A 54,719-nucleotide genomic window follows, 5' to 3' on the forward strand; every position below is an offset into this window, starting at 1 on the left:
AAAATCGAGACGGCCCCGAACCCACACAGTTGATGCACCAACTGTCTTCCCTGCCGTTAATTGACAGTTCGCCTGCGGCGGACCAACACACAGGCGCACGGGCTGGTGACCAGACCAGCTGGTGCCCGGACCGGCCGACAATCGCACCGGCTGGCAACCGCACCGGCTGGCAACCGCACCGGCTGGCAACCGAGCCGGGTTGGTGACTCGACGGGCCCGTGACCACGCTAGTTCATGACCGCACCAGTGGGCGAGTGGACGGGTCGTACGTGGGAGCGCTGGTTGACGGCCCCGAACCCACACAGTCGACGCACCAACTGACATCTCTGCCGTCTATTGACGGTTCGCCTTCGGCGGACAGACTCGGATAGACAAGCCGGTCACGGCATTTGGGGTTCGCCTTCGGCGGACGGGCTCGGATAGACCGAGCCGGTCACAGCCGTTGACGGTTCGCCGGTGGCGGGCGATCACTGGATGCCGGCGGCGTCCATGCCTCGGAGTTCCTTTTTCAGGTCGGCGATTTCGTCGCGGAGGCGGCCGGCCAGTTCGAATTGGAGTTCGCGGGCGGCGTTCATCATTTGGTCGGTCATGTCCTGGACCAGGTTGGCTAGTTCGGCTCGGGGCATGGACTTTATGTCGCGGCCTTCGTAGACGCCGGCGCTGACGGCGCGGCCTGGTTCGCCTTGGGCGCGGCGGCCTCGGGAGGCGTTGCGGCCGGAGCCGCCCACTTCAACCTCGGTTTCCTCGGCTTCGCGGTAGACCTGGTCGAGGATGTCGGCGATCTTTTTGCGCAGGGGCATCGGGTCGATGCCATTGGCCTCGTTGTAGGCGACCTGTTTGGCGCGGCGGCGTTCGGTTTCGTCGATGGCCTGGCGCATGGAGTCGGTGATCTTGTCGGCGTACATGTGGACTTCGCCGGAGACATTGCGGGCGGCGCGGCCGATGGTCTGGATCAGTGAGGTGCTGCTGCGGAGGAAGCCTTCCTTGTCGGCGTCGAGGATGGCGACCAGGGAGACCTCGGGGAGGTCGAGGCCCTCGCGCAGCAGGTTGATGCCGACCAGGACGTCGTATTCGCCGAGGCGGAGCTGGCGGAGGAGCTCCACGCGGCGGAGGGTGTCGATCTCGGAGTGCAGGTAGCGGACCCGGACACCGAGGCCGAGGAGGTAGTCGGTGAGGTCCTCGGCCATCTTCTTGGTGAGGGTGGTGACCAGGACGCGCTCGTCGCGTTCGGTGCGCAGGCGGATCTCGTGGACCAGGTCGTCGATCTGGCCCTTGGTCGGCTTGACCACCACGTGCGGATCGACCAGGCCGGTGGGGCGGATGACCTGTTCGACGAATTCGCCTCCGGTCTGGCCCAATTCGTAGGGGCCGGGGGTGGCGGACAGGTAGACCGTCTGGCCGATGCGGTCGGCGAACTCCTCCCAGGTGAGCGGGCGGTTGTCGATGGCCGAGGGCAGGCGGAAGCCGTATTCGACGAGGTTGCGCTTGCGCGACATATCGCCTTCGTACATGCCGCCGATCTGCGGGACCGTCACATGGGACTCGTCGATGACGAGTAGGAAATCCTCCGGGAAGTAGTCCAGCAGGGTGGCGGGTGCGGAACCGGCGGGGCGGCCGTCGATATGGCGCGAATAGTTTTCGATACCGGAGCAGAAGCCGACCTGCCGAATCATTTCCAGGTCGTATTGGGTGCGCATCCGAAGCCGTTGCGCCTCCAGCAATTTGCCCTGCTTCTCCAAATCCGCGAGGCGGGTCTCGAGCTCGGCCTCGATATCGCGGACGGCGCGCTCCATACGGTCGGGACCGGCGACATAATGGGTGGCCGGGAAAATGCGCAACATATCCACCTGCCGCACCACGTCACCGGTCAGCGGGTGCAGGTAATAGAGCGCCTCGATCTCGTCACCGAAGAATTCGATGCGGATCGCCAGCTCCTCATAAGACGGGATGATCTCGACGGTGTCGCCGCGCACCCGGAAGGTGCCGCGCGTGAAGGACATGTCGTTGCGGGTGTACTGCACGTCGACCAGCAGCCGCAGCAGCTTGTCCCGCTCCACCTCCTGCCCGACCTCCAGGTTGATCGAGCGATCGAGATACGACTGCGGCGTGCCGAGGCCGTAGATGCACGACACCGACGCCACCACCACGACATCGCGCCGCGACAGCAGGCTGGAGGTGGCCGAATGCCGCAGCCGCTCCACATCGTCGTTGATGGAGCTGTCCTTCTCGATATAGGTATCGGTCTGCGCGATGTACGCCTCGGGCTGGTAGTAGTCGTAGTACGAGACGAAGTACTCGACCGCATTGTTGGGCAGCATCTCCCGCAGCTCATTGGCCAGCTGGGCGGCGAGGGTCTTGTTCGGCGCCATGACCAGCGTCGGCCGCTGCAACCGCTCGATCAGCCACGCCGTGGTGGCCGACTTGCCGGTGCCGGTGGCGCCGAGCAGCACCACATCCCGCTCGCCCCCGGTGATCCGCCGCTCCAGCTCCGCGATGGCGGCCGGCTGGTCACCCGCGGGCTTGTGCTCACTGACCACCTGGAACCGGCCATCGGTCCGCTCGATCTCACCGATGGGCCGGAACTCCGAATGGGCCAGGGGGAGGTCGTCCGGGATCTCGGTTGCGAAAGCCATGCTCAACAGCCTAGGACGGGGCACCGACAATTTCCTGGACGGGCCGCTCAGGGCCTTTTTCCGACCAGACGGTCTGGTCTGCGCCGGATGACCGCCGCCGCGCCACGCCGAATGACGTTGCTCGGCGGCCGCCCGCAACCCCTCCGCGAGCCCCGCCTGAAATATCCGATCGCTCAATGATCTTCGCAAGGATGCGGATCCGTGACAATGAAATTGCAGACCGCGCACGCAGGTTTTCCGCCCCGTAGCAGGTGTAACCTAATCAAGCAGTCGGACGAGTCCGGAAGAGGCGAGGCGATGACCGGTCTGTTTACGGCACAGCGGAATTCCATCAATGGTGCGGATATGCAACGTTTCAGATCTGCCACCCCCGCGGTGGCCCCACATCGCCCCAGACTCGAGTACTTCAATGTGCCCGAGCTGTCCTGGACCGACCATCGCGGCTTCCTGCACTCGGTCGAGCACATGCACGCCGAGCGCTGGGGCCTCTACGTGGAGCGCATCGTCGACAATCCGCGGTTCCACTACATCGAGTCCTGGCTGCTGCCGGACCTGTCGCTACGGGTGACGGTCTATCACCTGCGCCCCGGCCACGATCGCAAGCAGACCTACTACCTCGACATCGGTGAATACGGCCCGGTGGAGGGCAAGAAGTGGCGCGCCGAGAGCCACTATCTGCACGTGGTGGCCCGCCCCGGCCAGGTGCCCGAACTGCTCGGCATCGACGAGCTGCTGGCCGCCCACGCGGCCGGATACTTCGATACCGCGCTCACCCACCGCGCCATCGAGCGGGCGGCCGCGGTGGTGGACGGCATTGCCGGCTGCGGTCACGATGTGGACCGCTGGCTCACCGCGCGGGGCTACACGCTCAACTGGCTCTGAAACGCAGACCACCCGGTCCGCCTTGCGCACGGACCGGGTGGGCGAGTCGACTGTCCGTCCTCCGACTAACCGGACAGGCTCGGAATCAGGCCGCCCAGGCCGCCGCCGCAGCCCCCGCCGCTGCCGGAACTGCCTGAGCCGCCCTTGGATTCGGTCACCTGCACGGTGATCGAGTCACTGATCAGGATCTGCCACGCCTCCAGCTTGTGCGTGCCCGCCGTGGTCGGCTTCCACTTGATGGTGACCTTGTTGTCGAGCAGCGACGGTGCGACCGGGCTGCCCGGGATGTCCTTGCCGTTGTCGGTGAACTTCACCGTGCTCAGCCGGTCGACCTCAACCGAGGCGGTCAGCGTGTAGGTGCAGCCGACCTTGTGATCCTTGCCGGATACCTCGAGGTTGCCGACCCAGGCGGCGGCCTGCGGGGCGGTGAGGGTCACGACCGCGCCCAGGGCGGCGAAGGTCAGCAGCCCGGTGCCGGCGCGCAGCTTGTATGCGTTCATACAGGTACTTCCCTTGTGTTGCGGGACCCACGCGAGTGTGGGTAGCCCGAAACATAGCGGAATACTTGTGTTTCACATTGAGTTTTCGTGAAGATTGCCCGGAGCGCTCCCCCCGGGTCCAGCAACCGATCCGCGACGCGAGCACCCCTCCACTGGACGACCACCGCCCGACACGCGATGCTGAGTGCATGACTCAGGCGCCTGCGGTTCACCTGCACCGACCCAAGGTCGAGTACTTCAATGTCGACGAGCTCACCAATGTCGACCCGAAGGGCTACGTCCGGCAGGTCGAGCACTATCGGGACGAGCCGTGGGGTCTGTACATGGCGCGGCCCTCCGATCATCCGGAGTTCCATTACATCGAATCCTGGTTGCTGCCAAGCCTTTCCCTGCGGGCGACGGTCTTCCACTTCACCCCGGCCGATCTGCGCGATCAGGACTACTACATCGATATCGGGGAGTTCACCCAGGTCGAGCCGAAGCGCTGGAAGTCGGTGGACCACTACCTGGATCTGGTCGTGCGCACCGGCCGCGAGGTCGAGCTACTCGATGTCGACGAGCTGCTCGCCGCCCATGCCGCCGGCTACCTCGACCTCGCGACCGCGCAGCAGGCCATCGAGACCGCGACCGCGACCATCGACGGGATCGCGGCGCACGGGCACAGCTTCGAGAACTGGCTAGCGGCGCAAGGAATCACGCTCAGTTGGCGGTGAGGCGCGCGAAGATCGCGTCGAACCACGGTTCCTTGATCGAGTAGTAGGCGTCGGCCGCGGCGGCGCCGGCGAGGCCCGCCGCCTTCTCCTCGGCGGCGCGCTTGATGTCGAGGTATTCGGCGCGGGCCGCGGGGTCCGTGCGGAGCAGGTCGCGGAATTCCAGGGCGAAGCGCTGGCCTGGGGCGCCCTCGGCGCGCAGGTGCACATTGGCCAGGCGGCCTGGGTCGGCATTGCCGTGCAGGCGTTTCGCCCACAGGGTCGCGTCGGCGGCGGCGGCATCGGTGGCGGTGGGTTTGGGGTTGTCGCCGGTGATGTGGGGCTTGTGCGGAAAACCCGCGTCTGCCAGGCGGTCTCGCAGGGCGTCGGCGACGGTGAGGTCGCGGACGGTGATCTGGAGGTCGATCACGTCCTTGGCGGGGAGGCCGGGCACCGCCGTGGATCCGATGTGGTCGATGCGCACGGCGTCCGCGCCGCACACCACCCACAGGCGGGCGATGAGCCGCTGCGCCTGGGCGGGCCAGTCGGGATTCGGTTCGACCAGGCGCATTTCGCCCTCGCGATGCGCGGGGGCGCGGGTGCGCAGATTGCGTTCGAAGGGGATCAGGCGCTCGTCCCAGAGCGCGTGCACGGCGGCGTCGAGATCGCCATTGGCGCCATTGTTGTCGAGCAGCACGTCGGCGACCGCGCGCCGCTGGTCGTCGGTGGCCTGCGCGGCAATGCGGGCGCGGGCGTCGGCCTCGTCGATGCCGCGGAATTCCACCAGGCGGCGCACCCGGGTCTCCTCGTCGGCGAGGACGATCACGACCAGGTTCATGAGCGGCGCCAGGCCGTTCTCGACGAGCAGCGGAATGTCCTGGACGACAATGGCGTCCGCGGGCGCGGCGGCAATGAGTTCGGCGGTGCGCTTGCCGACCAGCGGGTGGGTGATGCCGTTGAGCGTCGCACGGGCCTCGTCGCTGGCGAATGCCTTGGCCGCCAAGGCCGGTCGATCCAGGCTGCCGTCGGCGGCCAGAATTTCGTCGCCGAATGCGGCGACCAGGGCCGCCAGGCCCTCGGTTCCGGGCGCGACCACCTCGCGAGCAATCACATCGCTGTCCACCAGCACCGCGCCGCGCTCGGCGAAAATGCGCGCCACGGTGGATTTGCCCGCTCCCATGCCTCCGGTGAGACCGATTCGCAACATTCGACCAGTCTCGCACCTGCCCGAGAGCCTCGCATCAGCGCCCCTCACCTGCCGAAAAGTGGGATTACCCAGTCGGACCGACAATTTCACAACCAGCCGCCGACTTTTCTCATTCCGTGATATTCACGAGACCATTCCGCAACTTTTTCGGCAATTCCGGACCGCTTGTCGGCAACATTCCGACACGCCAGGGCGAATGTCACGCAAAATACGGTGTCGCACACTTTTGTTCGGCTAAGGTTCGCCGCAGGCGATCCTAGGCCGGTAGCAACGCAAGAGAAGGAACACCATTGGGCACCAGAAACATCCAGACGGGTCGCCACCGTCTGGGACTGCCGGGCACGATGCATTGCATCGAGATCCCCGCGGTCGCGGCAGCGCTCGCCGAGCACCGTCGTACGTGGCTCTCCCGACTCATCATCCCCGCCCGCCACAGCTTCGCGGCCATGCGAAAACGCTCCGCGGTGGCAGCGGCCCAATGGCTTCCGGCGACCGCCGGCTGACTTCGTTCCGCCACCTCGGCCCAGTCCCATTCGGACTGGGTCTTTGTTGTGTCCGGATTCTCCCGCATCGACGTCGCAGGCCGCCGTCGTCGTCACATTCCTGACAGTCACTTGCAGGTACGGCCCGTAACACCTTACGCTGGCCGCAATACCTGATAGTCACTTTCAGGTACCGACTCGCGGAGGGACCATGGCACAGCCAGTCGCACTCGACCGGCCCGATCCGGCCCAGCAATCCGACCGGTTCGGCATCGTCGGCGCCTGGGGCGTGCGCATGGCCCGGCATCGCCGCCTGGTGATGGGTGTGTGGCTGCTGCTCGTCGTAGTCTGCGCGGCCGCCTATCCGGCGCTGCACGAACGGCTCGGCGCACCCGATTACAGCGTGCCCGGCTCCGAATCGAGCGCGGTGGAACGCCTTGCCGCGGAACACTTCTCGCAGCTCGGCGCGGAACAGGACCTGATCGTCTTCCATTCCGGCCGGTACACCGTCGACGCGCCCGAGTTCCAGATCGCCATCGACGACGCGCTCACCGCCGCCCGTGCCACCACCGGCGTAGCGGGTGCGATCGGACCGTTCGACGGGACCGCACGGCTGCAGATTTCGGAGGACCGGCACACCGCCTTCGGCATCGTCGGCCTCGACGGCACCATGTCCGAGCGGGTGGATGTCGCCGCCCGCGTGCAATCGGCGCTGACCTCCGCCGAGAGCGGCGAGGTCCGGGCCATGCTCACCGGTTACGCCCCGATCGAGGGCGAGCTCATGCGCACCGAGACCGCCGATATGACGCGCGCCGAGAGCCTCGGCCTGCCGGTGGCGGCGCTGGTGCTGGTGCTCGCCCTCGGCGCGGTGGTCGCCGCGACCATCCCCATTACCGTCACCGCGGCGGGTATCGCGCTGGCGGTGGGCGTGCTGTTCGGACTGACCAGCCTGCTGACCTTCGACTCCCTGGTGCTGTCGGTGGCCACCATGATCGGCACCGGCACCGCGATCGACTACGCCATGTTCATCGTGAGCCGGTTCAATGAGGAGCTCTCCCGGCGCGGCGTGCGAGATCGCCGGGCACACAAGAACATCCATGCCGCCGTCGGCGCGGCCATGGATACCACCGGCCGCACCATCCTGGCCTCGGGACTGATCGTGATGATCTCGCTGTGCTCGCTGGCGGTGGTCGGCCTGCCCATGCTCAATGGCGTCGCCATCGGCGTGGTGACCGCGGTGGTCGCAACGCTCACGGCGGCCTTCACCCTGCTGCCCGCCGTGCTGGCCGAGCTGGGCCCAGCCATCAATCGCGGCGCGTTGCCCGCGAAGCTGCGTCCGGCCGAAATCAGGCGTCCGGACGAGAGCCGACGTCCGGAGAAGAGCCGGCGTCCGGACGAGAGCCGACGTCCGGAGAAGAGCCGGCGTCCGGACGAGAGCCGACGTCTGGAGAAGAGCTGGCGTCCGGAGAAAAGCCAGCGTCCGGTGGAAAGTACGCCCCGTCATTCCGGCGCGCTTTTGGCCGGAATCCACCCGGCGGAGCGAGATCCCGGCCAAGAGCACGCCGGGATGACCAGTAGGACTTCTGCTCGGACGCTCAGTGCGCCCACCGGGTCCAGCGCGTGGACCCGCTGGGCGCGGACAGTTATGGGCCGGCCGGTGCTCTTCGGTGCGGTCGGCGTCGCGGTGCTGGCGCTGGCGGCCGCACCGCTCCTCGGTATCCGCTACGGCATCGATATGGGTCTGGGGTCGATGAACGATCGGCCCGCCGGACAGGCAACCCGCTTGGTGCAGGAGAATTTCGGGCCCGGTTTGCTGTCGCCGATTCAGGTGGTCGCCGCCGGGGCGGACGATTCCGCGCTGTCCGGCAATGGCATCGTGGACATGAACCGTTTCGTCGCGGAACTCGGTCGCGATCCGCGCATCGCCTCGGTGCTGCTGCAGCAGGCCGATGGCCGGATGCTGGCTCTGGTCGTGCCGAAGGATTCCTTCGACTCCACCGCCGTTGCCGAGTTGACCGCCGATATCCGTTCCGGTGCACGTGGATTCGAATCGTCCGAAATCTCGGTCGGCGGTGTGCCCGCGGCCTTCGCCGATGTCTCCGCGCTCATCACCAGCCGCTTCCCCTGGGTGATCGCGCTGGTGCTGTCGGTCTCGCTGGCGTTCCTGATTTTCGCCTTCCGCAGCATCGTGCTGGCGGTCAAGGCGATTCTGCTGAATCTGCTGGCCACCGGTGCGGCGCTGGGGATTACGGTCGCGGTCTTCCAGTATGGGATCGGGGAATCCGTGCTCGGATTCCACAGCGCGGGATTCCTCCAGGTGTATCTGCCCATGCTGGTGTTCGCCGTGCTGTTCGGATTGTCCATGGACTACGAGGTTTTCCTGGTCCGGCGCATGAAGGAGGCGTGGGATCGGCATCCCGACAATGCCGCCGCCGTCGCCGAAGGGTTGCAACGCACCGCCCGGCCCATCACCGCGGCGGCAGCCATCATGGTGGCGGTGTTCGCGGCCTTCGTGACCGCGGATGTGCTGGAGCTCAAGCAGATCGGGTTCGCGCTGGCCGTCGCGGTCGCCATCGACGCGGTGATCGTGCGATTGATCCTGGTACCGGCGTTCATGCAGCTGTTCGGCCGCTGGAACTGGTGGCTGCCGAGCCTGCCCCGTAAGGCTCGCGACGAGCGCAGCCTCACACCTCAGGACGCGAAGATCGCCTCCAGCGCCGAGACCAGCGAGTCCAGCGCCTCGATGTAGACATCCTGTAGGCGGCGCTCGAATCCTGTTCCCGCCCAGTGGTTCAGCGCCGCCACGCACCCCCAGATGGCGGTGGCCGCGGCCAGCCGGATCTTCATGTCATTGGCATCGCGCCCGCTGCGCTCGGCGAACAGCAGCCGGAACTGCTCCTCCAGGTCCCGCATCTGCCGGGACTGCCGATCGCGCACCTCCGGAATCGTCAGCACATGCTGCATGCGCTGCCGGGTGCGCCGCTCCAGATCCTCGGTAATGATCGATTCGGTCAGCACCGGAATGAGCGGCCGCCCGATGGCGAGCAACTCGGTGAACTCGAGCGTCTCTCCCCCACCGGCCACCCGCAGCACTTCCAGCACCTGCGGATCGGCCTCGTCATACAGGACCAGCATCTCCTTGGTCCCGAAATACCGGTAGATGGAACTGGCCGACACCCCCGCCGCCGCGGCCACCCGCTCCACCGTCACATCGCGATACCCGTGCTCGTCGAACAGCTCCAGCGCAACCCGCTGGATCCGGCTCATCGCCTCGATCTTCCGCTGCTCCCACACCGATGCGGGAGTCTCCACCGTGGACTGGGACATATCAGCAACCAGATTACCTGTACCCGCCGTTGCGCCCCCGCTACTCGACGTGATGCATCCGGCCCCAACGCAATCCCCAGGCGGACCGCCTCCACACCGGTCCCGGCGGACGGCTCCCCGTCCCAACGCAAATCCCCTGGGCGGGCGGCTCCTCCCCCTCCAACGCAAATCCCCCCGGGTCCGTCAGGACCCGGGGGGATTTCGCTTTATTGAGCTACTGCGTCAGCAGAAGCGAATCAGGCGTTGCCCGACAGCTTCTCGCGGAGCGCGGCCAGCTGCGCATCGCTCGCCAGCGAACCACCGGCGGGCTCAGCCGACGAGGAGGACGACGCCTGGGCGCCCGACTCGGAGGAGTAGTTCGAGGGTCCGCCGTTGGCGGCCTCGGCGGCGGCGTCGGCCGCCATCTTCTCCATCTGAGCGGTGTGCATCTTGTGGCGACGCTCGGCCTCGGCGTAGCGGGACTCCCACTCCTCACGCTGCTTCTCGAAGCCCTCGAGCCATTCGTTGGTCTCGGGATCGAAGCCCTCGGGGAAGATGTAGTTGCCCTGATCGTCGTAGCTGTCGGCCATGCCGTACTTGGACGGATCGAACTCGGCGTTGTAGTCCTCGTTCGCCTGCTTCAGCGACAGCGAGATCCGGCGACGCTCCAGGTCGATGTCGATGACCTTGACCATCGCGTCGTCGCCGACGGCCACGACCTGGTCCGGGACCTCCACGTGGCGCTCGGCCAGCTCGGAGATGTGCACCAGGCCCTCGATGCCCTCCTCGACGCGAACGAACGCGCCGAACGGGACGAGCTTGGTGACCTTGCCCGGCACGATCTGGCCGATGGCGTGGGTGCGGGCGAACTGACGCCACGGATCTTCCTGAGTCGCCTTGAGCGACAGGGAGACACGCTCGCGGTCCAGGTCGACGTCGAGAACCTCGACGGTGACCTCGTTGCCGACCTCGACAACCTCGGACGGGTGATCGATGTGCTTCCAGGACAGCTCGGAGACGTGCACCAGGCCGTCCACGCCACCCAGGTCCACGAAGGCGCCGAAGTTGACGATGGAGGACACGACGCCCTTGCGGACCTGGCCCTTCTGCAGCTGGTGCAGGAACTCGGAGCGCACCTCGGACTGGGTCTGCTCCAGCCAGGCGCGGCGGGACAGGACCACATTGTTGCGGTTCTTGTCCAGCTCGATGATCTTGGCCTCGATCTCCTTGCCGACGTACGGCTGGAGGTCGCGGACGCGGCGCATCTCCACCAGCGAAGCCGGGAGGAAGCCGCGCAGGCCGATGTCCAGGATCAGGCCGCCCTTGACAACCTCGATGACGGTGCCCTTGACGGCCTCGTCACGCTCCTTGAGCTCCTCGATCGTGCCCCAAGCCCGCTCGTACTGAGCACGCTTCTTCGACAGGATCAGGCGGCCTTCCTTGTCCTCCTTGGTGAGAACGAGGGCCTCGACCTCATCGCCCACGGAAACGACCTCGGCCGGGTCGACATCGTGCTTGATGGACAGTTCGCGGGAAGGGATGACGCCTTCGGTCTTGTAACCGATGTCGAGAAGGACCTCGTCACGATCGACCTTGACGATGGTTCCTTCAACGATATCGCCGTCGTTGAAGTACTTGATGGTCTTGTCGATGGCGGCGAGGAAGTCCTCGGCAGAGCCGATATCGTTGACGGCTACCTGCGGCGAGGTCACGGTGGTGGGCATGTGTTGGGAGGCTCCGGACGGATTGTGGTCGGTAGTGGACATGTGGGCTTTCGGTATTGCTGCGAACTCACAGCGATGGAACTAACGTTGGCCATGCAACAGCACATCGCTGCGACGGAGCACAACGCTGCACAAAGCATGCGGACTCACAGCACGATTGTCTGCTCTACCCGGGTCTTGCGATCCGAATACAGAAGACACTCGCGGAAAACAGCGTACGCGACGGGTGTTGTACCAAGCAAACACGGGTGGTACTCCGCAAGTCTATAGGGTGAGCCCATGGCCGAAGATCACCCCGCCCCCGTCGAAGAAGCCCGCCACGCCGAGGCGAATGCCCTGCTGGGAACGGTGGGAGTGGGCCGCGCCAAGGTCGATTCGGAGACCAGTCAGCGCGCCAGCCGGCGGTGGTGGGACGCCGACGCCGCGGCCTACCACGACACCCACGCCGACTTCCTCGGCGTCGACTCCCCCGGCGGCGAGTTCATCTGGTGCCCGGAGGGCCTGCACGAGGGCGACTGGCATCTGCTCGGCGACATCGCCGGCAAGCGGATCCTGGAGATCGGCTGCGGTTCGGCTCCGTGTTCGCGCTGGTTGGCCGCCCACGGCGCGCACCCGGTCGGCCTCGATCTCTCCCGGCAGATGCTCGAGCGCGGCCTGGCCGCCATGACCGCCGGCGGTCCCCGCGTCCCGCTCGTTCAAGCCGGAGCCGAGGCCCTCCCCTTCGCCGACGCCTCCTTCGATCTGGCCTGCTCGGCCTTCGGCGCGGTGCCCTTCGTCGCCGACTCCGGTCAGGTCATGCGCGAGGTCGCCCGCATCCTGCGGCCCGGCGGCCGCTGGGTGTTCTCCGTCAACCACCCCATGCGCTGGATCTTCCCCGACGATCCGGGTCCCGAGGGCCTGCGCGCCACCATCCCTTATTTCGACCGCACCCCGTATGTGGAACTGGACGGCGAAGGCGAGCCGACCTATGTCGAACACCACCGCACCATCGGCGACCGCGTCCGCGAGATCGTCGCCGCGGGCCTGACCCTGGTCGACATCATCGAACCGGACTGGCCGGAGTGGCTGGACCGCGAATGGGGCCAGTGGAGTCCGCTCCGCGGCGAGATCTTCCCCGGTACAGCTATTTTCGTCACCGAGAAGCCCGCCTGAACGATCACCCGTCCCCGTCGAATCCGGAGCCACCATGTGGGATCCCCAGCAGTACCTGGCCTTCGACGACCACCGCTCGCGACCGTTCTTCGACCTGCTGAGCCGCGTCGGCGCACAGCAGCCGCGTCGTGTGGTCGACCTCGGCTGCGGACCCGGACATCTCACCGGAGCCCTGGCCGCCCGCTGGCCGGACGCGACCATCGAAGCCTCGGACTCCTCACCTGACATGGTGGCCGCCGCGCAGGCGCGCGGCGTCCCCGCCACCCTCGGCGACGTCCGGGACTGGCAGCCCGCCCCCGACACCGACGTGGTCGTGACCAATGCTGTGCTGCAGTGGGTTCCGGGCCATCCGGAACTGTTGTCGAAATGGGTGGCGCAACTGCCCGCGGGCGCCTGGCTGGCACTCCAGGTCCCCGGCAACTTCGATGCCCCGTCCCACCGCACCATCCGCGAACTCGCGGCCACGGACCGCTGGCGCGACCGCCTCGCCGCGACCGGCATCCTGCACGCCCGCGACGTCCTCGACCCGGTCGGCTACGCCGAGGTGTTGACCACCGCCGGCGCCGAGGTCGACGCCTGGGAGACCACCTACGTCCAGCGCCTCGAGGGCGACGACCCGGTCCTGTCCTGGATCAAAGGCACCGCGCTGACACCGGTGCGCGAGGCGCTCGAGGACACCGAGTGGGAACGATTCCTCGCCGAACTCGCGCCGCTGCTGCGCACGGTCTACCCCCGCCGGGCCGACGGCACCACCTGGCTGCCGTTCCGCCGCGTATTCGCTGTGGCGCACAAGCTCTGACGGTAGCTTGAACCTGCACGGTCCCGGTGGGGCCGAGTATGAGAGCTCGTGACGCGTCCGGACGGTCGTCTCACGGGCTCTTCGCATTTGGAACGACTACCGGTGGAAGGGCGGCAAGCCCGCGAAGTCCGGGGCCAGGCGCATGGTGGGGACTATGCGGGCCACCCATCGGCGAGCGCGGGTGAGCGGGTGGTCCGGAAACTCCGGGTCGTACTGGATGTCGTCGGCGAGGTTGTAGGGCAGTGCGCCTTTGACACCGGGAGCGTACGGGTGGGGCGGGAACATGCTCTGGAAGCCGATCTTGGTCATCAGCACGGCTTCGCGGATGCCGGTGGTGCCGGACTCCGGGCAGATACGCATCAGCCGGATGCTGCGGTCGGCCTTCGGGATCACGATGGAGGCGATGAAGACCAAGCCGTGATCCTGGTTCGGCAGCGGCATCTTCTCGATGCGCAGCAGCGCGGGCTGGGAGTCCACGCCGATGACGAAGGCCTCGACCAGGCAGCCGTTCCTGGCGTGGATCTCGGCCAGCCGGGCACGCAGGGTGGCGAGATCCTCCAGTGGCGCCGGGAGGTCGGGGACCACACCGAACTGTTCCAGCAGCAGCGTGTCGGGGGTGGGCGGGTCTATCCACGTGTTCGCGTCGCGCTGCTGTAATCCGGTGGTATCGAACGAAATTGACACGCCGCCACGTTAGTGGAGCACACCCTTGTCGCGCATGGTGCGGCAGTACCACCAGAGCAGGGCGGTCAGGACGAGCACGCCGATGTCGAACAGGCCGAGGCGGGGGCCGAGGGTCGACCAGCGGTCCATGAAGCCGAAACTCACTGCCTGGAGGCACAACTGGGAGATGGTCGCGGTCGCCGCGGCGAAGACCCCCCGGCGGGATCGGAACAGGAGCAGGGCGGCGGTCACGAGCCCGGCGGCGATATTGATCGTCCAGAACACCAGTGGCACCACCGGATAGTCGGTGAAGTAGGCGATCTGTTCGGGGCCGTAACCCTGGCGGGCGAAGTACTCGGCGTTGTGGGTGTGGGTTTCGATGTAGTCGTACGCACCGATCGCATTGAGCAGCAGGAAGAACAGGCCGATCGGCCAGAGGTGCCAGGGTGTGGCGGTGCGGACAGGTGCGGTGTGCGGATTCGCTGATGCCATCGGCTTCCGTTCCACGGGCGGGATGGGATCGGGGCCGGGACCAATATGTCCCGGCCCCGCTGTTCAGTCGGATTTCGGTTCTCGCCCGGCCTGTTTGAGGGCCGTGCGGAGGGCGTATTCGATCTGGGCGTTGATGCTGCGCAGGTCGTCTGCCGCCCATTTCGCGATGGCTTCGTGAATGGCCGGGTCGAGCCGCAGCAGTACCTTTTTCGGCTCGCGCTTCGGCATTACGTGTAGAGGGAGCCGGTGTTGACGACGGGCTGGGCGGGGCGATCACCACACAGGACGACCAGCAGGTTGGAGACCATCGCGGCTTTGCGCTCCTCATCGAGTTCGACCATGCCCTCGCTGGCGAGGCGGTCGAGGGCCATGCCGACCATACCCACCGCGCCTTCCACGATGCGGCTGCGGGCGGCGACCACCTGGGCGGCCTGCTGGCGGACCAGCATGGCCTGGGCGATCTCCGGCGCGTAGGCGAGGTGGGTGATGCGGGCCTCGATGATCTCGATGCCGGCGGTGAGGGTGCGCTCGCGCAGTTCGACGGTCAGCTCGCCGGCCACCTCGGCGCCGTCGCGCAGGCTGGTGCGGTCGGCGTCGTGGGCGTCGTAGGGGTGGGTGGTGGCGAGGTGGCGGACCGCGGCCTCGGACTGGGTCTCGACGTACTCCTCGTAGTCGTCGACGGCGAAGGCGGCCTTGAAGCTGTCGACCACGCGGTAGACGACCACCGCCGCGATCTCGACCGGATTGCCGTCGGCGTCGTTGACCTTCAGCTTCTGGGTCTCGAAGTTGCGCACCCGCAGCGAGATGGTGCGCTTGTCGGTCAGCGGCGTGACCGAGAAGAACCCGGGTTCGCTCACCGAGCCGATGTAGCGGCCGAAGAACTGAATCACCTTGGCCTCATTGGGATTCACGATGGTGAGACCGGTGCTCATCAACAGCAGCAGCGCGCCGAGCACGCTGAAGACGACGGCCGCGATGACGGCGCCCGCGCCGGCGCCGTCCGCCGCCTGGATGAATCCCCATGCCGCTCCCGCCGCCACGGCGAGGAAGGCCACCAACAACACCGCGGCGACCACGAAACCATTCGCCCGGCGTGCTTGCCGAAGCTCCATTGCTATCCTCCCACTATCGAAGTGATATCACGACGATAGCTCGAGACGGGTACGCCGGCAAGGACGATCACCGGGCGCGCCAGCCCTCCGAACGCACAAGGCCGCCGCGCACCCGGCGCGGCGGCCTTGCTTCGATCACCCTCGGCGCGGGCGGATATTGCGGTTGAAGCGGAACAGGTTGTGCGGGTCGTAGCTCGACTTCAGGGCGGCGAGCCGGTCATAGGTGGCGGCGCTGTAGCCCTCCCGGGTCTGCGCCTCGTCGGCCCAGCTCCCGCCGCCGTAGAGGAAGTTGAGATTGTGACCGACGGTCCAGGGCTGCAAGGTTTTCCGCACCAGATCCAGGCGGTCGCGCACGGCGGCATCGGAATGCGGTCCGGGCAGCGAGATGGCGCGGCCGAGGTATTCGGCCGCACGGTGATCGACCGCGATCTCGGCCGGGCCGCGGCGGCGCAGCGCACCGCCCAGATGCCGGAATCCGGCGACGACCGGCACCGTCGACTCGGGGCCCGTCACCTCGAGGAAGGCATCGGTGGCCTCGGCGGGCAGCTCGCTCAGCAGCGCGTTGGTGGCGGTGTAGGGGTGCGGGTGCGGCGGATCGCGGTGAATCTCATGGGTGTCGACATAGGGCATGCCGCGCAAATCGTCGGCCATTCGGTCGGCGGCGGCGCGCAGCGGGGCGACCAGGCGCTCACCCTCGGCCTGCGAACCGGTGAAGGCGATGCTGATGGTCGCGGTGTAGCGCCCGCGCAGGTGTTCGGGCACCTGCGGGATGTCCGGGAGGGTGATCATGGAGATGGCCGAGGTCAGCTCGTCGGGGACATCGGAGGTCCACAGCCGCCAGGCTTCCAGCGCCTGCGGCACGTACCGGGTGTCGAACTGCAGCTGGCCGCCGTAAACCGTTGTCACCGGCATCAATTCGATTTCCAGCGCGGTGACCACGCCGAAGTTGCCGCCGGTGCCGAGCACCGCGCCGAACAGTTCGTCGCCGGGCTCCAGGCGGCGCAGCCGGCCGTCGGCGGTGACCATCTCGATGGCGCGCACATGGTCTGCGGCATAACCGAATTCGCGGGCCAGCAGGCCGACGCCGCCGCCCAGGGTGTAGCCGACCACGCCCACCGACGGCGAGGAGCCGTTGAGCGGTGCGAGGCCGTGCGCGGCCGCGGCGTCGATGAGCTGCCCGGCCTGCACGCCCGCGGCGACCCGGGCCGTGCGGCTCGCGGCATCGATCCGGATGTCGGTCATGCGGCTGGTATTGATGAGCACGCCACCCTCTGCGGCCACCGACAGTCCATGCCCGGTGGCCTGGACCGCGACCGGAAGACCGTGGCGCGCAGCGTATTCCACGGCCGCCCGCACATCTTCGGCGTGTGCGGCGGCGACCACGGCGGCGGGCCGATGCGTGTAAGCCGTTTGGAATCCCGCGATTTCGGCCTCGTAGCCGGTGTCGCCGGACTGGAGGACCGGGCCGGTGGTCGCGGGCAGTTCGGTGATCGAGGACTCTCTGTTCGTCATGTCCATGACTCTGCCGAGATTTGATCGATAACTCTAACAGATAGTTTTTCTCAAAGCTAGAATCAATAGTTATGGAACTTCGCCAGCTGCGCTACTTCGTCACCGTCGCGGAGGAAGCCAACTTCACCCGCGCGGCAGCCAAACTGCATCTGGCGCAACCCGGGCTCAGCGCCCAGATCAAGCAGCTGGAACGCGAACTCGGGCAGCAACTGCTGGACCGTTCGACGCGCACGGTCGGCCTCACGCCCGCAGGCCGGGCCGTCCTGCCGTGGGCGCGGGCGGCGCTCGATGCGGCCGAGCGGATCACGCACACCGTGGACGAGTTCACCGGACTGCTGCGCGGGCATGTGCGGGTGGGGCTCATCGGCGCGGTGGATCAGGAGATCGATATCGCCGCGGTGCTGGCCGGTTTTCACCGCGATCACCCGCAGATCGGCATCTCGCTCACCGAGGACGTCTCCGAATCCATGTACGCGGCCCTGCGCCGGGGCGAGCTCGATATCGGCTTGCTCAGCCTCTCCGGTGTGGACTTGGATCCGGCGGTCACGACCGAGACCATTTTCGAGACCGTCGTCGTGGCCGCGGTCGCGGTGGACGCACCCGATTTCGGGGATCGGATCACCCTGGCGGAGTTGTGCACGCACCCGCTCATCTGCCTGCCACGCGGGACCGGCATTCGCGGGATGCTGGAAACAGCTTGCGCCGCAGCCGGTCTCACGCCGAATGTGGCATTCGAGGCGGTCGCTCCCCCGCTGCTGATGAAGCTGGCCGCGCACGGTCTGGGCACCGCGGTCGTGCCGCCGATCCCAGCCGAGGACGCCGCCGCGTTCGGCGTGCGCACGGTGGCTATCGATCCGCCCATGAACGGCCGCCTGGCGCTGGCCTGGAATGCGGAACGGCCGATGAGCCCGGCCACGAAAGTCCTGCTGGGGCAGTTCCGTATCGCGCTGGCGTCGTGGAAGCACCCCGGACCTCGGATCGGGCCCGGGCGAACACGGTCAGCGGCGCGCCCGGCGCCAGGAACGCATGTTCCATGAGCGGTTACCGCTGCCGACGCCCGCGAGATGGAGTGCGACGAGCAGTAATCCGAGGATGACGAACGTGCCTTCGTCGATCTCTCCGATCGAGGCATTCGTCAGATCGAGCAGCAATGCGAGACCGAACGCGACGGCGGCGGCGATGGCCATCATGTGAACCTCCCTGGTCTGGTCGCCGGATACCCGCAGGCCGGGGACACAAACCAGGATCGAATCAGGCCGCTTCCGGGTGTGTCGGCGTGAGCACTGCGCGCAGTCCGCCGTCGAGCGCGGCCTGAATACCGACCAGTCCCAACAGGACAATGCCGGTGACAATGTGCTGGATGGCGTCGGTGATGTGGTTGGGGAAGGCGAAGAAGAGCACCTGCTCGGAGAACAGCGCCCAGATGCCGACCACGAATCCGCCTCCGACAGCGGCGATTACGCAGTACCAGGCCGCCCACCACTTGCGGATGGCGGCGATCGGCGCGGGGCCGAACAGCGCCAGCCCGGCCACGGCGTGCCAGCCGTTGTAGTCCATGCCGAGGACCGGGGTCGCCGGCGCGTGATGCCCCACCGCGAAGCTGGGCTCGGCGATCCAGCCCGCAATGGCCCAGGCGATATGCACCAGCCCGACCACAAGCACCGCCCATTGCAGAAAACTCCAGTGCGCCAAGGTGATTCGACGCTCCCCTACCGGCTGTGCGCTCATGGCGCCCACCTCCCGCCGTGTGGCCATTTCTACTACGCAGTGTAGTTGAGATGCAGTCTATGGAATAGATAGTTATCCCTATCACTCCCTAAACTTCCCTATTGTTGATCCAGATAGATGTGTTTACAGTAGTTTGCATGACAGATCGCCTGTTCTCGGTGGAAGAGGTGGCCGAGCTCCTCGGCCTGCACGTGCGCACGGTCCGCGGATATGTGCGCGACGGAAAGCTCGCCGCCGTCCGCATCGGCAAGCAGTACCGGATCGCGCAGGCGGACCTGGAGACCTTCACCGGCCTGCCGGTACCCGACGCGGCACGCGACTCGGTGCGCCGCGCCCGGCACTCCGAGGTGTCGAGCATTGTCGAGATCGACGCCGTGGATGCCGCGACCGTCGATCGCCTGTCCACCCTGCTGACCGGCGCGACCGCCAATCGGTATCCCGAGGATCAGCCGATCCGAATCCAGACCATCCACGACGCGGAGCGCGCCCGTTTGAAGGTCATCATCGTCGGCGGCCTGGCCGATACGGGTCGGCTGCTGGAGTACATGGAAGAAGTGCTCGCCTCATGAGCACGAACAAGACCACCGCACGCCCGGCCGCGATCTACAAGTCCGCGGCGGGCGCGGAGGCGATCCAGCGGAACTACCGGGAGATGTTGCACGCCTGGCCCGTTCCCGCCGAGGAGCTGCGGATACCGACCCGCGAGGGCGAGACCTTCGTCATCGTCTCCGGCCCGCAGGACGCTCCCCCGCTGGTGCTGCTGCACGGCTCCGGCGCGAACTCGACCAACTGGCTCGGCGACATCGCCTCCTGGGCACAGCATTTCCGCACCTACTCCGTCGACATCGTCGGCGAGCCGGGCGGCAGCGCCCCCTCCCGCCCCGTCCTGGGCTCCGAGGCCATTGCTTTGTGGCTCGACGATGTCCTTGCCGGACTGGGCATTTCGCAGACCGCCCTGGTGGGCATGTCCCTCGGCGGCTGGCACGCCCTGGACTACTCGATCCGCCGCCCGGACCGAGTGACCCGGCTGGCCCTGCTGTGCCCCGGCGGCGTCGGCAAACAGCGCGTCGGCTGGCTGTTCAAAGCCGTGCTCGACCGCGTCCTCGGCCGCCACGACCTGGCCCGCTCTGCCAAGCTGGTGACCGGCCTGGACGACGCTCACCTGGCGCCGGTCCTGGACCAGGTCGTCCTGACCTTCACCCACTTCAACCCGCGCACCGAGAAGCTGCCCGTCTTCACCGACGCCCAACTCCACAGCCTGACCATGCCCGTCCTGGTCATCGTCGGAGCCCGCGACGTCATGCTGAACTCCACCGAAACCGCCCGCCGCATAACACAAAACGTCCCGGACGCCACCGTGCACGTACTGCCGGACGTCGGCCACGCCGTCCTCGGCCAAACCGCCACCGTGCTGAAATTCCTGCAAGACAACTGAACTCGCCCGCCTCCGCGCGGAGCCGACCTTCGCCGTGAACATCCGCGCCGCGCGAACCCGCCCCACACAGCGCCTGCCCCAACACATTCGCCCGCGAAGGCACCGCGCCCGTACGGCCTCTCCCCGTCTACACATTCGCCTACGTGGACGCCACGCCGCGCACGGCCTCTCCCGGTCTACACATTCGCCTACGTGGACGCCACGCCGCGCACGGCCCCTCCCGGTCTACACATTCGCCTACGTGGGCACCGCGCCGCGCACGGCCCCTCCCCCACTACACATTCGCCCCGCTCCGATACTTCGGAGCGGGGCGAATCAAATGTGTTTCCTCGTCAGAGGATCCGCGACAGGAATGCCTTGGTGCGCTCGTGCTGCGGGTTGGCGAGGACCTCGCGGGGGTTGCCGGCTTCGACGACCACGCCGCCGTCCATGAACACCAGCTGGTCGGCGACCTCACGGGCGAAGCCCATTTCGTGGGTCACGACCACCATGGTCATGCCGTCGGCGGCGAGTTCGCGCATGACGCCGAGGACTTCACCGACGAGCTCCGGATCGAGCGCCGAGGTGGGCTCGTCGAAGAGCATCAGCTTGGGATCCATGGCGAGGGCGCGGGCGATGGCGACACGCTGCTGCTGGCCGCCGGAGAGCTGCGCCGGATACGATTCGGCCTTGTCCGCCAAGCCAACTCGCGCCAGCAGCTCCTTCGCCCGCGCGACGGCGTCGGCCTTCTTGACCTTCTTGACCTGGGTCGGCGCTTCGATGATGTTCTCCAGCACCGTGCGATGCGGGAACAGGTTGAAGTGCTGGAAGACCATGCCGATATCGCGACGCTGCCGGGCCGCCTCGCGCGGGTGCAGCTCGTAGAGCTTGCCGTTCTTCTCCTGGTAGCCGACGAGTTCGCCGTCCACGTAGAGCCGCCCGGCATTCACCTGCTCGAGGTGGTTGATGCAGCGCAGGAAGGTGGACTTGCCGGATCCGGACGGACCGATCAGGCACAGCACCTCACCGCGCTTCACCTCCAGCGAGATGCCCTTGAGCACCTGCAGCGCACCGAAGTTCTTGCACACCCGGTCGGCGCGCACCATCAGCGCACCGTCCACGGGATCCTTCGTCATGCTCGTGCTCACAGGTCTCCTCCGCCCCGCAGCGCGGCCAGCGCCCGCATCTGTTTCGCGGTCAGCTGCCGCGACATGCCACGCGAGTAGTACCGCTCCAGGTAGAACTGCCCGACCATCAGCACGCTGGTGATGGCCAGGTACCAGGTGGCCGCGACCAGCAGCAGCGGGATGGGCTGGAAGTTGATGCCGTAGATGTCACGCGCGCGGCCGTACAGGTCGATGGTCAGCGGAATAGCCGTGACCAGCGAGGTGGTCTTCAGCATGCTGATCAGCTCGTTGCCGGTCGGCGGGATGATCACCCGCATGGCCTGCGGCAGCACCGTGCGGCTCATGGTCTGCGCCCACGACATGCCCAGCGCCGTCGACGCCTCGCGCTGCCCGTCGCCCACGGAATTGATTCCGGCACGGACGATTTCGGCCATATACGCGGCCTCGTTGAGACCCAGGCCGATGACCGCGAAGAAGAACGGCGCCGACCAGCCCTGCACATCGAAGGTGGTCAGGGTCGGACCGAACGGCACGCCGACGGTAATGGTCTTGTACAGCGACGGGAACAGGCCCCAGAACACCAGCTGCACGTAGACCGGCGTCCCGCGGAAGATCCACAGGTACACCCACGCCACCGAGCGCAGCACCGGATTCGGCGACAGCCGCATGACGGCCAGCAGCACGCCGAGCACCACGCCGATGGCCATGGCCAGCACGGTGAGCTCGAGGGTGACCAGCGCGCCCTTGGCGATATTGATGTCGCGCAGGTACTTCGCGTAGGTGTCCCAGTGGTACGCCTCGTTGGTGGCGGCGCCGTAGACGAACAGGCCCAACGCGATCAGGATGATCGCGGCGGCGATCCACCGGCCCGGCCGCCGCAGCGGAATCGCCTTGATCGGCTCGGGCTCGGTGTTCACATCGGTCGCAGCCGAGGCTGCGGAGTTGTTCTCAGACTGCGACATTGCCGGATATCAGCCCTGTGCGCCGTTGATGACCGACTTGGTGATCACGCCCTCCTGGACGCCCCAGTTCTCGGCGATCTTCTTGTACTGGCCGCTGTCGATCAGGCTCTGCAGCGCCTCCTGCAGCACCGGGCCCAGCGGCGAGCCCTTCTTGACCGGCCAGCCGTAGGGCGCCGAGTCGAAGATCGCGCCGGCGGCCTCGATCTTGTCCTTGTTCTGCTTGATGGCGTACGCGGTCACCGGGGAGTCGGCGGACATGGCGTCGACCTGACCGTTCACCAGCGCGGTGGCGGCGGCGGACTGCTCGTCGTAGGCGACCTTGGTGATCTCCGGCTTACCGGCGGCGACGCACGCGGCGCTCTTGGCCGGGATCTCGTCGGTGTCCTGCACGGTGGTGCGCTGCACGGCGACCTTCTTGCCGCAGGCGTCGTCCGGGTTGACCGGCTTGCCGATCTGCGCCGCCCACTGGCTGCCCGCATTGAAGTAGGTCACGAAGTCGGCGGTCTGCTCGCGTTCCTTGTTATCGGTGAACGAGGACATGCCGAGGTTGTAGGTGCCGGTCTCGACCGCGGGAATGATCTTCTCGAAGTCGGATTCCTTGTAGTCGGCGGTCAGGCCGAGCACCGCGGCGACGGCGTTCATCAGGTCCACGTCGAAGCCGACGATCTTGCCGGTGTTCGGGTCCTTGAACTCGTTGGGGGCGTAGGGGATGTTCACGCCCACGATGAGCTTGCCGGAGGACTTGATATCGGCGGGCACCTTGGCGGCGATGGCATCGACCTTGGCCACGTCGACCTTGGCCACCTCGGGGGTGTTGGTCTCGGTGTTGCTCGTACACGCGGTCAGCGCGAGAGCGCCGCCGGCGAGCACGCAGACGGCCCGCAGGGCGCGCCCGCGGAAATCGAATCGACTAGACACAGCTGTCCTCCACAGTTCGGTTGCGCGACATCCGGGTGTCGCCCGCCGTTTGAAATGTAGGCGAGTCGAACCACCCACGGTGGTCGGTAACCGAACATTAATCGGCGACACGCTGGTCGCGTGGCCGAACACGCCCGGTCCCGGAAGTGCGCGCTCACCAGCGGTGCAGCCGGGCCCGCACCTGCTCGGTGAATTCGGTGGTAGATGCTAACCCACCCAAATCGGATGTGGCGACCCCAGCCCGCAAAGTATCCGCAACCGCGTGTTCAATGCGCTCCGCCACCCGGTGCAGCGCGCTGTGCTGATCGCGGGTCGCCAGCCAGCGCACCAGCATGACGGCGGAGAGCATGAGCGCCACCGGATTTGCGCGATTGTGCCCGGCCAGCGTGGGCGCGGCGCCGTGCACGGCCTGAGCCATGGCTTGCGTTTCCGAGGTATTCAGCGACGCCGCCATGCCCAGGGAGCCGCTCAGCTCGCCGGCCAGATCGGAAAGGATGTCGCCGAACAGGTTCTCGGTGACAATCAGGTCGTAGTCGCCCGGGGCACGGACCAGATGCGCCGCCGCGGCGTCGACGTGCTCGTCATTGACCTCGATATCCGGATATTCGGCAGCGACCTCGTAGCACACGTCGCGGAACAGGCCCATGGTCATGGGCAGCACATTGGCCTTGTGCACGATGGTGACCTTCTTGCGGCGGTGCGTGGCCACCCGGAAGGCCAGATGGGCGATGCGCTCGCACGCCTCGCGGGTGAAGACGCCGACGGCCATGGCCACATCGGGGGTCGGGCGGAACTCACCCGACCCGGCCCACATATTGCGGTCGGCGTAGAGGCCCTCGCTGTTCTCGCGCAGGATCATCAGATCCATCTCCGGGACCACCGAGCGCACGCCCTCCAGGGTGCGCGACGGGCGGAAGTTCGCGTACAGACCGAAGCGCTTGCGGATGGCCCCGGCCGGCGGCAGCCCGGTGCGGTAGCCGGCGGCGTAGGAGGCGCTGTCGTGCGGGCCCATGATCCAGGCGTCCAAACCTTCCAGCGCCGCGAGCGTCGGCTCCGGCACCGGATCGCCGTACTCTTCGATGCCGGCGTGCCCGATGAGCAGCGGGACCCAGTCCACGGGCGGCAAACCCACGGCCGCGAAGGCGTCGTCGACCACCGCTCGGGTGGCGCGCACGATTTCGGGGCCGATGCCATCACCTTCGATCACGCCCAGCCGAAGGGGAGTCTCGCTGTCGTTCATGGCAGTCATCCTCGCGCAAACACGCCGGACGGCAACACGGCGGCACACGGTCGCGCGGGTTTCGAGACCTGGGCGTAAGTTTCGGCACATCGCGGTGCGCTGGATGGAACGAGCGCGGTGCGAGAGAACACGGCCCGTCGGAAGGACTATGACGTGGTGCAATCGGTGGAGCTGGTGCTGGACGAGGCCGCGGAGGCCGAGGTGCGCCGCCAGTGGGAGCTGCTGCGAGCGGCCGGACTGCACCCGCCGGGCGCGGGGCACCGGCCGCACATCACCGTCGCGGTCGCCACCGAGATCTGGCCGCGCCTCGAAAAGACTTTGGAGCGAGAGGATTTCGAGCCGCTCGAGATCCGGCTGGGCGGGCTGCTGGTGTTCGGATCACGCTCCCCCATCCTGGTTCGCGCCGTGGTGCCGTCCGCGCCGCTGCTCGCCTTGCAGCACAGGTTCTTCCGTGTGGTCCAGGACTGCCCGGGTATCCCGGCCAATATCCGCCCGGACGCCTGGACCCCGCACATCACACTGGCCAGGCGGCTACGATCCGGCGACCTCCAGGCGGCGCTGGACGCGGTGGCTCGCGACAAGGATTTGCGGGCTACGGTTGTGGGTATCCGGCGGTGGGATGGCGATCGGCGCCAGGAGTGGCCGGTTGCTCAGGGAAGAGAACCGTAAGCCCCGGTGTTGCACCCGCCGAACCCGACAGAGAGGAAGCCATGGCCACCCAGACGCTCACCGAGCAGAACTTCGACCAGGTAGTCACCGGAAACAACATTGTTCTCGTCGATTTCTGGGCGGATTGGTGCGGACCGTGCAAGTCCTTCGCACCCACCTACGAGAAGGCGTCGGATCAGCATCAGGACGTGGTGTTCGGCAAGGTCGACACCGAGGCGGAGCAGGGACTGGCGGCCGCCGCCAATATCCGCTCCATCCCGACCATCATGGCCTTCCGCGAGGGCGTCCTGGTCTTCGCCCAGCCCGGTGCGCTGCCTCCGGCCGCCCTCGAAGACCTCGTCACCCAGGTGAAGGCCCTCGATATGGACGACGTCCGCAAGCAGCTCGCCGAGCAGCAGCCCAAGGCCTGAGCCACGTCGACACGTCGGCAGCGCACACAGCATGCGCCGCAACCCGAATGGGTTGCGGCGCATGTGTTTCAGCCCAGGGCGTTGATGCCGGCGATCATGGCGCGGACGGTGGATTCCGCTCCATCGTCGGCAATGGCGGCGCCCCAGCCGCGGCGGCCGTTGAACTCGCACTGCACGAAGGTGGCGGTGCCGTGTTCGGTGCGGCGCTGGTGGAATTGGAGGATCTCCACCGGGTAGCCCTCGTCGTAGAGGGCCGAGGTGAGCGCGGCGACCGGGCTGCCGGAGGCGGTCACCGTGCGCAGGTGACCGGCGAATTCCAGCGTCGCCGTGAATTCCGCGGCCCGGCGGTGCGTCCATTCGCCGAGCTTGATCGGGCCCGCGTGATCGCAGTACCGGTCATAGAACTCGGCGGGACTCAGGCCGGTGCTCTCGGCCCGCAGGCTCGCGGGAGCAGCGGCGATGAACGTGTGGGTATCGATGGTGATGGTCATTGACAGGTCTTCCCGACTTCTTCCCAGAAATGGCAGAGGGGACCAGCAAAAGATGTTCAAACGGCCGCAGCGAGGGGCCGGTCCGAATCAGACCCCGCTACGGCGGAGAACTACGAGTACGCGCGCCACAGCCACCGTCGCGGTGAGCGGAATAAGCGCGGCGCGGTCGCGGTCGGCGACATCGAGCGCTGCGCTGCGGCTGTAGGCGGGATTCGGCACGGCACCGAGCATAAAGTGCCGATCACGCATTGGCAACCATATTCGCAATCGACCCACGAGTAACTTCCCCGCAGGTCACCCGGCATGCACCCGAACCTTTAGCAAGATCGGATGCCACAATGAGCAAACCCGGCCGGACGCTCGATCGAACCCTCCGTGAACACTGCCCCACCCCGCCCCGGACGTTGGAGGAGATTCACGATGACCGATCCGAATATCCAGACCACCATCAACGCCCTACTCGCCTGCCACCGCACCTGCGTCCGCCAGATCACGACCTCCCTGGACGCCGGCGGCAAACACGCAGCACGCACCCACATCACCCAGCTGATGGACTGTGCCGACATCTGCCGCCTGACCGGAGACCTACTCGACCGCCAATCCCCTTGGACCGCAACCCTTTGCGAACTGGCCGCCGAAATCACCGCCCGCACCGCCGAGAATTGCGAACGCCTGGGCGAAGACGCCTGCGCCAAGTCATGCACCGCCGCATCCAACGCCTCAGCCGCCCTCACCGCCCGATTCGCCCGTTAATCCCCCACCCCACCAAGCCCCGAATCTGAAACATCATCGACCGGGCACTGGTGGCGGGGTTTACGGGCGTGTCGCCGCCATCAGTGCCCGGTCGACGTTGTTTCAGATCTTGCCCCCATCCGGATGCCCGGTTGGGGTGTTTTGGGGTTTGTTTTTGAACGCAACCACAGCCAGTCACCCCGTCCCCGAGGTGAGTTACGGCTCCCAACCGGGGAGCCGTAACTCACGTACCAGCCTGGCTGGATGACTGTGGTTACGGTCAAAGACCGAACCCGAAAGAGCAAAAGCTCGAGTGCTGGCGGAGCGAACTCGCTTGGTTAGTGGGCGGCGGCGTCCCAGCTGCGGCCTACGCCTACGGAGACCTCGAGGGGGACCGAGAGTTCGATGGCGTTGGACATGTTTTCGCGGGCGAGGGATTCCAGTTGTTCCCGCTCGCCCGGGGCTACTTCGAAGACGAGTTCGTCGTGGATTTGGAGGAGCATGCGGGATTTCAGGCCGGCCGCGTGGATGGCGCGTTGGGTGTCGATCATGGCGACCTTGATGATGTCGGCGGCCGTGCCCTGGATGGGGGCGTTGAGGGCCATGCGTTCGGCGGCTTCGCGGCGCTGGCGGTTGCTGGAATCCAGGTCGGGGAGGTAGCGGCGGCGGCCGAAGAGGGTTTCGGTGTAGCCGACCTTGCGGGCCTGTTCGACGGCGTCGTGGAGGTAGTCGCGGATGGCGCCGAAGCGGGTGAAGTAGATGTCCATTTGGACCTTCGCCTCTTCGGCGCTGATCTTCAGCTGCTGGGAGAGGCCGTAGGCGGACAAGCCGTAGGCCAGGCCGTAGGACATGGCTTTGATGCGGCGGCGCAGCTCGGGGTCGACGTCCGAGATCGGGATGTCGAAGGCCTTGGAGGCTACGAAGTTGTGCAGGTCTTCGCCGGAGTTGAAGGCTTCGATCAGGCCCTCGTCCTTGGACAGGTGGGCCATGATGCGCATTTCGATCTGGCTGTAGTCCGCGGTCATGAGGGATTCGGCGCCGGGGCCGACGACGAAGGTGTCGCGGATGCGGCGGCCGGTGTCGGTGCGGATGGGGATGTTCTGCAGGTTGGGCTCGGTCGAGGAGAGGCGGCCGGTGGCTGCGACGGTCTGGTTGAAGGTGGTGTGGATGCGGCCGTCGTCGGCGACCGACTTGAGCAGGCCGTCGACGGTGACCTTCAGGCGGGTGGCGTCGCGGTGTTCCAGCAGGTGTTGCAGGAACGGGTGCTGGGTCTTCTCGTAGAGGCCCTCGAGCGCGTCGGCGTCGGTGGTGTAGCCGGTCTTGGTGCGCTTGGTCTTCGGCATGTCGAGCTCGTCGAACAGGACGACCTGGAGCTGCTTGGGGGAACCCAGGTTGATCTGTTTGCCGATCACGCCGTAGGCGGCATTGGCGGCATCGGCTACGCGGTCGGCGAATTCGCGCTGGAGGTCCTCCAACTGCGCGGAGTCGACGGCGATGCCGGCGTGTTCGAGGTCGGCCAGCACGCTCAGCAGTGGGAGTTCCATATCGCCGAGCAGGGCGGTGGATTCGATGCGCTCAAGTTCGGCGTCGAAGGCGTTGGCCAGGTCGGAAACGGCACTGGCGCGCAGGATTCCGGCCTTGGCGACCTCTGCGTCGACCTGGTCCTCGTCATCGAGGAGGGAGAGCTGGGTTTCGGCGCCATTGTCGACGCGCAGCTCGCGGCTGAGGTAGCGCAGCGACAGGTCTTCGAGGTTGAAGGTGCGCTGGCCGGGCAGGATCAGATACGCGGCGAGGGCGGTGTCGCTGGTGAGGCCGCCGAGGGTCCAGCCGCGGCCGCGCAGGGCGTGCATGGCGGACTTGGCCTCGTGCAAGGCCTTCGGGGTGTCGGGATCGGCGAGCCAGGCGCCGAGGGCCTGCTCGTCCTCGGGCGTCAGGGCGACCACGTCGAAGTAGCCGCCTTCACCGTCGGCCGCGGCAATGGCGATGGCCTGCACGTCGCCGTGGATGGGCGAGCCATTGCCGATGACCGAAACACCGTGGCGGGCACCGGCTTTGGCGTGCTCGGCCAGCCAGTCGGCGACCGCGCCGGGCGCGATGGCGCCGCCGCTGATCTCGAAGCCGGACTCGGCCTCGGGCTCGACGGGCGCGAGGGTGTCGAACAGGCGGTCCCGCAGCACGCGGAACTCCAGCTCGTCGAACAGGCGATGAATCTTCTCCCGATCCCACGGCTGCATGGCCAGCTGCTCGGGGGTGTAGGGCAGCGGGACGGTCTTCACCATCTCGGTCAGCTGCCGGTTCAGCACCACGCTGGACAGGTTGGCGCGCAAGGCATCCCCGACCTTGCCCTTCACCTTGTCGACCTGGTCGACCAGGGTGGCGAGATCGCCGTATTCACGCACCCACTTGGCGGCGGTCTTCTCCCCCACGCCCGGAATGCCGGGCAGATTGTCGCTCGGGTCGCCGCGCAGCGCGGCGAAGTCCGGATACTGCTGTGGGGTGAGCCCGTACTTGTCCTCCACCGCGGCGGGCGTGAAGCGGGTCAGCTCGGACACGCCCTTCTTCGGGTACAGCACGGTGACGTCATCGTTCACCAACTGCAGCGAATCCCGGTCCCCCGTCACGATCAGCACCCGGAACCCCTCCGGCACCGCCTGCGTCGTCAGGGTCGCGATCACGTCGTCGGCCTCGTACCCGTCGATGGCCATGACCGGAATCCCCAGCGCCCCCAGCACCTCCTGGGTGATCTCCACCTGCCCCCGGAACTCGTCCGGCGTGGTGATCCGATTCGCCTTGTACTCCGGATAAGCCTCCGTCCGGAACGTCTTCCGGCTCACGTCGAATGCCGCCGCCACATGCGTGGGCTTCTCGTCCCGCAGCAAGTTGATCAACATGGCCGTGAACCCGTACACCGCATTGGTGGTCTGCCCACCCGCGGTCTTGAAGTTCTCCGCCGGCAACGCATAGAACGCGCGATAGGCCAGCGAATGCCCATCCAGCAACAGCAGCGTCGGCTGCTCCCCGGGGGTAGAAGCGGGCACGGCACTCGGACGCTGATCGGTAGAGGCAGAGGTCACCCGTCAGAGTCTAGGGAGCCGCACCGACATCCGCGTGCATCGGGCACACCCCGCCCGTCGCCGCAGGTCCCGCCCCTGCCGGAAAACCGATTTCACCCCGGCGTCTCGTCCTGCTAACGTGATCACGCACCGAAGGGGCGTAGCTCAACTGGCAGAGCAGCGGTCTCCAAAACCGCAGGTTGCAGGTTCAAGTCCTGTCGCCCCTGCAAAACGCATCGGGCCCGTCACCCAGATTCTGGGTGACGGGCCCGATGTCTGTTCGTCAGCCGACGCCGAGGTAGGCGGACTTGACCGCCGGGTCGTGCAGCAGCGCACGGCCTTCGCCGGTCTTGGTGACCTCGCCGGTTTCCAGGATGTAGGCGCGGTCGCTGCGGGTCAGGGCCTGCTGGGCGTTCTGCTCGACCAGCAGGACCGTGGTGCCCTGGGCGTTGATATCCGCGATGATGCGGAAGATCTGCTGGATGACCATGGGGGCCAGGCCCATTGAGGGTTCATCCAGGAGCAGCAGCTTGGGGCGGGCCATCAGGGAGCGGGCGATGGCCACCATCTGCTGTTCGCCGCCGGAGAGGGTGCCGCCCACCTGGGTGCGGCGTTCCTTGACTCGCGGGAAGAGGTCGAAGACCCAGTCGAGGGTCTTCTGGTATTCGGACTTCTCCTTGAAGGGGCGGCCGTAGTGACCCATGTCGAGGTTTTCCTGAACCGTCATGCCCGGGAAGACGCCGCGGCCTTCGGGGGCTTGGATCAGGCCCAGGCCCACTCGTTCGTGGGCTTTCATCCGGGTGATGTCGCGGCCCTCGAACAGGATGCGGCCGCCGGTCAGCGGGAGCAGACCGGACAGGGCGCGCATGGTGGTCGTCTTGCCGGCGCCGTTGGCGCCGAGCAGGGTGACGAGTTCACCGTCCGCGACCTTCAGTGAAATACCGTGCAGCGCTTGAATTCTGCCGTAGTTCACCACCATGTCCTCGACCTCGAGGAGGGGGGACTTCTCGAGGGCGGTCGGGGTCTTGTCGAGTGACGTCACTGCTGGTCACCTACTTCCTCGTCGGGCACGCCGAGATAGGCGGCGACCACCTTGGGATCCTCGCGAATGGCGGCGGGCAGGCCGTCGGCGATCTTGCGGCCGAATTCCAGCACCACGATGCGGTCGGTCACGCCCATGACCAATCGCATGTCGTGCTCGATCAGCAGGACGGTGAAACCGTCGTCGCGGATCTTGCGGATGAGATCCATGAGCGCGGACTTCTCCGACGGGTTGAAGCCGGCGGCCGGCTCGTCCAGGCAGAGCAGCTTGGGTTCCGTCGCCAGGGCGCGGGCGATCTCCAGCCGGCGCTGATCGCCGTAGGAGAGGTTGCGCGCCTTCTCCACCGCACGCGGTGCGATGCCGACGAATTCCAGTAGCGCCATGCCTCTTTCGATGGCGTCGCGCTCCTCGCGCCGATGCCGGGCGGTGCGGAAGACCGCGCCGGGCACCGAGGTCCGGTGCCGGGCATCGGTGCCGACCACCACGTTCTCCAGCGCCGTCATCTCGTTGAACAGGCGAATGTTCTGGAAGGTGCGGGCGATGCCGAGGCGGGTGATCTCATTGCGCTTGGTCTTGGTCAACGGCTTGCCGTCGAAGTAGACCGTGCCCCCGGACGGGGGATACACGCCGCTGATGGCATTGAAGCAGGTGGTCTTGCCCGCGCCGTTGGGCCCGATGAGACCGAGGATCTCGCCGCGGCGAATCTCGAAGCTCACCTGGTCGAGCGCGGTGAGACCGCCGAACTTCACCGTCAGGCCCTCGGTGCGCAGCAGCGGCGCACCCACGGCGGTTTCGATTTCCCGGTGCGGGGCAACGACTTCCGCGACCGCGGCGGCATCGCCCATACCGAGTTCGGGCAGTACCTCGCCCACATCCACGGTGCCGGCGCTGGCCTCGGTCTCCAGTTCCTGGTAGCCCGCGGCCATATCCTCGTTGTCGAACAGCGCGCCACCCGCGCCCGGCCCGGTCATCGCCGACCTCCACTCGTCTGCGCCGGGGGTTCCGGATTCCGGTGCACGGCGCGATATATCTTGAGCCCGTAGGCGAGCAACTTCTGCCGGACCGGGAACAAGCCCTGCGGGCGGAAGATCATGACGACCATGAGCGCGATACCGAAGAACAGGTACTTGTAGTCGCCCAGGGATTGGTCGGCGACCTCCACCGACATGAACCGGTTGGGCAGGTACACGATCAGGAACGCACCCACGATCACACCCAGCTTATTGCCCTGGCCGCCGATGACGACCGCGCAGAGGAACAGCATGGAGTTGATGATGTTGAAGCCGGTCGGGTTGATGAACTGCACCTGACCGGCGTACAGCGCGCCGGACAGGCCGCCGACCGCGGCGCCGATCGTGAACGCCCACAGCTTGAACTTGAAGGTCGGCACGCCCATGATCTCGGCGGCGTCCTCGTCCTCGCGGATGGCGACCCAGGCGCGGCCCACGCGGCTGCGCTCCAGATTGCCGACGACGATCAGCACGACGATCACCAGGGCCATGCCCAGCCAGTACCACCAGGTGCCGGAGTTGGCCTTGTTCAACAGATTCGAGGTATCCGGATTACCGAGATTGCCCGAGGAGAAGTAGCCGTTGGGATGGGTCTCCGACTCGCCGATGCGCGGGTAGGCGATACCCGCCAGGCCGAGGCTGCCATTGGTGATCTCGCCGAGATTGTCGGCCAGCAGCCGCACGATCTCACCGAAGCCCAGCGTCACGATGGCCAGGTAGTCCCCACGCAGCCGCAGGGTCGGCGAACCGAGGATGAGACCGGACATGGCCGTGATGGCGATCGCCAGCGGCACACAGGCCAGCCAGCCCCAGCCCTTGTTCAGCCAGCCGCCGTCGGTTTGATTCCACGGACTGTTGGGGCTGGTGAGCAAGCCGACGGTGTAGGCGCCGACGGCGTAGAAGCCGACGTAGCCGAGGTCGAGCAGACCCGCTTGGCCGACAACGACATTCAGGCCGATGGCGATGAGCGCGACCATCGCGAACTGCGCCATCACACCGCCGAAACTCGTTCCGGGGGTGTCGAGCAAGGGCGGGGGGAACAGCGGCAACAGCGCCAGCAACAGGATCGCCGGCACGCCGACGCCCCACTGCTGCGCCCGCGACAGCCCTTCCCACCAGGTGCGCAGTGCGTCGCCGAGGCCGCGCCGCTGCGGGGCATCGGTCGAATTTCCGGGTGTGCCAGGGGTTTTCGTCACGTTCGTCATACTCGCGCCTTCCCCAGACTCTCACCGAGGATGCCGGTCGGCCGGATCATCAGCACGGCCACCAGCACCACGAACGCGACCACGTCGCGCCACTGGGTGCCGAACAGGATCTGACCGTAGTTCTCCGCCAGTCCGAGCAGCAGGCCGCCCAGCAGCGCACCGCGCAGGTTGCCGATGCCGCCGAGCACGGCGGCGCTGAAAGCCTTGATGCCCAAGATGAATCCGCCGGAATAGATGATGCCGTTGGGAATCTTGAGGGTGTAGAGCAGTGCGGCGGCGCCGGCCAGCAGGCCGCCGATGAGGAAGGTCAGCATGATGACCCGCTCCCGCGAGACGCCCATCAGCGTCGCGGTATCGGGATCCTGCGCCACGGCGCGAATGCCGCGGCCGAATTTCGTTCTGTTGATGACGTATTCGGTCGCGATCGCCAAAACGATCGCCGCACCGATGATCACCAGGGTCACATTCGTCACCGAGGCGTCGAAGATCGAGAACTGCTCGGTGGGTTTCACCAGCATGATCGGCTGCTGGGCGTTGGTACCACCCAGGGACGGCCAGAACTTCGGCAGCACATAGTGCACGAATTCCTGAATCACGAACGAAGCGCCGATGGCGGTGATCAGGAAGATGAGCGGTTTCGCACCGCGTTTGCGCAACGGCCGGTAGGCCACGCGTTCCAGGCCGACCGCGGCCGCGCCCGAGACGAGCATGCCGATCAGCATGGCCACACCCAGGAATACGACCGTCAGGACGACACCTTGTGAATAAACGTTTCCGCTGGGACTGAACCCGAGCAGCATCAGGCCGACGTACTGGCCGAACATGCCCACCATGAATATTTCCGAATGGGCGAAATTGATCAAACGGAGGACACCGTAAACCAGGGTGTATCCCACCGCGACCAGTGCGTAGATCGAGCCGTAGGCCAATCCGTCAACGGTGAGTCGCCAGAATTGGTCGGCCACACCCGAGACGTTGAAATCGATGGACCCGTTCGCCAACAGGGCCACATCGACCAGTGCGGATGAAGTCATTCGTTACTCTCGCCATCGTGGAAACAGCGTGTGCCGGACGGACCGCCTCGTGAGCAGTCCATCGCAGATCCGGCACACGCTGTTTCGAATAGAAGGTGGTTACTTGACCTGGTACATCCAGATCAGAGCCTTGGCCAGCTCACCGGTGGGTCCCCACTGGTAGTGGCGGGCCAGGCCCTCGCCCGAGTAGGTACGCACGTACTCGACGACGTCGGCACGCGAGGTCTTCCCGGAGGCGATGGCCTTCAGCACGATGGTGGTGAGGTCGTAGCCCTCGACCGAGTAGGTGCCGGCCTCGAAACCGCTCGACGCCTTGTAGGCCTGGGCGAAGGAATCCGGAGCCGGGCCACACGGGCAGGACAGCAGGGCATCCTTGGACGCGTCACCGGCCTGCTTGACGAACTCGACGTCCTTGGTGCCGTCAGCGGAGATGAACTCCGCGGTCACGCCGCCCGAACGCAGCTGCTGCACCAGCGGGGCCGCCTCGGCGTAGTAGCCCGCATAGTAGATGGCGTCCGGCTTGGCGGAGTTCAGCTTGGACACGACCGCCGAGAAGTCCTTGTCGCCTTCCTTGACGTCCGCGGCACAGCTGGGATCGGCGACAGCGCCGAGGGTCTGGGTCAGGTTCGCGGCCAGACCGGTGCCGTACTCGGTGTTGTCCTTGACGACGCAGATCTTCTTGTACTTGCCGCTGGCGGCCAGGTACTTGGCCACCGCCGGGCCCTGCACCGCGTCGTGGCCGAGGCCGCGGAAGAAGGTCTTCCAGCCATTGGAGGTCAGATCCGGGTTGGTGGCCGACGGGGTGAGCGCGAGCAGGCCCGCATCGCTGAGCACCTGGCCGGTCGCCTTGGTCTCACCGGAGAAGGTCGGGCCGATCAGGCCGACGATCGACGGGTCGTTGATGATCGTCGGGATGACCTGGGTGGCCTTCTGCGGATTGCCCTCGGTGTCGAATTCCTTGAGGGTGATCTTGCAGTCGGCATTGGCCTTGTTGAACTCGTCGATGGCGAGCTTCACGCCGCGGACGATATTGAGGCCGAGGTTGGCGTTCGGGCCCGTGAGCGGGCCGGCCATGGCGATGGAGGCCGGGGCGCACTTCGCCTTGCCGTCGCCGGCCGCCTTGGCCGCCGACGACGAATCGCCCGCCGCTACTTCCTTGCCGTCCGTGTCCACCTGGACCACGGGCTGGATGGTCAGCCCGGCGCCGCCGCCGTTGCCGCCATTGCCGTTATCGGCCGACTTGTCGCTGCAGCCTGCCAGTGAGAGAGCGGCTGCCGCTCCCAGAATCACCGCATTCCGCACCATACGGCCACGCCGCAGGGTCGACGCGGAACCACGCGTCATAGAACCAAGCACGAGATTCACCTCTATGTTCTGTGCTCCCCGGCGTGCGCCGGGGCGGCCGCCTCATCTATCGGCCCGGTCAGAACATAGCCCCGCCACGTTAGCTGCGCATCACATTCGGATCATCCATGTGACATCGCAACAAACTAATGTGCCTCTCGTGTTACATCCGTGTTAACTGGCTCAGCAAAATAGGGGCAACACGAGAGGCAATAGCGAGCGAATGAGTTACTTCGGTGCGAGGTTCTCCAGGACAACCTCGGCGACCGCCTTCATCGTGGTGCGACGGTCCATGGCGGTGCGCTGGATCCATTTGAAAGCCTGCGGCTCGGATAGCCCCTGAGTCTGCATCAGCACACCCTTGGCACGCTCCACCAGCTTGCGGGTTTCCAGGCGATCCGACAGATTCGCGACTTCGCCTTCCAGCGCGGTGATCTCATGGAAGCGGCTGGCGGCCAATTCGATGGCGGGCACCAGATCCGATTTCGTGAACGGTTTCACCAGGTAGGCCATGGCGCCGGCGTCGCGCGCCCGCTCGACCAGGTCGCGCTGGCTGAAGGCGGTCAGGATGACCACCGGCGCAACGCGTTTCGACGCGATCTCCGCGGCGGCGTCGATTCCGTCGCGGCGCGGCATCTTCACGTCCATGATCACCAGATCCGGACGCAGCTCCTCGGCGAGGTCCACGGCCTGCTGCCCGTCGCCCGCCTCACCCACCACCAGGTACCCCTCTTCGGAGAGCATCTCGACGAGATCCATCCGGATGAGTGCCTCGTCTTCGGCGACCACCACCCGCTTGGGGGCGGACGCCGCAGCATCCCTCTTCGAACCGCCCCCTGCTGTCGTTCCCATAGATGAACCCCTGTCGCTTCCGATATCAACACCCGACGCACACCGGTCCGAAGCCACCCTCGACGGATCGGCACGTACCCGAGTACCCAAAGAGTACCGTTTGCCCCTCCACACAACCCATCTACCCAGCGCAAACCGACCAGTATCACAACCCCACCCCACCGATTAGTTCCCCGAGCCCGCAACCCGCTATAGTCATCCCCTGGTGCGCCGGGTTGGCGGAACTGGCAGACGCGACGGTCTCAAAAACCGTTGTCCGAAAGGACGTGTGGGTTCGAGTCCCACACTCGGCACCAAGGTAGAGGGCTGTTTCGGAAACACCGGAGCGGCCCTTTTCCCATGCGGTCCGCAATTGGTCCGCGGCAGCCTGCGCGCCCGCGTCCATCCCCGCCGCCACGGTGTCCAGGCCATCGGGGAAAAGGTGCCCATACAGGTCCAGGGTCAGCATGGCCGTCTTGCGCCCCAACATCTGTTGCACGACCTTGATGTTCGCCCCCGCACTGATGGCCAGCGGGGCAGCGGTATGCCGAAGACCGTGCGGCACAACACCTTTCAATCCAACCTCCGCCACGGCCTGGTCGAAGACCCAACGGAACTCGGTCGAAGTGAAGTGAGGTACCCGTCTTTGTTGCTGGCGAACACCAGCGCCTCCGATTCGAGGCCGTCCAGCAGCCCCACAAGCTCCTTCGCCAGAATGGCAGGCACCGGGACCGCCCGAATCGTTCGATTCTTCGTATCGGTCTCCACATACCCCTTGCCCGTGACATGCGTCGCCGAGCGGGACACGATGATCCGCCGGGTATCGAGATTCACCGCAGAGGCCCGGAGCGCGATGGCCTACCCGAAACGAATCCCGGTGTATGCCAGGGTGAGCACCAGCGGGCGGAATCGGCCGGCAGCCGTGGCCAGCTTCATCACCTCAAGGTGTGCGTCAGGTACTTCCGCTCCGCGCCGATGACGGACGGCAGTTCGACTTCTTCAGCGGGATTCAGCGCGAGCCGCTTGGATTTGATCGCGAACTTCAGCACCTGGCCGAGTACCTGATACGCCTGAGTCACCCGCGACGCCGACAGGCCCTTACCTTCGAATCGGTACCCGCCGGATTCAGACAGATTCACCACCCATTGCTGGATGTCCTCGAATTCGATATCCCGCAGCGGTACCGAGCCCCAGCGCGGCAGCACCAGGCTATCCAGCAGGGAGCGGTATCCGGCCACCGTCTTCGGCTTCCGCAGCTTCTTCGTGTCGAACCACTTCTCCGCGACCACGCAGAGGAGCACGCCACTGTGATCCGGATCCACCCAGGATCCGGTGACCACCTTGGTCGTCACGTCGCCATCGAGGAACTTCTGAGCCGCAATCTTGGCCCGTTCGACGCCGTTCGGATCGACGTAGCGGGCCCGCCACCGGTTGCTCTTCCCGAACTTCTTGGACTTCGCTCGCGTGCGCTTCTTCTGGCCGGTCGCCGGATCCTTCTCCCAGACCATCTTGTACCAGCGGTCCTCCACCCCAGATCTCGGGCCGCGCCGTGCCGTCCCCATCAGGCCGCCTCCCCGCTCGTGGTCAGACGTTCCTGCTCAGCGATCCAGGCCAGCACCACCGATCTCCGCCACACCCTCCGGCGGCCCATCTTGAAGCTCACCGGGCCGCGCCCAACGTGGGCCCACCAGCGCCAGGTGTTCTCCGGGATCCCGGTCAGCTCTTCGAGTTGCTTAGCTCTCAGGTATTCCTCGTTCGCCATCTCCCGATTCCTTCCTATGCCGCTTCTGCCGTCGCTGAATGCTGTTGTGCCCCTGGTGGTCCCGCCGCCATCAGGGCCTGGAGGTACTGAGCGCGTCTTCGCTGCACCTGGGTGAGTAGCGTCATGATCAGATGAGCCTGGGGCGGGCGCATCTAGTCACCCGGCTCGGCCACGGTCACCGTCACCTGGTCCGGATCCCAGCCGTCGGCCTCGTCCGGGGTCATGCCCGCGCCTTCGAGGAACTGCTTAACGAAATCGCGACGCTCGACCGCATGATCCTTGAGCGTCTTGCCGGTCCACAGCTTCAAGAGCGGCGCGCTTGCGCGCGCCGCAATGGCGTCTGAATCGCCTTTACGCCAACGAGTTCTGCGAGGAGAAGGGCAGACAGAGAGACCAGACAACGGAATGGAAGCCTCCCCGGCTCACTCATCCCCGTCCGAGTCCCAGCCACGATCAGGTGAGGGTGCCAGCTGATCTCGCCGAACCGAATCGAGTGCCCCCACATTTCCGAGGTGGGATCACCTTTCGGTCGGTTGTCCCCTCTTCCTCATGACCCGATTGTCTCGCTCCAGGAGGAGTAGGTAGGCGCGGATAGGCGACGGGTTACGACCCAACCGAGTTGGACAGCTTGCACTGCCAGCATTCGTACTGCGTCTCCGAAATCTCAATGTTTTGGCGAGCATTGCAGCGCCTACAGATAACTGCCCGCATGCCTTCCGAGGCAGACTCACCGGGTGCGACCAGCACGGCGACGAGCATGCCCAGCGGACCCAACAAAAACCCAATGATGAAGAAGGCGAGAGTGCTGCGGTGCTTCCTGCCCGCGATGAACAACGAAGCGAATCCACACGCGAAGGCCACGGCAAGTCCAACAGTGAGCCCGACACCGAATGCTTGACTGTCTAGAAAGTCGCTGTAGGCCAACACGGAACCCCCTCCTAACCCAGGATCGTAGAGACGACGGATCCACCCCTGCAAGAGAGGTCCGCAACCGGTCCGCAGGAGCAGCACACACCACCCTTCGCCGCAAATGTCGCCAATGGTCGAAACCGCTAGTCAGACGATGGCACCCTCGGTCACCAACGACAGCCGATCCCGGCAAACGCCGAGAGACACCAGCTCAAAAACCGTTGTCCGAAAGGACGTGTGGGTTCGAGTCCCACACTCGGCACTCTTCGAAACCCCCCGAGAATTCTCTCGAGGGGTTTCGCATTTTCCGGAAAGGCTTTGAGCGACAGGGGTGGTCGGATCAGTAGCCGAGGCGGGAGCGGAGGGTGGTGAGGGTGTGTGAGGCTTCGACTGCGCGGTCGGGGTCCACGGCTATGACGGCTTGGACGATTATGTCGCTCACCAGAAGAGAGGTGAGGGCTTCGGCGGTGAGGCCGGTGGGGGTGTGGGCGGCCGTTAGGTGGACGGTTACTCGGTTGGTGAGGGGGTCGGCCGGGTCGTCGCTGAGGAGGACGACCTTGGCGTCTACGTCTCGGGCGCGGGTGAGGATGAGGTCGAGTTCGGGGGTCATGCGGCCGGGGGCGAAGAGGACGATGAGGTCGGCGGGGGCCACCGAGAGGAGGTCGTCGGGGAGGCGGAAGCCGTCGGCGGTGATGCGGCGGGCGGGGTGGCCTATGCGGGTGAGGCGGAGGGACAGGTGGTCGGCGGAGATGGCGGAGGCGCCTAAGCCGTAGGTGTGGATGCGGCGGGTGCGGAGGATGAGGTCGACGACGGCTGAGACGGACTCGGGGCGGAGGTTGGTGCGGGCCAGTTCGATGCGGTCGAGGGCCTCGGTCCAGACGGTGGAGCTGATGGCGTCGTAGTTGCTGCCGAGGTGGTCTATGCGTTGGCGGAGGCGGACTTCGGGGGCGGTGGCGGCGGTGAAGGGGCCTGCCACTTGTTGTTTGAGGTCGGAGAGGCCGGTGTAGCCGAGTTTTTGGAGGGTGCGGACGACGGTGGCGTTGCTGGTGGCGCTTTCGGCGCCGAGTTCGGCGGCGCTGGCGTAGAGGATGCGCTCGGCGGTGGAGTGGGCGAGCAGGTCGGACACTGAGCGTTCCGCCTTCGACAAGGCGTCCCAGGCGTTGCGGACGCGGGCTCGCAGGTCGGTCAGACCGGAATTTTCCGTAACGTCTGTTACCAAACCACCGTGATCTGTATCATCCATTCCACAGATTGTACTTCCACTCACAGCGACTCGCCTGCGCGCCACTGCCGCGACCGGGCGGATGTCGGATTACCGAGGGATTGAAACCGGTCATGAATCAGCTATCCATTCGCACCGTCGAGGTCTCCGGCTCACCACATGAGCGCGGGTATCAGTACGGGGCGGCTACCGCCGACCTCATCGAGCAGGCAATCGCCTACTACGAGGAGGCATTTCGCGAGCAGACCGGCCTGAAGTGGGGCGAGGTCAGGGAACTGGCGGCCGGGTGGGTGCCGCTGTGCGAGCGGGTGGCGCCGGAGGTCATGGCCGAACTGCGCGGCGTCGCTGCGGGGGCGGGCCGGGATGAGCTGGATCTGATGGCGCTCAATGCGCGCGGGGAGATCATCTATGACCGCAGCCTCGGGGCCCGAATACCGGAGATCGATGAGGACGACGAGCGGGACAACGCCGATGGCTGCACCTCGTTCTCGCTCACCGATGGCGCGGCCGGTGACGGTCACGTCTATGCGGGGCAGAACTGGGATTGGCGAACGGCGGTGCAGGACACCGTGATTGCGCTGCGCGTCGTGCAGGATCCGCTGCCCACGCTGATCATGCAGGTGGAGGCGGGACAGATCGGCCGCCACGGTGCGAACTCGGCGGGGATCGCGCTCAATGCCAATGGGCTGGGCGGGCGCTTCGATGCCGCGATCGGCGTGCCGCAGACCTTCATCCGGCGCCTGGCGCTGAATCAGAGCGAGTTGCCGGACGCGTTGAACATGCTGGCCCGCACGCCGGCGCACATTGCCGGCAATGTGCTGCTCACCGATCGTTCCGGATTCTCCATCGACCTCGAGATCACCCCGCACGGCATCGGCTGGCTGTACCCCGAGGACGGACTTCTGGTGCACGGCAACCACTATCAGGGCACCGTCCCGCCGCAACTGGCCGGCAGCTATCGCCCGATCTCGGTGGATTCGCTCATCCGGGTGCCGCAGGCGCGGCGCACGCTGGGGCGGGTCCGGTATGCCACCAACGGCCCGGCCGTGCGCGACCGGATCCGGGCCGCCATGTCCGATCATCTCGGCTATCCCGAATCCCTGTGCACCCATCCGGACGAGCGCCGCCCCGCCGTCCGGCACTGGTCGACGCTGCTGTCGAGCTGCGTGGATCTGACCGCGGGCGAGTACTACCTGACCAATGGCACGCCGTGCACGCACGAATACGAGAAGTTGCCGTGGAACGTCTTCGACGGCCCCGGTTCCCGCTTCGCGGATATGACCGCCGCCGCGGCCGGATGAGGTATCCCCATGAACGACCGCTTTTCCCTCCGCGCGGTGCTGGGCGCCGCCGCCGTGGCCCTCGCGGTGTGCGGCTGCTCCGCCCCGCCGCTGGGCGCCGGTGAGATCGCCTTCGGCACGCTGACCGCTCCCCCGTCCGGCCCGCTCGATTCGGTGACCTGGATGCTGCCCGGCGAGCCCACCACCTTCGACACCGATATCGACAGCGGCGCACAGGAGAACACCGTGCTGGCCAATGTCTGCGAGCGCCTCATGGAGGTGCAGCCGGATCTCACCACCGCGCCCCGCTTGGCCGCGCGGGCCGACTGGGTCGATGACACCCATCTCGTGTTCACCCTGCGCCGCGAGGCCCGCTTCCACGACGGCTCGCCGATCACCGCCGACGATGTGCTGTGGAGCATGCGCCGGCACGCCCGCGACGAGGCCGACGAATCCGATGAGTACACCAATGTGGCGGGCATCGAGAAGACCGGCGACGCGCAGATCACCGTCACCATGAAACAGCCGGATGCGACGTTCCTGCAGGCCATGGCGGGCAATGGCGGCGTGGTCTGGAATCCCAGAGTGGTGCAGGAACAAGGCGATTCGTTCGGAACGCCGTCGAGCCCGGATGCCTGCTCCGGACCGTACCGCCTGGCCGACTGGAAGCCCGGCACCAGCGTCACCCTTGTCAAGGCCGAGAACTATTGGGATGCAAACCGGGTCGCGAAGGTCGAACGCATCGTGTTCACCTGGGCCGACCAATCGGCGGTGGTGAACTCGCTGATGAGCGGTGACGCGGACGGCGCCTTTCTGGGCGAACCGGCCGCCGCGGTGGCCCTGCGCCGCGCCGACAATGTCACTCTCGCACAGGGACCCGCGACCAATGCCTGGTCCCTGCTCACCACCGGCCGCGGCCCGGCACGCGACGAACGCGTCCGCCAAGCGCTTTCCCTGTCCCTCAATCGCGCGGGAATCACCAAGGCCGCCTTCGGCGGACTCGCGCAACCCTGGAAAACCCCTCTCGGCTCGGGAGCCTGGGGTTATCAGCGCGAGGTCTTCCAGGCCGCCTACGACACACTCACCGGCGCCCCGGCGGAACCCTCCGAGGCCGATCTCGCCGCCGCCCGCGCGCTGATCGCGGACATCCGGGATACCCTGCCGCCCTTGGTGATCGCCGGCGACGGCACCTCCACCCGCAATGTGATCGCCAGCGCCCTCGTCGACGCCGCCGAGCAGATCGGCCTGCGCGCCGAGATCCACATCGTGCCGCCGCAGCAGTACGGCGACTTCTACACCGACAAGACGCTGCGCGAACAGGCCGACTTCTGGATCGACGAGTACTACATCTCCAAGAACGACCCCATCGGCTTCTACAAGAACGGCGCCTCCACCGCCCGGGTCAACTTCATCGGCTTCAGCGATCCCGCCTACGACGCGAAAGTCAAACTCGCGCAACGGACCGTCGACGACAAGGCGCGCGCCGCCCTCGTCAACGACCTGCAGGCGCGCTGGGTGCAGGCCGCCCTGTGGATCCCGGTGGTGCAGAGCCCGGCCACGCTCGCCATGTCCGACGCCGTCACCGGCGCGCCCTCGTCGGCGGCCTACCTGTACTACCCCTGGGCGGTCGCCCTGGGCAGCACCGAGAAGAGGTAACGAATGTTACGAGCACTGCGCCGCTGCGGCGGCATGGTCCTCACCCTCGTGGTGAGTTCGTTCCTCATCTTCGCCGCCATGTACGCCGCACCCGGCGATCCGGCCACCTTCCTGATCGGCAATCCGGAAGAGGCCACCCCCGAGCGCATTGCCGCCATCGAGGCGCAGTACCACCTGAACGAGCCACTGCTGAGCCAGTATTGGCATTGGGCGAGCAATGTGTTCACCGGCGATCTGGGCACCTCGGCGCAGTATCGCCAGCCGGTGGCCGACCTCATGGCGAGCCGCCTGCCCAATACGCTCTCGCTGGTCGGTTATGCCGCACTGCTTTTCACCGGTTTCGGCATTCTGCTCGGCGTGCTGGCGGCGGTGCGCCGGCGCCGGACCGCGGATTCGGTCATCGTCGCGACCACGACCCTCGCGGCCTCGGTGCCCTCGTTCGTGATCGGCATTCTCCTCGTTTCACAGTTCGCGGTCCGGCTGGGCTGGTTCCCGGTCGCGGGTGCGGGCGAGGGCTTCTTCGACCGCGTCCACCACCTGACCCTGCCCGCCGTAGCGCTCTCACTCGGTGCGGTGGCCATCGTCTCGCGGGTCACCCGGCAGTCCATGGTCGAGCAGTTCGATGCCGAACACGTCGAATTCGCACGCGGTTTCGGGCTCGCCGAGCGCAAGGTGATCATCCGCCATGTGCTGCGCAATGCCTGGGGACCGATCGTCACCATGATCTCGCTCATCATGGCCAGCATGCTCGCCGGAACCGTCGCCGTCGAAAGCGTCTTCGGTATCAGCGGTGTCGGCGCGCTGCTCGTCGACGCCATCAATGCGCACGACTTCGCCGTCGTCCAGGCCGTGCTGCTGTACATGGTGGTGGCCTACATGATCGTCACGCTGCTCGTCGATCTGCTGCTGCCGCTGTTCGATCCACGCATCAACACCAAGGTGAAGACGTCATGAGCACCACTCTCGCACCCGCCCTGCCGGTCGCCCCCGCGGCGACGGCGAAACGCGTCGGCTCGATGTACACGGTGGCCGTGGGATTCCTGGCGCTCGTGGTCGTCGCCGCAGTGCTCGCGCCGTGGCTCGCGCCGCACCGTCCGGAGGCCATCGACTTCTCCGCCATCTGGGCCGGACCGAGTCCGGAGCATCTGCTCGGCACCGATCAGCTGGGCCGGGACCTGCTGTCCCGCTTGATGTTCGGCGCACGCGCCACCTTGCTCGGCCCGGTGCTGCTACTGCTGGTCGCCACCGCGCTCGGTGTCACGATCGGCACCGTCGCGGCCTGGACCGGCGGCTGGCTCGACGCCCTGCTCGCCCGGATTACCGATGTCATGTTCGCCTTCCCCGGACTGCTGTTCGTGGTCCTGGTGGTGGCCGTGTTCGGCAAAGGCCCGGCCACCGCCGTGATCGCGCTCGGCCTGGCCTATACGCCGGTGATCGCCAAATTCACGCGCAGCGTGGCGCTTTCGGAAATGGCCCGGCCCTATGTGGACGCCTATCGGGTGCAGGGCGTGGGAGCGGCCGCGCTGTGCGTGCGCTACATCGTGCCGAATATGGCGCCGGCCCTGCTCGGCTATCTCGTGGTGCTCTTCGGTGAAGGGCTCATGGGCCTGGCCACGCTCAGCTTCCTGGGTTTCGGTGCGCAGCCGCCGAGTTCCGAATGGGGCCTGATGGTGCAGGAGGGTCAGGACGCCATCATTCAGGGCCGATTCCTGCCCACCGCCGTCCCGGGGCTCGCGATCGCCGCGGTGGTCGTCGCCGTCAATATCGTCGGCGTCCGGGTCGCCGACACACTCGCCGCGCGGAGGTAGGGCAATGCTTCTCGATATTTCCGGACTCACCCTCGACTACCGATCCCGGGGCGCGAGCACCCGCATCCTCGACGGCGTGAACCTCTACGTCGAGCGCGGCGAGACCATCGGGCTGGTCGGCGAATCCGGTTCCGGCAAGTCCAGCACCGCCCGTGCCGCACTGCGCCTGCTCGACGACACCGCCGAGCTCACCGGGTCGGTGCGGATCTGCGATACCGACGTCGCGGCCGTCGACCCCCGGCGACTGCGCCGAATCCGTTCCCACGACGTGGGTTTCATCCAGCAGGATCCGCGGGCGGCGCTCAATCCGGTGCGGCGGATCGGCGATTCGCTCACCGAGCGGCTGGTCCACGTCCACGGAGTCTCCCAGCGCGAGGCGCGCGCCCTGGGGCTGGAACTGCTCACGGTCGTCGGCATCAGCCGCCCCGAACAGCGCATGCGGCAGTACCCGCACGAGTTGTCCGGCGGCATGCTGCAACGCGTGGTCATCGCCGCCTGCCTGACCACGCGACCGAAACTGCTGTTCGCCGACGAGGCCACCAGCGCCCTCGACGCGACCACCCAGGCCGAGGTGCTGGCGCTGCTGCGCACGCTGCGGGCCGAGCGCGATCTCGGCATCCTGTTCATCACCCATGATCTGCATCTGGCCGCCGCCTACTGCGACCGCGTGTACGTCATGCACCGCGGCCGCATTGTCGAAGAGCTCAGTGGCGGAGATCTTTTCGACGGCGCGCAGGATCCGTACACCCGAAGCCTGCTGAGTGCCGTGCCGACCCTGACCCGTGTGAAGGAAGCGATCCGATGACACTGGATTCCGCCGCGCCCACCCTGGTGGCCGAGAATCTGCACCGCACCTTCGCGGCCGGCCGCTCACAACCGCCGGTCACCGCCGTCGACAATGTCTCCTTCCATATCGATCCGGGCGAATCGGTGGGCCTGGTCGGCGAATCCGGTTCGGGCAAGTCGACCATCGCCCGCATTGTCGCCGGACTCGAGCGCCCCGACCGCGGCGTCCTCACCGTGCACGGCGACGACCGCCTGGCCCGGGCGCGCGGCCGGGCCGCCCGGCTGCGCCGCGCCCGCGCCGTGCAGATGGTGTTCCAGGACCCCTACGGCTCCCTGGATCGCCGCCTCACGGTCGGCCAATGCCTGCACCACGCCATGGCGCTGCACGGCCACGGCTCGCGCACCGAGATCCGCCGCCGGGTGCGCGAACTGCTCGATCAGGTCCGGTTGGAGGCCAAGCACGCGGATTTCAAGCCGCACCAGTTGAGTGGCGGCCAACGCCAGCGCGTCGCCATTGCCCGCGCCCTGGCCGTCACACCCGGCATCCTGGTCCTCGACGAGGCGGTCTCCGCGCTCGACGTCTCCGTGCAGGCCCAGATCCTGGCCCTGCTCAATGATATTCGCGCCGATTCGGCGGTCGGCCTGCTGTTCGTCAGCCATGATCTGGCGGTCGTCCAGGAGGTCACCGACCGGGCGCTCGTGCTCTATCAGGGCGCGATCGTCGAATCCGGGTATACCGCGGCGGTCCTGCACTCGCCGCAGCATCCCTACACCCGGATGCTCGTCGCCTCGGCGCCGTGCGCGGGCTGGGATCCGACCGAGGTGATCACCAAACGCCGGGAGTTCACCGAAACCTTGCAGCCCGCCGGCTGACAGTACCGAGGCGCGAGACGAATTCAGATGTGGACCAAGGGATTCCGGGCGAGGCAGAGGATGGTGTCGGCGCCCGGGCCGGGTGACGCGTCGGAATACTCCCAGACAGTGCCCGGCACGCCCTGGCAGGCGGAATCGATCCCGTAGCCTTCGGCGCGGGCGGTGACGCGGTAGAGGGCGGTGATGGCGCGGCAGTCGACCACGGCGATGCCGTCGGCGGCGGTGCGGACGCAGTTGCCGATGCCGGGTGGCGGCGGGGCATCGGTGACGCCGCCGAACAGGCAAGCGGCGGCGGCCACGGCGGCAGCCATGGTGATCGTGCCGGTGACGCGGTGATGGTGAATCATCGGTGTGTCGCAATCAGGTTCGGGTGAATACACTGCGGTGATGCTCGATGCGCTGCTGTCGTTCGCCGTGGTCGCCGGTTTGCTGACGATCGTCCCGGGCCTGGACACCGCCCTGGTGTTGCGGGCGGCCGTGAGCCGGGGGCGCGGGTACGCGTTCGCGACCGCGACCGGAATCGGCTGCGGCACCCTGGTGTGGGGTGTTGCCGCCGCGGCCGGAGTCTCGGCGCTGCTGACGACCTCGCAGGCGGCCTATACCGCGCTGCGGATCGCGGGCGCGATCTACCTGGTGTGGATGGGTATCGGCATGGTTCGCGAGGCCCTGCGGCGGACCGACGCCGCGGTCGTGTCCGCGGAGGATGCGGGGCACCGCCTGCTGGGTGCGTGGGCGCGCGGGGTGGGGACCAACCTGCTCAATCCGAAGGTCGGCGTCTTCTACATGGCCATGCTGCCGCAGTTCCTGCCCGCGGAGGGCAATCACGTGCTCATGGGCATTGCCATGGCACTGGTGCACAACATCGAGGGCATGCTGTGGTTCACCGTGATCATCTGCGCCGCCGGCTGGGCCCGGACCTGGCTGAGCCGCGCTGGTGTGCGGCGCGCCCTGGACAGTCTCACCGGCACGGTGCTGGTCGGATTCGGGCTGAAACTGGCGGCCGCTTCGAACCCGTGACACGCCCATCATCGCGCCGCGGCGGGTAGCTCGCCCGCGAGCGCTCCACGCGTGGGATCACCCCCGGCGCTGATCGCCGCGGCCGCCACACCTTTGAAGAGCGCGAGCACATCGCGCACGAAAGCCGTTCTGGTGACCCGCAATCGGCGCAGCGCCGGACCGTGATCGGCGGCCACCACCACGGCCGCACCCAGCATGACGACCCACCAGCCCGCCAGCATGAGCACCCGCAGCGGCCGCGGCGTCGGCGCGAAGGCCGCCCGCAGGCGCAGGCAGTGGAAGGGGACATGACGGCGCTCGTCGTCGAGAATCAGGGCCGCCACCTGGGTGGTCAGCGAATCGGACGTGCCGTCGCGCAGCGCACGGTAGTAGCGCAGCGCCACCACCTCGGCGACCGAGAGGACCATCAGTTCCAGGCGCAAGCCCAGCGCGCGGCGCAGACGGACGAAGACCGCATCGGTCCAATGCGATGAAATCGTCTCGTGCCCCGCGGAATTCAGCAGGTTCGCCAGCAGCCGCGCATGATTGATTTCCTCCGCGACGAACAATCGGGCGGCCGCCGCGTATTCGGGATCACCGGCCCGTTCGGCCTTGCGGAGGAGATTGGCCCCGTCCCCGCTTTCCCCGACCTGGAATCGCTGCACGCTGCGCGCGACGACCGGATCGAGCCCGGCTCCCCTCCCCCATTCCGGATCGCCGGCCGCCGCGCGCGCCGCGGCCTTCGCCTCGAATTCCATCGTCCATCGCGTGAAATCACTGGTACGCCCCACGGCATTCCTCCCGTTCAGCCCCGTGATCGGGGTCGATCTCAAAGCCTAGGAAGCGGGTGTGCGGATTAGTCGGGCCGTTTGTGGAGATTCTGTGTAGTGAGGGGCCTGGAAAAGGGAGGTGACGACATGTTCGAATCACTGCGGGCAGCTGTCGCCCGAGTTTTCGGCAGCGAGGCGATGATTCCGACGTCGCTTACTACCGATACGACGTGCAATACCTTCGATTGCGTGGACGGCGGCGGCACGGTCGAAACCGATCAGGAAGGCGGCATGTGGTGCCGCGGCGGCGTGCACGGCGACAAGGAAGTGCTGTAGTCCCGCGGGATTCGCGCACGACGGCCGATCTGCTCGTGCCTCGCGAGCAGGTGCGGCCGGTCCCGGGCCGCGCGGGGTGGGGCGCTTCGAACCGGCGGGGCGCGGAAACCGTAATTCTCCCGAGAGGCTCGACACGTGGAGGTCGCCCATGCGGGTGAACAGGGTGACAGCGGACCTGTCCGACTATCCGGATCTGGTCGTGATCCTGCTCGGCATGCGGGTGCGCAAGCCCCGCGGCATGCTGCGGCTGCTCGGCGTGGGGCCCAAGCTCTACCGGTCGCATCGGGACCGCCCCGACGGCCTGCTGGCGCACGAGGACGTGGTGTGGTCGATGTTCCCGCCGCACTGGGGCGCCCGGCAGTACTGGCGGGATCTGGAGAGCCTGGAGCGCTGGACGCGGTCGGAACCGCACCGCATCTGGTGGCAGCAGTTCCTGCGGGATTCCGGCGGCACCGGGTTCTGGCACGAGGCGTATTTCGCACGCGGCGGGATCGATTCGGTGTACGACGACATGTCGCCCGCCGGGCTGGCGCGGTTCGCGCCGACCGTGCCCGCGCGCGGCCGGTTGTTCTCCACCCGCGGCCGGGTCCGCGGCGCGAAACCCGAGATTCCTTCTGTGGTCGGAGAATCCGAGTACTACAACTCTCGCGACAATCAACAGCGTGCCGCTATTGATTTACCGGCAGCAAACACTCATGCTCATATTCCAGGGGCGTTGACGACCTCCGCGCCCGCCGAATCGGTGAACGCCGGCGAACACCAGGCATCCGTAAACCTGCCACCGGATGAACTTCCCGGTGGAAAACTGTGATACGCCGTCCAAGATATTCTCGAGCGGCATTCGCACGCCTAGGTTGTGCCCATGCATGTGCTCTACGTGTGCAGCGGGAACGTTTGCCGATCTGTCATAGCCGAGCGCCTCACGCTCGCGGTCGCCGCTGAACACGGACTGCAGGAGCTATCGGCGGAAAGCGCCGGCGTGCGGGCCCTCGTGGGATTCCCGGTGGAACCGCTTGCCGCGCAAACAATTACCGGCCTGGGCGGCGATCCGAACGGCTTCAAGGCGCGCCGGCTGAAAGCCGATATGGTGCACCGCGCCGACCTGGTGCTCACCATGACCGAGAAGATCCGCGACCAGGTGCGCGAACTCGTGCCCGAGGCGCTGCCGCGGACATTCACACTGCTGGAGGCGTATCGGATCGCGAAGGTCAGCGGCGCCCGCTCGGTGGTCGGACTGCACGCCGCGCGCGACGATCTCGCCTACGTCGGCCGCGAGAACATCTCCGATCCGGTCGGCCTGTCCGCCCAAGCCTATTGCGAGGTCGGCGATGCCATCGCCGACGCCGTGGTGCCGCTCCTGCTGGCCATGCACGCGCACGAGCATCCGCAGGCCACCATCCACCCCCGCACCGCCGCCGATGATGCCGGTGCCGCCCGCCCCACCCTGCTGGTCCTCGCCGGCGGCCGTTCCGAGTCCAAATCGGGCGCAGAATCCAAGCCGAGCCCCGAATCCACCAAATCGGGACCGGAATCCGCCGAACAGGGCGCGAAATCCCCCCGACCTGCACCGGAACCCTTCCACCCGGAAGCGAAATCAGCCAAGCGCAGAGAGATCTCGACAGGGTAAGCTCACGCTGGTATTGACACTCAAGAGTCCGCGACCAATACGGGTGTAGGTCGAGCCGGCATCCAGCGTGTCAATGCACCTGTCTGCCCAGTTGGTCCGATAAAGGATTACACTCCCCGCGGAACACCACCGCCGGTGGTTCGACACAGGAACAGGACTCAGACATGCCGAAGCGAATTTCGGATGTTTCACTCCATGTTTACGTGACACCGCAGATCCTCGACCGCGTCACCGAGACGGTATGCCGCGTAGTCGACGAACACGTGGCCGATCGCGATATCTTCGCCTGGCGCTTCACCCTCCCCGTCGAATGCGACGATCCGACCCACACCGTGCTCGAAACACAGTGGCGCCTGGATCATCCCGCGGCCGATCCGGGCGAACGCCGCACCTATGAAATCGCCCTCAGCCTGGTGGGCGAAGCCCGCCAACTCACCAAAGCCGGTATCGCGAAACTCGAACAGCGCCTCGTACTGGAGCTCTCCGCCGACGAGCCCATCCCCTACATCGTGCACGCTCTGCAGCGCGAGAACTTCGACCTCGAAGAGAACCGCGAACTGATCTGAGCGGCAGTGCTGTAGCGGATCGGCCCGGAAACACATCGGGCCGCACCCCGAGGGGTACGGCCCGGACGATGGTCCTCGGCTCAGCGACGCGCCGGGAAGTGCCGGATCACGCCTTCCTGCACCGTCGTCGCCAGCAGATCCCCGCCGCGCGAGTAGAAGTGCCCGCGCGCCAGCCCGCGCGATCCCGAGGCCACCGGCGACTCGGTCGCGTACAGCGCCCAGTCGTCGAACCGGAACGGCCGGTGGAACCAGATGGAGTGGTTCACCGTCGCCGCGATGATGCGGTCCAGCCCCCAGGACAGCCCGTGCGTGGTGATGATCGAATCCAGCACCGTGGTGTCCGACGAATACGCCAGCGCCGCAACATGAATCAGCGGATCATCGGGCAACGCGCCGTCGGTGCGCATCCACACCCGATTGTGGTTGAGCGTCTCGCCCGTCCCCTTGAGGATCCACGCCGGATCGTTCGTGTACCGCATATCGATCGGATGCGGTGCGTTCACGAACATCTCGAGCTTGTCCTCGAGCCCGACGAACGACTCCTCCACGCGCGGCAGCCCTTCCGGATCCGGCACCTGCGGCTGCGGAGCGCTGTGCTCGAGCCCCTTGCCGTAATCCTGGAAGGCCGCCAGCATGACGAACAGCTCCTGCCCGTCCTGGTAGGCGGTGACGGTCCGGTTGGCGAAGGCCCGCCCGTCCCGATGCCGATCCACGTGGTACTCGATCGGCTGCTTGGGGTCGCCGCCGCGCACGAAATGCGCGTTGACGGCGTGCACCGGGCGTTCCGGTCCGACGGTCCGCCCGGCGGCGATGATCGCCTGGGAGACCAGCTGACCGCCGAAGGTTCTGCTCCACACCTTCTCCGGATGCTGTCCGAGGAAGATGTCGGGCCCGTTCTCCTCCAGATCCAGGATGCTCAGCAGCACCCGCAGATCATCGGATAGGCCCGGCCCTTCGGGGTCGGCGACGGTCTCGCCCAGCGATGCACTCACCTAGTGGTCCTCCTCGCCGATACGGTGCACGTGGATCAGGTTGGTGGAGCCGACGGTACCCGGCGGGGAGCCCGCCACGATAACGACCAGATCGCCCTTCTTGTACCGCCCGATGGACAGCAGCGAATTGTCGACCTGATGGATCATCTCGTCCGTGGATGCCACCGGAGGAACGATGAACGTCTCGGTGCCCCACGTCAAGGCCAACTGCGAACGAATCGCCGGATTGGGAGTGAAGGCCAGCAGCGGCAGCGGGGTGTGCAGGCGGGCCAGGCGGCGCACCGTGTCACCCGACTGCGTAAAGGCGACAAGCGCTTTGGCGTTCAGCCGCTCGCCGATGTCGCGGGCGGCGTAGGAGATGACGCCGCGCTTGGTCCGCGGCACGTGGGTCAGCGGCGGCACGCGGGTGGAGGACTCCGACTCCACCGCGTGCACGATGCGGGCCATGGTGCGCACGGCCTCGATCGGGTAGTCGCCGACGGAGGTCTCACCGGAGAGCATGACCGCGTCCGCGCCGTCGAGCACGGCGTTGGCCACGTCGGAGGCCTCGGCGCGGGTCGGGCGGGAGTTGGTGATCATGGATTCCAGCATCTGGGTGGCCACGATGACCGGCTTGGCGTTCTCGCGCGCCATCTGGATGGCCCGCTTCTGCACCAGCGGCACCTGCTCCAGGGGCAGCTCCACGCCGAGGTCGCCGCGCGCCACCATGATGGCGTCGAAGGCCAGCACGATGGCCTCCAGATTGTCGATGGCCTCCGGCTTCTCCAGCTTGCCGACCACCGGCACCCGGCGCCCGACGCGATCCATGATGTCGTGCACCAGTTCCACATCCGAGGGCGAGCGCACGAAGGACAGCGCGATGAAGTCCACGCCGAGCTTCAGGGCGAACTCGAGATCCTCGATGTCCTTCTCGGACAAGGCCGGAACCGAGACGTCCATACCGGGCAGCGAGACGCCCTTGTTGTTGGAGACGGGGCCGCCCTCGGTCACCTTGCAGATCACGTCGTTGCCGTCGACGCTCTCGACGATCAGGCCGACCTTGCCGTCGTCGACGAGCAGCCGGTCACCGGCCTTGGCGTCCTTGGCGAGTTCCTTGTAGGTGGTCGAGACGCGGTCGTGCGTGCCCTCCACATCGTCGACGGTGATCCGGATTTCCTCACCGGTCGCCCATACCGTCTTGCCCTCTTTGAATCGTCCGAGGCGGATCTTCGGTCCCTGCAGGTCGGCGAGAATGCCGACGGCGCGGCCAGAATTGTCACTGGCCTGACGCACCTTCTTGTAGTTCTCGGCGTGGTCGGAGTGCTCGCCATGGCTGAAATTCAGCCGCGCCACATCCATACCGCTCTCGACGAGTTCACGAATACGGTCCTCGGAGGACACTGCCGGCCCGAGGGTGCACACAATCTTCGTTCGTCGCATCACATGCTCAACCCTAGACCTGCCGGATTCGTCCCGCTGACCGGGCACGGTCTGTTTGCAAGATATATGTTTCGTCGTCAGCTAATCCCTGGTCAACGCGCTACGTGCCGGGCGAGCCTGGTCTCCAATCGAGTCTGCCCGAAGCTCAAGATCAGGCAAATTACCCAGTAGTAGATAGCCGCGACACCGTAGAGGGTGAAGAACTCGAAGGTCGGCGCGGCCGCATTCTGGGCGGTACGCAACAACTCGGTCACCAGGATGGTGGAGGCCAGCGAGGTGTCCTTCACCAAGGAGATCAGAGTGTTCGACAACGGCGGCACGGCAATGCGGGAAGCCTGCGGCAGGATGATCATTCGCATGGTCTGCGAATAGGTCATGCCGACCGCATAGGAGGCCTCCCACTGGCCGTGCGCCACCGAAAGGATCGAGGCGCGAACGACTTCCGCGGCATACCCGCCGACATTGAGGCTGAAGGCGATGATGGCGGCCGGGAAGGGATCGAAGGAGATCCCCAGCTGCGGCAGGCCGTAGAAGATGATGAACAGCTGCACCAGCAGCGGCGTACCGCGAATGATCGAGATGTAGAAGCGGGCCGCCGCGGACAGCGGCCACATCTTCGACATGCGGGCCAGCGCCACGAACAGCGCTATGGCCAGGCCGATCACGAAGCTGATCGCGGTCAGCGGCAGCGTCTTGGTGACGGTGGCCTCCAACATGGGCCACAGGTTCTGCCGGATGAGAGCCCAGGTAGAGGCATCCATTGTCAGATGTCGCGCCCGGCTTACTTGCTGACGTCGGTGCCGAAGTACTTCTCGGAGATCTTCGCCAGGGTGCCGTCGGCGCGCAGTTCGGCCAGGGCGGTGTCGACCTGGTTGATCAGGTCCTGATCGTCCTTGCGGGCGGCGAAGGCCTGCTGGCTGGTCTCACCGGTCTTGCCGGCGACCTTGACCGAGGAGTCGTTCTTGGTCTTGGTGTACTCCGCGAAGGCCAGGCTGTCGTTGACGGTGGCCTCGACGCGGCCCTGCTTCAGCAGGGTGATGGCCTCCACGAAACCGGGCACGCCCTCGACATTGCAGCCCGCGGAGCCGGCGACCTTGGACCAGTTGCTGGTGGTCGACTGGGCGCAGGTCTTGCCGCTCAGGTCGGCGAGGTCGTTGATGCCGTTGGTGTCGGCCTTGGTGATGATGACGCCTTCGGAGACCGTGTACGGCTGCGACAGCGAGTACTTCTGCGAGCGTTCCGGATTCACCGTCACCTGATTGGCGACCAGATCGAAGCGCTTGGCCTCCAGGCCCGCGAAGATGGCGTCCCAGGGGGTCTGCACGAACTCGACCTTCTTGCCGAGCTTCTCGCC

58 protein-coding genes, 2 tRNA genes and 1 pseudogene (1 of these 61 running past the window's edge) are annotated in these 54,719 nt (G+C 66.6%); 24 read left to right on the plus strand and 37 right to left on the minus strand.

Annotation, left to right across the window (positions count from 1 at the left end):
- Nucleotides 1–467 precede the first annotated feature (467 nt).
- A complete protein-coding gene (gene uvrB, locus ACFVIV_RS34850; RefSeq protein WP_379203880.1) occupies nt 468–2,633 on the minus strand; it encodes an excinuclease ABC subunit UvrB in 2,166 nt (721 codons plus the stop codon).
- A 345-nt stretch (nt 2,634–2,978) separates the two neighbouring features.
- Between uvrB and ACFVIV_RS34855 the strand changes: the two genes are divergently transcribed.
- Complete coding sequence (locus ACFVIV_RS34855) at nt 2,979–3,515, plus strand: DUF402 domain-containing protein (protein WP_379203882.1); 537 nt, start codon at nt 2,979–2,981, stop codon at nt 3,513–3,515.
- Nucleotides 3,516–3,580: 65 nt separating this feature from the next.
- Here ACFVIV_RS34855 and ACFVIV_RS34860 read toward each other — a convergent pair whose 3' ends face one another.
- Nucleotides 3,581–4,015 carry a hypothetical protein gene (locus ACFVIV_RS34860; protein ID WP_379203884.1) on the minus strand — a complete coding sequence of 145 codons (435 nt, stop codon included), beginning with the start codon at nt 4,013–4,015 and terminating at the stop codon, nt 3,581–3,583.
- Between the two features lie 188 nt (nt 4,016–4,203).
- On the opposite strand from ACFVIV_RS34860, the gene ACFVIV_RS34865 reads away from it, so the two are divergent.
- Nucleotides 4,204–4,728 carry a DUF402 domain-containing protein gene (locus ACFVIV_RS34865; protein ID WP_379203886.1) on the plus strand — a complete coding sequence of 175 codons (525 nt, stop codon included), beginning with the start codon at nt 4,204–4,206 and terminating at the stop codon, nt 4,726–4,728.
- Here the strand turns inward: ACFVIV_RS34865 and coaE are convergent.
- A complete protein-coding gene (coaE, locus tag ACFVIV_RS34870) occupies nt 4,715–5,911 on the minus strand; it encodes a dephospho-CoA kinase (RefSeq protein WP_379203888.1) in 1,197 nt (398 codons plus the stop codon). The two genes, ACFVIV_RS34865 and coaE, sit on opposite strands and share 14 nt — an antisense overlap.
- 693 nt (nt 5,912–6,604) lie before the next feature.
- Between coaE and ACFVIV_RS34875 the strand changes: the two genes are divergently transcribed.
- A complete protein-coding gene (locus ACFVIV_RS34875) occupies nt 6,605–9,142 on the plus strand; it encodes an MMPL family transporter (RefSeq protein WP_379203890.1) in 2,538 nt (845 codons plus the stop codon).
- Here ACFVIV_RS34875 and ACFVIV_RS34880 read toward each other — a convergent pair.
- Nucleotides 9,085–9,720, minus strand: coding sequence for a TetR family transcriptional regulator (locus tag ACFVIV_RS34880; RefSeq protein ID WP_379203892.1), 636 nt, complete (start codon nt 9,718–9,720; stop codon nt 9,085–9,087). The two genes, ACFVIV_RS34875 and ACFVIV_RS34880, sit on opposite strands and share 58 nt — an antisense overlap.
- Before the next feature lie 236 nt (nt 9,721–9,956).
- Nucleotides 9,957–11,423, minus strand: a complete 1,467-nt coding sequence (gene rpsA / locus ACFVIV_RS34885; RefSeq protein WP_379203894.1) for a 30S ribosomal protein S1 — start codon at nt 11,421–11,423, stop codon at nt 9,957–9,959.
- A gap of 279 nt (nt 11,424–11,702) precedes the next feature.
- On the opposite strand from rpsA, the gene ACFVIV_RS34890 reads away from it, so the two are divergent.
- Nucleotides 11,703–12,575 (plus strand): class I SAM-dependent methyltransferase, encoded by an 873-nt coding sequence (locus tag ACFVIV_RS34890; RefSeq protein WP_379203896.1) that lies wholly within the window; start codon nt 11,703–11,705, stop codon nt 12,573–12,575.
- 34 nt (nt 12,576–12,609) lie between these two features.
- Nucleotides 12,610–13,374, plus strand: coding sequence for a trans-aconitate 2-methyltransferase (locus ACFVIV_RS34895; protein ID WP_379203898.1), 765 nt, complete (start codon nt 12,610–12,612; stop codon nt 13,372–13,374).
- 96 nt (nt 13,375–13,470) lie between these two features.
- Here the strand turns inward: ACFVIV_RS34895 and ACFVIV_RS34900 are convergent, their stop codons facing one another.
- The 5 genes from ACFVIV_RS34900 to ACFVIV_RS34920 all read right to left on the minus strand — a co-directional run bounded on the left by ACFVIV_RS34900 (nt 13,471) and on the right by ACFVIV_RS34920 (nt 17,153).
- On the minus strand, nt 13,471–14,058 hold the full coding sequence (locus tag ACFVIV_RS34900) for a hypothetical protein (RefSeq protein ID WP_379203900.1): 588 nt from the start codon (nt 14,056–14,058) through the stop codon (nt 13,471–13,473).
- 9 nt (nt 14,059–14,067) lie between these two features.
- On the minus strand, nt 14,068–14,529 hold the full coding sequence (locus ACFVIV_RS34905) for a hypothetical protein (RefSeq protein ID WP_379203902.1): 462 nt from the start codon (nt 14,527–14,529) through the stop codon (nt 14,068–14,070).
- Nucleotides 14,530–14,592: 63 nt separating this feature from the next.
- Complete coding sequence (locus tag ACFVIV_RS34910; RefSeq protein WP_169814910.1) at nt 14,593–14,757, minus strand: hypothetical protein; 165 nt, start codon at nt 14,755–14,757, stop codon at nt 14,593–14,595.
- Nucleotides 14,757–15,641 carry an SPFH domain-containing protein gene (locus ACFVIV_RS34915; protein ID WP_379203904.1) on the minus strand — a complete coding sequence of 295 codons (885 nt, stop codon included), beginning with the start codon at nt 15,639–15,641 and terminating at the stop codon, nt 14,757–14,759. The genes ACFVIV_RS34910 and ACFVIV_RS34915 overlap by 1 nt, the downstream gene beginning before the upstream one ends.
- Nucleotides 15,642–15,776: 135 nt before the next feature.
- Entirely contained in the window at nt 15,777–17,153 is a 1,377-nt protein-coding gene (locus ACFVIV_RS34920) for an FAD-binding oxidoreductase (RefSeq protein ID WP_379203906.1), read from the minus strand.
- Nucleotides 17,154–17,224: 71 nt separating this feature from the next.
- Here ACFVIV_RS34920 and ACFVIV_RS34925 point away from each other — a divergent pair, with 71 nt between their 5' ends.
- The gene (locus ACFVIV_RS34925) at nt 17,225–18,190 is read left to right on the plus strand and encodes a LysR family transcriptional regulator (RefSeq protein WP_379203908.1); all 966 of its coding nucleotides are present in this window, start codon (nt 17,225–17,227) and stop codon (nt 18,188–18,190) included.
- Here ACFVIV_RS34925 and ACFVIV_RS34930 read toward each other — a convergent pair.
- Together ACFVIV_RS34930 and ACFVIV_RS34935 are read right to left on the minus strand one after the other, a co-directional pair.
- Nucleotides 18,152–18,343 carry a hypothetical protein gene (locus ACFVIV_RS34930; RefSeq protein ID WP_379203910.1) on the minus strand — a complete coding sequence of 64 codons (192 nt, stop codon included), beginning with the start codon at nt 18,341–18,343 and terminating at the stop codon, nt 18,152–18,154. The genes ACFVIV_RS34925 and ACFVIV_RS34930 overlap by 39 nt on opposite strands.
- A gap of 61 nt (nt 18,344–18,404) precedes the next feature.
- The gene (locus ACFVIV_RS34935; RefSeq protein WP_379203912.1) at nt 18,405–18,881 is read right to left on the minus strand and encodes a DUF4383 domain-containing protein; all 477 of its coding nucleotides are present in this window, start codon (nt 18,879–18,881) and stop codon (nt 18,405–18,407) included.
- A gap of 137 nt (nt 18,882–19,018) precedes the next feature.
- On the opposite strand from ACFVIV_RS34935, the gene ACFVIV_RS34940 reads away from it, so the two are divergent.
- Both ACFVIV_RS34940 and ACFVIV_RS34945 read left to right on the plus strand, forming a co-directional pair.
- Nucleotides 19,019–19,450, plus strand: coding sequence for a helix-turn-helix domain-containing protein (locus ACFVIV_RS34940; protein WP_379203914.1), 432 nt, complete (start codon nt 19,019–19,021; stop codon nt 19,448–19,450).
- Nucleotides 19,447–20,316, plus strand: a complete 870-nt coding sequence (locus ACFVIV_RS34945) for an alpha/beta fold hydrolase (RefSeq protein WP_379203916.1) — start codon at nt 19,447–19,449, stop codon at nt 20,314–20,316. The genes ACFVIV_RS34940 and ACFVIV_RS34945 overlap by 4 nt, the downstream gene beginning before the upstream one ends.
- Before the next feature lie 332 nt (nt 20,317–20,648).
- On the opposite strand, the gene ACFVIV_RS34950 is transcribed toward ACFVIV_RS34945, so the two are convergent.
- From ACFVIV_RS34950 to ACFVIV_RS34965, 4 genes are all read right to left on the minus strand, one after another.
- On the minus strand, nt 20,649–21,401 hold the full coding sequence (locus ACFVIV_RS34950) for an amino acid ABC transporter ATP-binding protein (protein ID WP_379203995.1): 753 nt from the start codon (nt 21,399–21,401) through the stop codon (nt 20,649–20,651).
- 38 nt (nt 21,402–21,439) lie between these two features.
- Nucleotides 21,440–22,384 carry an amino acid ABC transporter permease gene (locus ACFVIV_RS34955; protein ID WP_379203918.1) on the minus strand — a complete coding sequence of 315 codons (945 nt, stop codon included), beginning with the start codon at nt 22,382–22,384 and terminating at the stop codon, nt 21,440–21,442.
- A 9-nt stretch (nt 22,385–22,393) separates the two neighbouring features.
- Nucleotides 22,394–23,302 (minus strand): ABC transporter substrate-binding protein, encoded by a 909-nt coding sequence (locus ACFVIV_RS34960; RefSeq protein WP_379203919.1) that lies wholly within the window; start codon nt 23,300–23,302, stop codon nt 22,394–22,396.
- A 154-nt stretch (nt 23,303–23,456) separates the two neighbouring features.
- Nucleotides 23,457–24,542 (minus strand): isocitrate/isopropylmalate dehydrogenase family protein, encoded by a 1,086-nt coding sequence (locus ACFVIV_RS34965; protein ID WP_379203921.1) that lies wholly within the window; start codon nt 24,540–24,542, stop codon nt 23,457–23,459.
- Between the two features lie 117 nt (nt 24,543–24,659).
- On the opposite strand from ACFVIV_RS34965, the gene ACFVIV_RS34970 reads away from it, so the two are divergent.
- Both ACFVIV_RS34970 and trxA read left to right on the plus strand, forming a co-directional pair.
- Nucleotides 24,660–25,211 (plus strand): 2'-5' RNA ligase family protein, encoded by a 552-nt coding sequence (locus tag ACFVIV_RS34970; protein ID WP_379203922.1) that lies wholly within the window; start codon nt 24,660–24,662, stop codon nt 25,209–25,211.
- Between the two features lie 41 nt (nt 25,212–25,252).
- Nucleotides 25,253–25,621, plus strand: a complete 369-nt coding sequence (trxA, locus tag ACFVIV_RS34975) for a thioredoxin (RefSeq protein ID WP_379203924.1) — start codon at nt 25,253–25,255, stop codon at nt 25,619–25,621.
- A gap of 68 nt (nt 25,622–25,689) precedes the next feature.
- Here trxA and ACFVIV_RS34980 read toward each other — a convergent pair whose 3' ends face one another.
- On the minus strand, nt 25,690–26,112 hold the full coding sequence (locus ACFVIV_RS34980; RefSeq protein ID WP_379203926.1) for an alpha-isopropylmalate synthase regulatory domain-containing protein: 423 nt from the start codon (nt 26,110–26,112) through the stop codon (nt 25,690–25,692).
- Between the two features lie 87 nt (nt 26,113–26,199).
- Entirely contained in the window at nt 26,200–26,331 is a 132-nt protein-coding gene (locus tag ACFVIV_RS34985) for a hypothetical protein (protein WP_281186558.1), read from the minus strand.
- Between the two features lie 201 nt (nt 26,332–26,532).
- On the opposite strand from ACFVIV_RS34985, the gene ACFVIV_RS34990 reads away from it, so the two are divergent.
- The gene (locus tag ACFVIV_RS34990; RefSeq protein ID WP_379203928.1) at nt 26,533–26,865 is read left to right on the plus strand and encodes a four-helix bundle copper-binding protein; all 333 of its coding nucleotides are present in this window, start codon (nt 26,533–26,535) and stop codon (nt 26,863–26,865) included.
- Nucleotides 26,866–27,182: 317 nt separating this feature from the next.
- Here the strand turns inward: ACFVIV_RS34990 and polA are convergent, their stop codons facing one another.
- Nucleotides 27,183–29,918: a DNA polymerase I gene (polA, locus tag ACFVIV_RS34995; RefSeq protein WP_379203930.1), complete on the minus strand. Its 2,736-nt coding sequence runs from the start codon at nt 29,916–29,918 to the stop codon at nt 27,183–27,185.
- A gap of 133 nt (nt 29,919–30,051) precedes the next feature.
- Between polA and ACFVIV_RS35000 the strand changes: the two genes are divergently transcribed.
- Nucleotides 30,052–30,124: transfer RNA gene (locus ACFVIV_RS35000), tRNA-Trp, on the plus strand.
- Between the two features lie 56 nt (nt 30,125–30,180).
- On the opposite strand, the gene ACFVIV_RS35005 is transcribed toward ACFVIV_RS35000, so the two are convergent.
- The 6 genes from ACFVIV_RS35005 to ACFVIV_RS35030 form a co-directional block, all read right to left on the minus strand.
- Entirely contained in the window at nt 30,181–30,876 is a 696-nt protein-coding gene (locus ACFVIV_RS35005; RefSeq protein WP_379203997.1) for an ABC transporter ATP-binding protein, read from the minus strand.
- A 59-nt stretch (nt 30,877–30,935) separates the two neighbouring features.
- On the minus strand, nt 30,936–31,910 hold the full coding sequence (locus ACFVIV_RS35010) for an ABC transporter ATP-binding protein (RefSeq protein WP_379203932.1): 975 nt from the start codon (nt 31,908–31,910) through the stop codon (nt 30,936–30,938).
- Nucleotides 31,907–33,154 carry a branched-chain amino acid ABC transporter permease gene (locus ACFVIV_RS35015; RefSeq protein ID WP_379203933.1) on the minus strand — a complete coding sequence of 416 codons (1,248 nt, stop codon included), beginning with the start codon at nt 33,152–33,154 and terminating at the stop codon, nt 31,907–31,909. The genes ACFVIV_RS35010 and ACFVIV_RS35015 overlap by 4 nt, the downstream gene beginning before the upstream one ends.
- On the minus strand, nt 33,151–34,188 hold the full coding sequence (locus tag ACFVIV_RS35020; protein WP_379203935.1) for a branched-chain amino acid ABC transporter permease: 1,038 nt from the start codon (nt 34,186–34,188) through the stop codon (nt 33,151–33,153). Before ACFVIV_RS35020 ends, ACFVIV_RS35015 begins: the two co-directional genes overlap by 4 nt.
- A gap of 99 nt (nt 34,189–34,287) precedes the next feature.
- A complete protein-coding gene (locus tag ACFVIV_RS35025) occupies nt 34,288–35,493 on the minus strand; it encodes a branched-chain amino acid ABC transporter substrate-binding protein (RefSeq protein WP_379203999.1) in 1,206 nt (401 codons plus the stop codon).
- A 267-nt stretch (nt 35,494–35,760) separates the two neighbouring features.
- Complete coding sequence (locus ACFVIV_RS35030) at nt 35,761–36,384, minus strand: ANTAR domain-containing response regulator (RefSeq protein ID WP_379203937.1); 624 nt, start codon at nt 36,382–36,384, stop codon at nt 35,761–35,763.
- Nucleotides 36,385–36,593: 209 nt separating this feature from the next.
- On the opposite strand from ACFVIV_RS35030, the gene ACFVIV_RS35035 reads away from it, so the two are divergent.
- Nucleotides 36,594–36,680, plus strand: a tRNA-Leu gene (locus ACFVIV_RS35035).
- Between the two features lie 182 nt (nt 36,681–36,862).
- Here ACFVIV_RS35035 and ACFVIV_RS35040 read toward each other — a convergent pair.
- From ACFVIV_RS35040 to ACFVIV_RS35065, 6 genes and pseudogenes are all read right to left on the minus strand, one after another.
- A pseudogene (locus tag ACFVIV_RS35040) lies at nt 36,863–36,955 on the minus strand (site-specific integrase); the annotation flags it as partial.
- A gap of 343 nt (nt 36,956–37,298) precedes the next feature.
- Complete coding sequence (locus ACFVIV_RS35045; RefSeq protein ID WP_379203939.1) at nt 37,299–37,925, minus strand: hypothetical protein; 627 nt, start codon at nt 37,923–37,925, stop codon at nt 37,299–37,301.
- Nucleotides 37,925–38,125 carry a helix-turn-helix domain-containing protein gene (locus ACFVIV_RS35050; RefSeq protein WP_379203941.1) on the minus strand — a complete coding sequence of 67 codons (201 nt, stop codon included), beginning with the start codon at nt 38,123–38,125 and terminating at the stop codon, nt 37,925–37,927. Before ACFVIV_RS35050 ends, ACFVIV_RS35045 begins: the two co-directional genes overlap by 1 nt.
- Nucleotides 38,126–38,277: 152 nt before the next feature.
- Nucleotides 38,278–38,433, minus strand: a complete 156-nt coding sequence (locus ACFVIV_RS35055; protein ID WP_379203943.1) for a hypothetical protein — start codon at nt 38,431–38,433, stop codon at nt 38,278–38,280.
- 295 nt (nt 38,434–38,728) lie between these two features.
- Nucleotides 38,729–39,052: a hypothetical protein gene (locus ACFVIV_RS35060; protein WP_379203945.1), complete on the minus strand. Its 324-nt coding sequence runs from the start codon at nt 39,050–39,052 to the stop codon at nt 38,729–38,731.
- A gap of 322 nt (nt 39,053–39,374) precedes the next feature.
- Nucleotides 39,375–40,277, minus strand: coding sequence for a MurR/RpiR family transcriptional regulator (locus ACFVIV_RS35065; RefSeq protein ID WP_379203946.1), 903 nt, complete (start codon nt 40,275–40,277; stop codon nt 39,375–39,377).
- Between the two features lie 92 nt (nt 40,278–40,369).
- On the opposite strand from ACFVIV_RS35065, the gene ACFVIV_RS35070 reads away from it, so the two are divergent.
- The 6 genes from ACFVIV_RS35070 to ACFVIV_RS35095 are packed head-to-tail and all read left to right on the plus strand — an operon-like array spanning nt 40,370 to nt 46,659.
- Nucleotides 40,370–41,557, plus strand: a complete 1,188-nt coding sequence (locus ACFVIV_RS35070; RefSeq protein ID WP_379203948.1) for a C45 family autoproteolytic acyltransferase/hydolase — start codon at nt 40,370–40,372, stop codon at nt 41,555–41,557.
- Between the two features lie 9 nt (nt 41,558–41,566).
- Nucleotides 41,567–43,192: an ABC transporter substrate-binding protein gene (locus ACFVIV_RS35075; protein WP_379203950.1), complete on the plus strand. Its 1,626-nt coding sequence runs from the start codon at nt 41,567–41,569 to the stop codon at nt 43,190–43,192.
- Nucleotides 43,193–43,195: 3 nt separating this feature from the next.
- Nucleotides 43,196–44,146: an ABC transporter permease gene (locus ACFVIV_RS35080; protein ID WP_379203952.1), complete on the plus strand. Its 951-nt coding sequence runs from the start codon at nt 43,196–43,198 to the stop codon at nt 44,144–44,146.
- Nucleotides 44,143–45,000, plus strand: a complete 858-nt coding sequence (locus ACFVIV_RS35085; protein WP_379203954.1) for an ABC transporter permease — start codon at nt 44,143–44,145, stop codon at nt 44,998–45,000. The genes ACFVIV_RS35080 and ACFVIV_RS35085 overlap by 4 nt, the downstream gene beginning before the upstream one ends.
- Before the next feature lie 4 nt (nt 45,001–45,004).
- Nucleotides 45,005–45,805 (plus strand): ABC transporter ATP-binding protein, encoded by an 801-nt coding sequence (locus ACFVIV_RS35090; protein ID WP_379203956.1) that lies wholly within the window; start codon nt 45,005–45,007, stop codon nt 45,803–45,805.
- Entirely contained in the window at nt 45,802–46,659 is an 858-nt protein-coding gene (locus ACFVIV_RS35095) for an ABC transporter ATP-binding protein (protein WP_379203958.1), read from the plus strand. Before ACFVIV_RS35090 ends, ACFVIV_RS35095 begins: the two co-directional genes overlap by 4 nt.
- A gap of 23 nt (nt 46,660–46,682) precedes the next feature.
- Here the strand turns inward: ACFVIV_RS35095 and ACFVIV_RS35100 are convergent, their stop codons facing one another.
- Nucleotides 46,683–47,006: a hypothetical protein gene (locus ACFVIV_RS35100; RefSeq protein WP_379203960.1), complete on the minus strand. Its 324-nt coding sequence runs from the start codon at nt 47,004–47,006 to the stop codon at nt 46,683–46,685.
- Between the two features lie 40 nt (nt 47,007–47,046).
- On the opposite strand from ACFVIV_RS35100, the gene ACFVIV_RS35105 reads away from it, so the two are divergent.
- Nucleotides 47,047–47,676, plus strand: coding sequence for a LysE family translocator (locus ACFVIV_RS35105; RefSeq protein ID WP_379203962.1), 630 nt, complete (start codon nt 47,047–47,049; stop codon nt 47,674–47,676).
- A gap of 8 nt (nt 47,677–47,684) precedes the next feature.
- On the opposite strand, the gene ACFVIV_RS35110 is transcribed toward ACFVIV_RS35105, so the two are convergent.
- Nucleotides 47,685–48,446: a ferritin-like domain-containing protein gene (locus tag ACFVIV_RS35110; protein WP_379203964.1), complete on the minus strand. Its 762-nt coding sequence runs from the start codon at nt 48,444–48,446 to the stop codon at nt 47,685–47,687.
- Nucleotides 48,447–48,572: 126 nt separating this feature from the next.
- Here ACFVIV_RS35110 and ACFVIV_RS35115 point away from each other — a divergent pair, with 126 nt between their 5' ends.
- The 4 genes from ACFVIV_RS35115 (at nt 48,573) to ACFVIV_RS35130 (ending at nt 50,954) form a co-directional block, all read left to right on the plus strand.
- The gene (locus ACFVIV_RS35115; RefSeq protein WP_379203966.1) at nt 48,573–48,761 is read left to right on the plus strand and encodes a hypothetical protein; all 189 of its coding nucleotides are present in this window, start codon (nt 48,573–48,575) and stop codon (nt 48,759–48,761) included.
- A 148-nt stretch (nt 48,762–48,909) separates the two neighbouring features.
- Nucleotides 48,910–49,572: a monooxygenase family protein gene (locus tag ACFVIV_RS35120; protein WP_379203968.1), complete on the plus strand. Its 663-nt coding sequence runs from the start codon at nt 48,910–48,912 to the stop codon at nt 49,570–49,572.
- Between the two features lie 51 nt (nt 49,573–49,623).
- Entirely contained in the window at nt 49,624–50,388 is a 765-nt protein-coding gene (locus ACFVIV_RS35125; RefSeq protein WP_379203970.1) for a low molecular weight phosphatase family protein, read from the plus strand.
- A gap of 203 nt (nt 50,389–50,591) precedes the next feature.
- Nucleotides 50,592–50,954 carry a hypothetical protein gene (locus ACFVIV_RS35130; protein ID WP_379203972.1) on the plus strand — a complete coding sequence of 121 codons (363 nt, stop codon included), beginning with the start codon at nt 50,592–50,594 and terminating at the stop codon, nt 50,952–50,954.
- An 80-nt stretch (nt 50,955–51,034) separates the two neighbouring features.
- On the opposite strand, the gene ACFVIV_RS35135 is transcribed toward ACFVIV_RS35130, so the two are convergent.
- The 4 genes from ACFVIV_RS35135 to ACFVIV_RS35150 form a co-directional block, all read right to left on the minus strand.
- The gene (locus ACFVIV_RS35135; protein ID WP_379203974.1) at nt 51,035–51,946 is read right to left on the minus strand and encodes an acyl-CoA thioesterase; all 912 of its coding nucleotides are present in this window, start codon (nt 51,944–51,946) and stop codon (nt 51,035–51,037) included.
- On the minus strand, nt 51,947–53,368 hold the full coding sequence (gene pyk / locus ACFVIV_RS35140; RefSeq protein WP_379203976.1) for a pyruvate kinase: 1,422 nt from the start codon (nt 53,366–53,368) through the stop codon (nt 51,947–51,949).
- Between the two features lie 89 nt (nt 53,369–53,457).
- Nucleotides 53,458–54,126, minus strand: a complete 669-nt coding sequence (locus ACFVIV_RS35145) for an amino acid ABC transporter permease (protein WP_379203978.1) — start codon at nt 54,124–54,126, stop codon at nt 53,458–53,460.
- A gap of 20 nt (nt 54,127–54,146) precedes the next feature.
- A protein-coding gene (locus ACFVIV_RS35150) for an amino acid ABC transporter substrate-binding protein (protein ID WP_379203980.1) crosses the window boundary here: on the minus strand, nt 54,147–54,719 show its 3' portion. Its footprint extends 183 nt past the window's final position; the window shows 573 of its 756 coding nt (coding positions 184–756); its start codon lies off the right edge, out of view; it ends in the stop codon at nt 54,147–54,149.

The organism is Nocardia sp. NPDC127526 (assembly GCF_042672265.1).
GTDB lineage: Bacteria > Actinomycetota > Actinomycetes > Mycobacteriales > Mycobacteriaceae > Nocardia.

Excerpts from the sequence above, each read along its gene's own strand:
- uvrB (WP_379203880.1), bottom strand. The coding sequence starts at position 2,633 with ATGGCTTTCGCAACCGAGATCCCGGACGACCTCCCCCTGGCCCATTCG.
- ACFVIV_RS34855 (WP_379203882.1), top strand. The coding sequence starts at position 2,979 with ATGCAACGTTTCAGATCTGCCACCCCCGCGGTGGCCCCACATCGCCCC.
- ACFVIV_RS34860 (WP_379203884.1), bottom strand. The coding sequence starts at position 4,015 with ATGAACGCATACAAGCTGCGCGCCGGCACCGGGCTGCTGACCTTCGCC.
- ACFVIV_RS34865 (WP_379203886.1), top strand. The coding sequence starts at position 4,204 with ATGACTCAGGCGCCTGCGGTTCACCTGCACCGACCCAAGGTCGAGTAC.
- coaE (WP_379203888.1), bottom strand. The coding sequence starts at position 5,911 with ATGTTGCGAATCGGTCTCACCGGAGGCATGGGAGCGGGCAAATCCACC.
- ACFVIV_RS34875 (WP_379203890.1), top strand. The coding sequence starts at position 6,605 with ATGGCACAGCCAGTCGCACTCGACCGGCCCGATCCGGCCCAGCAATCC.
- ACFVIV_RS34880 (WP_379203892.1), bottom strand. The coding sequence starts at position 9,720 with ATGTCCCAGTCCACGGTGGAGACTCCCGCATCGGTGTGGGAGCAGCGG.
- rpsA (WP_379203894.1), bottom strand. The coding sequence starts at position 11,423 with ATGCCCACCACCGTGACCTCGCCGCAGGTAGCCGTCAACGATATCGGC.
- ACFVIV_RS34890 (WP_379203896.1), top strand. The coding sequence starts at position 11,703 with ATGGCCGAAGATCACCCCGCCCCCGTCGAAGAAGCCCGCCACGCCGAG.
- ACFVIV_RS34895 (WP_379203898.1), top strand. The coding sequence starts at position 12,610 with ATGTGGGATCCCCAGCAGTACCTGGCCTTCGACGACCACCGCTCGCGA.
- ACFVIV_RS34905 (WP_379203902.1), bottom strand. The coding sequence starts at position 14,529 with ATGGCATCAGCGAATCCGCACACCGCACCTGTCCGCACCGCCACACCC.
- ACFVIV_RS34910 (WP_169814910.1), bottom strand. The coding sequence starts at position 14,757 with ATGCCGAAGCGCGAGCCGAAAAAGGTACTGCTGCGGCTCGACCCGGCC.
- ACFVIV_RS34915 (WP_379203904.1), bottom strand. The coding sequence starts at position 15,641 with ATGGAGCTTCGGCAAGCACGCCGGGCGAATGGTTTCGTGGTCGCCGCG.
- ACFVIV_RS34920 (WP_379203906.1), bottom strand. The coding sequence starts at position 17,153 with ATGACGAACAGAGAGTCCTCGATCACCGAACTGCCCGCGACCACCGGC.
- ACFVIV_RS34925 (WP_379203908.1), top strand. The coding sequence starts at position 17,225 with ATGGAACTTCGCCAGCTGCGCTACTTCGTCACCGTCGCGGAGGAAGCC.
- ACFVIV_RS34930 (WP_379203910.1), bottom strand. The coding sequence starts at position 18,343 with ATGATGGCCATCGCCGCCGCCGTCGCGTTCGGTCTCGCATTGCTGCTC.
- ACFVIV_RS34935 (WP_379203912.1), bottom strand. The coding sequence starts at position 18,881 with ATGAGCGCACAGCCGGTAGGGGAGCGTCGAATCACCTTGGCGCACTGG.
- ACFVIV_RS34940 (WP_379203914.1), top strand. The coding sequence starts at position 19,019 with ATGACAGATCGCCTGTTCTCGGTGGAAGAGGTGGCCGAGCTCCTCGGC.
- ACFVIV_RS34945 (WP_379203916.1), top strand. The coding sequence starts at position 19,447 with ATGAGCACGAACAAGACCACCGCACGCCCGGCCGCGATCTACAAGTCC.
- ACFVIV_RS34950 (WP_379203995.1), bottom strand. The coding sequence starts at position 21,401 with ATGGTGCGCGCCGACCGGGTGTGCAAGAACTTCGGTGCGCTGCAGGTG.
- ACFVIV_RS34955 (WP_379203918.1), bottom strand. The coding sequence starts at position 22,384 with ATGTCGCAGTCTGAGAACAACTCCGCAGCCTCGGCTGCGACCGATGTG.
- ACFVIV_RS34965 (WP_379203921.1), bottom strand. The coding sequence starts at position 24,542 with ATGAACGACAGCGAGACTCCCCTTCGGCTGGGCGTGATCGAAGGTGAT.
- trxA (WP_379203924.1), top strand. The coding sequence starts at position 25,253 with ATGGCCACCCAGACGCTCACCGAGCAGAACTTCGACCAGGTAGTCACC.
- ACFVIV_RS34980 (WP_379203926.1), bottom strand. The coding sequence starts at position 26,112 with ATGACCATCACCATCGATACCCACACGTTCATCGCCGCTGCTCCCGCG.
- ACFVIV_RS34990 (WP_379203928.1), top strand. The coding sequence starts at position 26,533 with ATGACCGATCCGAATATCCAGACCACCATCAACGCCCTACTCGCCTGC.
- ACFVIV_RS35005 (WP_379203997.1), bottom strand. The coding sequence starts at position 30,876 with ATGGTGGTGAACTACGGCAGAATTCAAGCGCTGCACGGTATTTCACTG.
- ACFVIV_RS35010 (WP_379203932.1), bottom strand. The coding sequence starts at position 31,910 with ATGACCGGGCCGGGCGCGGGTGGCGCGCTGTTCGACAACGAGGATATG.
- ACFVIV_RS35015 (WP_379203933.1), bottom strand. The coding sequence starts at position 33,154 with ATGACGAACGTGACGAAAACCCCTGGCACACCCGGAAATTCGACCGAT.
- ACFVIV_RS35020 (WP_379203935.1), bottom strand. The coding sequence starts at position 34,188 with ATGACTTCATCCGCACTGGTCGATGTGGCCCTGTTGGCGAACGGGTCC.
- ACFVIV_RS35025 (WP_379203999.1), bottom strand. The coding sequence starts at position 35,493 with ATGGTGCGGAATGCGGTGATTCTGGGAGCGGCAGCCGCTCTCTCACTG.
- ACFVIV_RS35030 (WP_379203937.1), bottom strand. The coding sequence starts at position 36,384 with ATGGGAACGACAGCAGGGGGCGGTTCGAAGAGGGATGCTGCGGCGTCC.
- ACFVIV_RS35045 (WP_379203939.1), bottom strand. The coding sequence starts at position 37,925 with ATGGGGACGGCACGGCGCGGCCCGAGATCTGGGGTGGAGGACCGCTGG.
- ACFVIV_RS35050 (WP_379203941.1), bottom strand. The coding sequence starts at position 38,125 with ATGGCGAACGAGGAATACCTGAGAGCTAAGCAACTCGAAGAGCTGACC.
- ACFVIV_RS35065 (WP_379203946.1), bottom strand. The coding sequence starts at position 40,277 with ATGGATGATACAGATCACGGTGGTTTGGTAACAGACGTTACGGAAAAT.
- ACFVIV_RS35070 (WP_379203948.1), top strand. The coding sequence starts at position 40,370 with ATGAATCAGCTATCCATTCGCACCGTCGAGGTCTCCGGCTCACCACAT.
- ACFVIV_RS35075 (WP_379203950.1), top strand. The coding sequence starts at position 41,567 with ATGAACGACCGCTTTTCCCTCCGCGCGGTGCTGGGCGCCGCCGCCGTG.
- ACFVIV_RS35080 (WP_379203952.1), top strand. The coding sequence starts at position 43,196 with ATGTTACGAGCACTGCGCCGCTGCGGCGGCATGGTCCTCACCCTCGTG.
- ACFVIV_RS35085 (WP_379203954.1), top strand. The coding sequence starts at position 44,143 with ATGAGCACCACTCTCGCACCCGCCCTGCCGGTCGCCCCCGCGGCGACG.
- ACFVIV_RS35090 (WP_379203956.1), top strand. The coding sequence starts at position 45,005 with ATGCTTCTCGATATTTCCGGACTCACCCTCGACTACCGATCCCGGGGC.
- ACFVIV_RS35095 (WP_379203958.1), top strand. The coding sequence starts at position 45,802 with ATGACACTGGATTCCGCCGCGCCCACCCTGGTGGCCGAGAATCTGCAC.
- ACFVIV_RS35100 (WP_379203960.1), bottom strand. The coding sequence starts at position 47,006 with ATGATTCACCATCACCGCGTCACCGGCACGATCACCATGGCTGCCGCC.
- ACFVIV_RS35105 (WP_379203962.1), top strand. The coding sequence starts at position 47,047 with ATGCTCGATGCGCTGCTGTCGTTCGCCGTGGTCGCCGGTTTGCTGACG.
- ACFVIV_RS35115 (WP_379203966.1), top strand. The coding sequence starts at position 48,573 with ATGTTCGAATCACTGCGGGCAGCTGTCGCCCGAGTTTTCGGCAGCGAG.
- ACFVIV_RS35120 (WP_379203968.1), top strand. The coding sequence starts at position 48,910 with ATGCGGGTGAACAGGGTGACAGCGGACCTGTCCGACTATCCGGATCTG.
- ACFVIV_RS35125 (WP_379203970.1), top strand. The coding sequence starts at position 49,624 with ATGCATGTGCTCTACGTGTGCAGCGGGAACGTTTGCCGATCTGTCATA.
- ACFVIV_RS35145 (WP_379203978.1), bottom strand. The coding sequence starts at position 54,126 with ATGGATGCCTCTACCTGGGCTCTCATCCGGCAGAACCTGTGGCCCATG.